General features: G+C 64.9%; 54 protein-coding genes (2 of these 54 only partly in view). 26 read left to right on the top strand and 28 right to left on the bottom strand.

Going from position 1 to position 56,103, the window contains the following annotated elements; genetic code table 11:
* The 7 genes from B5D62_RS19775 to B5D62_RS19750 all read right to left on the bottom strand — a co-directional run.
* Nucleotides 1–216, bottom strand: partial view of a hypothetical protein gene (locus B5D62_RS19775; RefSeq protein ID WP_085935651.1) — the 5' portion only. 81 nt of this gene lie to the left of the window's left edge; the window shows 216 of its 297 coding nt (coding positions 1–216); the start codon lies at nt 214–216; the stop codon falls past the left edge of the window.
* 3 nt (nt 217–219) lie between these two features.
* Nucleotides 220–603, bottom strand: coding sequence for a hypothetical protein (locus tag B5D62_RS19770; RefSeq protein ID WP_085935650.1), 384 nt, complete (start codon nt 601–603; stop codon nt 220–222).
* Nucleotides 604–683: 80 nt separating this feature from the next.
* Complete coding sequence (locus tag B5D62_RS33445) at nt 684–848, bottom strand: hypothetical protein (RefSeq protein ID WP_170921032.1); 165 nt, start codon at nt 846–848, stop codon at nt 684–686.
* Between the two features lie 8 nt (nt 849–856).
* Nucleotides 857–1,225 carry a hypothetical protein gene (locus B5D62_RS19765; RefSeq protein WP_085935649.1) on the bottom strand — a complete coding sequence of 123 codons (369 nt, stop codon included), beginning with the start codon at nt 1,223–1,225 and terminating at the stop codon, nt 857–859.
* A gap of 51 nt (nt 1,226–1,276) precedes the next feature.
* On the bottom strand, nt 1,277–1,468 hold the full coding sequence (locus B5D62_RS19760) for a hypothetical protein (RefSeq protein ID WP_085935648.1): 192 nt from the start codon (nt 1,466–1,468) through the stop codon (nt 1,277–1,279).
* 153 nt (nt 1,469–1,621) lie between these two features.
* Complete coding sequence (locus B5D62_RS19755; RefSeq protein ID WP_085935647.1) at nt 1,622–4,078, bottom strand: DNA-directed RNA polymerase; 2,457 nt, start codon at nt 4,076–4,078, stop codon at nt 1,622–1,624.
* Between the two features lie 290 nt (nt 4,079–4,368).
* Nucleotides 4,369–5,499, bottom strand: coding sequence for an NAD(P)/FAD-dependent oxidoreductase (locus B5D62_RS19750; protein ID WP_085935646.1), 1,131 nt, complete (start codon nt 5,497–5,499; stop codon nt 4,369–4,371).
* Nucleotides 5,500–5,548: 49 nt separating this feature from the next.
* Between B5D62_RS19750 and B5D62_RS19745 the strand changes: the two genes are divergently transcribed.
* The 3 genes from B5D62_RS19745 to B5D62_RS19735 are packed head-to-tail and all read left to right on the top strand — an operon-like array spanning nt 5,549 to nt 9,111.
* Nucleotides 5,549–7,069: a class I adenylate-forming enzyme family protein gene (locus B5D62_RS19745; protein WP_085935645.1), complete on the top strand. Its 1,521-nt coding sequence runs from the start codon at nt 5,549–5,551 to the stop codon at nt 7,067–7,069.
* A gap of 27 nt (nt 7,070–7,096) precedes the next feature.
* Nucleotides 7,097–7,756 carry a dienelactone hydrolase family protein gene (locus tag B5D62_RS19740; RefSeq protein ID WP_085935644.1) on the top strand — a complete coding sequence of 220 codons (660 nt, stop codon included), beginning with the start codon at nt 7,097–7,099 and terminating at the stop codon, nt 7,754–7,756.
* Nucleotides 7,717–9,111 (top strand): MFS transporter, encoded by a 1,395-nt coding sequence (locus B5D62_RS19735; protein WP_269435113.1) that lies wholly within the window; start codon nt 7,717–7,719, stop codon nt 9,109–9,111. Before B5D62_RS19740 ends, B5D62_RS19735 begins: the two co-directional genes overlap by 40 nt.
* Before the next feature lie 31 nt (nt 9,112–9,142).
* Here B5D62_RS19735 and B5D62_RS19730 read toward each other — a convergent pair whose 3' ends face one another.
* A complete protein-coding gene (locus B5D62_RS19730) occupies nt 9,143–10,096 on the bottom strand; it encodes a Bug family tripartite tricarboxylate transporter substrate binding protein (RefSeq protein ID WP_085935642.1) in 954 nt (317 codons plus the stop codon).
* Between the two features lie 107 nt (nt 10,097–10,203).
* On the opposite strand from B5D62_RS19730, the gene B5D62_RS19725 reads away from it, so the two are divergent.
* Entirely contained in the window at nt 10,204–11,019 is an 816-nt protein-coding gene (locus B5D62_RS19725) for an SDR family NAD(P)-dependent oxidoreductase (protein WP_085935641.1), read from the top strand.
* An 18-nt stretch (nt 11,020–11,037) separates the two neighbouring features.
* Here B5D62_RS19725 and B5D62_RS19720 read toward each other — a convergent pair whose 3' ends face one another.
* Complete coding sequence (locus B5D62_RS19720; protein ID WP_085935640.1) at nt 11,038–11,817, bottom strand: NAD kinase; 780 nt, start codon at nt 11,815–11,817, stop codon at nt 11,038–11,040.
* Between the two features lie 97 nt (nt 11,818–11,914).
* On the opposite strand from B5D62_RS19720, the gene B5D62_RS19715 reads away from it, so the two are divergent.
* Complete coding sequence (locus B5D62_RS19715; RefSeq protein ID WP_085935639.1) at nt 11,915–12,790, top strand: TauD/TfdA dioxygenase family protein; 876 nt, start codon at nt 11,915–11,917, stop codon at nt 12,788–12,790.
* 17 nt (nt 12,791–12,807) lie between these two features.
* Here B5D62_RS19715 and B5D62_RS19710 read toward each other — a convergent pair whose 3' ends face one another.
* Nucleotides 12,808–14,616, bottom strand: coding sequence for a B12-binding domain-containing radical SAM protein (locus B5D62_RS19710; protein ID WP_085935638.1), 1,809 nt, complete (start codon nt 14,614–14,616; stop codon nt 12,808–12,810).
* A 242-nt stretch (nt 14,617–14,858) separates the two neighbouring features.
* On the opposite strand from B5D62_RS19710, the gene B5D62_RS19705 reads away from it, so the two are divergent.
* On the top strand, nt 14,859–16,178 hold the full coding sequence (locus B5D62_RS19705) for an MFS transporter (RefSeq protein ID WP_231714875.1): 1,320 nt from the start codon (nt 14,859–14,861) through the stop codon (nt 16,176–16,178).
* Nucleotides 16,179–16,275: 97 nt separating this feature from the next.
* Here B5D62_RS19705 and B5D62_RS19700 read toward each other — a convergent pair whose 3' ends face one another.
* Nucleotides 16,276–16,431 (bottom strand): DUF3309 family protein, encoded by a 156-nt coding sequence (locus B5D62_RS19700; protein ID WP_085935636.1) that lies wholly within the window; start codon nt 16,429–16,431, stop codon nt 16,276–16,278.
* A gap of 17 nt (nt 16,432–16,448) precedes the next feature.
* Nucleotides 16,449–17,060 (bottom strand): superoxide dismutase, encoded by a 612-nt coding sequence (locus tag B5D62_RS19695; RefSeq protein WP_085935635.1) that lies wholly within the window; start codon nt 17,058–17,060, stop codon nt 16,449–16,451.
* A gap of 200 nt (nt 17,061–17,260) precedes the next feature.
* Between B5D62_RS19695 and bfr the strand changes: the two genes are divergently transcribed.
* The gene (bfr, locus tag B5D62_RS19690) at nt 17,261–17,746 is read left to right on the top strand and encodes a bacterioferritin (protein WP_085935634.1); all 486 of its coding nucleotides are present in this window, start codon (nt 17,261–17,263) and stop codon (nt 17,744–17,746) included.
* Between the two features lie 14 nt (nt 17,747–17,760).
* On the opposite strand, the gene B5D62_RS19685 is transcribed toward bfr, so the two are convergent.
* The gene (locus tag B5D62_RS19685) at nt 17,761–17,991 is read right to left on the bottom strand and encodes a (2Fe-2S)-binding protein (protein WP_085935633.1); all 231 of its coding nucleotides are present in this window, start codon (nt 17,989–17,991) and stop codon (nt 17,761–17,763) included.
* A 94-nt stretch (nt 17,992–18,085) separates the two neighbouring features.
* Between B5D62_RS19685 and B5D62_RS19680 the strand changes: the two genes are divergently transcribed.
* The 4 genes from B5D62_RS19680 to B5D62_RS19665 are packed head-to-tail and all read left to right on the top strand — an operon-like array spanning nt 18,086 to nt 20,296.
* Nucleotides 18,086–18,538: a MaoC family dehydratase gene (locus B5D62_RS19680; RefSeq protein WP_085935632.1), complete on the top strand. Its 453-nt coding sequence runs from the start codon at nt 18,086–18,088 to the stop codon at nt 18,536–18,538.
* Nucleotides 18,538–19,383 carry a VOC family protein gene (locus B5D62_RS19675; protein ID WP_085935631.1) on the top strand — a complete coding sequence of 282 codons (846 nt, stop codon included), beginning with the start codon at nt 18,538–18,540 and terminating at the stop codon, nt 19,381–19,383. The genes B5D62_RS19680 and B5D62_RS19675 overlap by 1 nt, the downstream gene beginning before the upstream one ends.
* A gap of 5 nt (nt 19,384–19,388) precedes the next feature.
* On the top strand, nt 19,389–19,832 hold the full coding sequence (locus B5D62_RS33440) for an acyl-CoA thioesterase (protein ID WP_170921030.1): 444 nt from the start codon (nt 19,389–19,391) through the stop codon (nt 19,830–19,832).
* Nucleotides 19,829–20,296, top strand: coding sequence for a PaaI family thioesterase (locus tag B5D62_RS19665; protein WP_085935630.1), 468 nt, complete (start codon nt 19,829–19,831; stop codon nt 20,294–20,296). Before B5D62_RS33440 ends, B5D62_RS19665 begins: the two co-directional genes overlap by 4 nt.
* A gap of 9 nt (nt 20,297–20,305) precedes the next feature.
* On the opposite strand, the gene B5D62_RS19660 is transcribed toward B5D62_RS19665, so the two are convergent.
* Entirely contained in the window at nt 20,306–21,883 is a 1,578-nt protein-coding gene (locus B5D62_RS19660) for a hypothetical protein (RefSeq protein ID WP_085935629.1), read from the bottom strand.
* A 55-nt stretch (nt 21,884–21,938) separates the two neighbouring features.
* On the opposite strand from B5D62_RS19660, the gene B5D62_RS19655 reads away from it, so the two are divergent.
* The 8 genes from B5D62_RS19655 (at nt 21,939) to argC (ending at nt 28,898) form a co-directional block, all read left to right on the top strand.
* A complete protein-coding gene (locus tag B5D62_RS19655; RefSeq protein ID WP_231714874.1) occupies nt 21,939–22,679 on the top strand; it encodes a class I SAM-dependent methyltransferase in 741 nt (246 codons plus the stop codon).
* Nucleotides 22,672–23,706, top strand: coding sequence for a glycosyltransferase family 2 protein (locus B5D62_RS19650; protein ID WP_085935628.1), 1,035 nt, complete (start codon nt 22,672–22,674; stop codon nt 23,704–23,706). Before B5D62_RS19655 ends, B5D62_RS19650 begins: the two co-directional genes overlap by 8 nt.
* Nucleotides 23,707–23,709: 3 nt before the next feature.
* On the top strand, nt 23,710–24,042 hold the full coding sequence (locus B5D62_RS19645; protein ID WP_085935627.1) for a DMT family transporter: 333 nt from the start codon (nt 23,710–23,712) through the stop codon (nt 24,040–24,042).
* Between the two features lie 10 nt (nt 24,043–24,052).
* Nucleotides 24,053–24,916: a crotonase/enoyl-CoA hydratase family protein gene (locus B5D62_RS19640; RefSeq protein WP_085935626.1), complete on the top strand. Its 864-nt coding sequence runs from the start codon at nt 24,053–24,055 to the stop codon at nt 24,914–24,916.
* A gap of 104 nt (nt 24,917–25,020) precedes the next feature.
* Complete coding sequence (locus tag B5D62_RS19635) at nt 25,021–26,073, top strand: ABC transporter substrate-binding protein (protein ID WP_085935625.1); 1,053 nt, start codon at nt 25,021–25,023, stop codon at nt 26,071–26,073.
* A 12-nt stretch (nt 26,074–26,085) separates the two neighbouring features.
* Complete coding sequence (locus tag B5D62_RS19630) at nt 26,086–26,904, top strand: ABC transporter ATP-binding protein (RefSeq protein ID WP_085935624.1); 819 nt, start codon at nt 26,086–26,088, stop codon at nt 26,902–26,904.
* A 1-nt stretch (nt 26,905) separates the two neighbouring features.
* A complete protein-coding gene (locus tag B5D62_RS19625) occupies nt 26,906–27,703 on the top strand; it encodes an ABC transporter permease (protein WP_085935623.1) in 798 nt (265 codons plus the stop codon).
* Between the two features lie 217 nt (nt 27,704–27,920).
* The gene (argC, locus tag B5D62_RS19620) at nt 27,921–28,898 is read left to right on the top strand and encodes an N-acetyl-gamma-glutamyl-phosphate reductase (protein ID WP_085935622.1); all 978 of its coding nucleotides are present in this window, start codon (nt 27,921–27,923) and stop codon (nt 28,896–28,898) included.
* Nucleotides 28,899–29,008: 110 nt separating this feature from the next.
* Here argC and B5D62_RS19615 read toward each other — a convergent pair whose 3' ends face one another.
* On the bottom strand, nt 29,009–29,431 hold the full coding sequence (locus B5D62_RS19615) for a hypothetical protein (RefSeq protein ID WP_085935621.1): 423 nt from the start codon (nt 29,429–29,431) through the stop codon (nt 29,009–29,011).
* Nucleotide 29,432: 1 nt separating this feature from the next.
* Nucleotides 29,433–30,254: an enoyl-CoA hydratase gene (locus B5D62_RS19610; protein WP_085935620.1), complete on the bottom strand. Its 822-nt coding sequence runs from the start codon at nt 30,252–30,254 to the stop codon at nt 29,433–29,435.
* 229 nt (nt 30,255–30,483) lie between these two features.
* Between B5D62_RS19610 and B5D62_RS19605 the strand changes: the two genes are divergently transcribed.
* The 3 genes from B5D62_RS19605 to B5D62_RS19595 all read left to right on the top strand — a co-directional run bounded on the left by B5D62_RS19605 (nt 30,484) and on the right by B5D62_RS19595 (nt 32,719).
* On the top strand, nt 30,484–30,951 hold the full coding sequence (locus tag B5D62_RS19605) for a MaoC family dehydratase (RefSeq protein ID WP_085935619.1): 468 nt from the start codon (nt 30,484–30,486) through the stop codon (nt 30,949–30,951).
* Between the two features lie 22 nt (nt 30,952–30,973).
* Nucleotides 30,974–31,684, top strand: coding sequence for a gamma-glutamylcyclotransferase (locus tag B5D62_RS19600; protein ID WP_085935618.1), 711 nt, complete (start codon nt 30,974–30,976; stop codon nt 31,682–31,684).
* A 93-nt stretch (nt 31,685–31,777) separates the two neighbouring features.
* Complete coding sequence (locus B5D62_RS19595) at nt 31,778–32,719, top strand: DMT family transporter (RefSeq protein WP_085935617.1); 942 nt, start codon at nt 31,778–31,780, stop codon at nt 32,717–32,719.
* On the opposite strand, the gene eutC is transcribed toward B5D62_RS19595, so the two are convergent.
* The 6 genes from eutC to B5D62_RS19565 form a co-directional block, all read right to left on the bottom strand.
* The gene (eutC, locus tag B5D62_RS19590) at nt 32,682–33,515 is read right to left on the bottom strand and encodes an ethanolamine ammonia-lyase subunit EutC (RefSeq protein WP_085935616.1); all 834 of its coding nucleotides are present in this window, start codon (nt 33,513–33,515) and stop codon (nt 32,682–32,684) included. The two genes, B5D62_RS19595 and eutC, sit on opposite strands and share 38 nt — an antisense overlap.
* A gap of 9 nt (nt 33,516–33,524) precedes the next feature.
* Nucleotides 33,525–34,901 (bottom strand): ethanolamine ammonia-lyase subunit EutB, encoded by a 1,377-nt coding sequence (locus B5D62_RS19585; RefSeq protein WP_085935615.1) that lies wholly within the window; start codon nt 34,899–34,901, stop codon nt 33,525–33,527.
* An 8-nt stretch (nt 34,902–34,909) separates the two neighbouring features.
* The gene (moaA, locus tag B5D62_RS19580; RefSeq protein WP_085935614.1) at nt 34,910–35,902 is read right to left on the bottom strand and encodes a GTP 3',8-cyclase MoaA; all 993 of its coding nucleotides are present in this window, start codon (nt 35,900–35,902) and stop codon (nt 34,910–34,912) included.
* A gap of 52 nt (nt 35,903–35,954) precedes the next feature.
* The gene (locus tag B5D62_RS19575; RefSeq protein WP_085935613.1) at nt 35,955–37,346 is read right to left on the bottom strand and encodes a DUF2252 domain-containing protein; all 1,392 of its coding nucleotides are present in this window, start codon (nt 37,344–37,346) and stop codon (nt 35,955–35,957) included.
* A complete protein-coding gene (locus B5D62_RS19570) occupies nt 37,343–38,923 on the bottom strand; it encodes a cisplatin damage response ATP-dependent DNA ligase (RefSeq protein ID WP_085935612.1) in 1,581 nt (526 codons plus the stop codon). Before B5D62_RS19570 ends, B5D62_RS19575 begins: the two co-directional genes overlap by 4 nt.
* A gap of 339 nt (nt 38,924–39,262) precedes the next feature.
* On the bottom strand, nt 39,263–40,273 hold the full coding sequence (locus B5D62_RS19565) for a ligase-associated DNA damage response exonuclease (RefSeq protein ID WP_085935611.1): 1,011 nt from the start codon (nt 40,271–40,273) through the stop codon (nt 39,263–39,265).
* Between the two features lie 357 nt (nt 40,274–40,630).
* On the opposite strand from B5D62_RS19565, the gene B5D62_RS19560 reads away from it, so the two are divergent.
* The 3 genes from B5D62_RS19560 (at nt 40,631) to B5D62_RS19550 (ending at nt 46,104) form a co-directional block, all read left to right on the top strand.
* Nucleotides 40,631–43,120 carry a ligase-associated DNA damage response DEXH box helicase gene (locus B5D62_RS19560; RefSeq protein WP_085935610.1) on the top strand — a complete coding sequence of 830 codons (2,490 nt, stop codon included), beginning with the start codon at nt 40,631–40,633 and terminating at the stop codon, nt 43,118–43,120.
* A gap of 197 nt (nt 43,121–43,317) precedes the next feature.
* Complete coding sequence (locus tag B5D62_RS19555; protein ID WP_085935609.1) at nt 43,318–44,448, top strand: serine hydrolase domain-containing protein; 1,131 nt, start codon at nt 43,318–43,320, stop codon at nt 44,446–44,448.
* A gap of 189 nt (nt 44,449–44,637) precedes the next feature.
* Nucleotides 44,638–46,104 carry an ankyrin repeat domain-containing protein gene (locus B5D62_RS19550; protein WP_085935608.1) on the top strand — a complete coding sequence of 489 codons (1,467 nt, stop codon included), beginning with the start codon at nt 44,638–44,640 and terminating at the stop codon, nt 46,102–46,104.
* A gap of 118 nt (nt 46,105–46,222) precedes the next feature.
* Here the strand turns inward: B5D62_RS19550 and B5D62_RS19545 are convergent, their stop codons facing one another.
* The 4 genes from B5D62_RS19545 to B5D62_RS19530 all read right to left on the bottom strand — a co-directional run bounded on the left by B5D62_RS19545 (nt 46,223) and on the right by B5D62_RS19530 (nt 53,125).
* Nucleotides 46,223–47,119: a hypothetical protein gene (locus B5D62_RS19545; RefSeq protein ID WP_085935607.1), complete on the bottom strand. Its 897-nt coding sequence runs from the start codon at nt 47,117–47,119 to the stop codon at nt 46,223–46,225.
* A 131-nt stretch (nt 47,120–47,250) separates the two neighbouring features.
* The gene (locus B5D62_RS19540; protein WP_218191168.1) at nt 47,251–50,577 is read right to left on the bottom strand and encodes an error-prone DNA polymerase; all 3,327 of its coding nucleotides are present in this window, start codon (nt 50,575–50,577) and stop codon (nt 47,251–47,253) included.
* A gap of 105 nt (nt 50,578–50,682) precedes the next feature.
* On the bottom strand, nt 50,683–52,371 hold the full coding sequence (locus B5D62_RS19535) for a Y-family DNA polymerase (RefSeq protein ID WP_085935605.1): 1,689 nt from the start codon (nt 52,369–52,371) through the stop codon (nt 50,683–50,685).
* The gene (locus B5D62_RS19530) at nt 52,262–53,125 is read right to left on the bottom strand and encodes an ImuA family protein (protein ID WP_139373974.1); all 864 of its coding nucleotides are present in this window, start codon (nt 53,123–53,125) and stop codon (nt 52,262–52,264) included. The genes B5D62_RS19535 and B5D62_RS19530 overlap by 110 nt, the downstream gene beginning before the upstream one ends.
* Before the next feature lie 161 nt (nt 53,126–53,286).
* Between B5D62_RS19530 and B5D62_RS19525 the strand changes: the two genes are divergently transcribed.
* Nucleotides 53,287–54,114, top strand: coding sequence for an MBL fold metallo-hydrolase (locus tag B5D62_RS19525; protein WP_085935603.1), 828 nt, complete (start codon nt 53,287–53,289; stop codon nt 54,112–54,114).
* Between the two features lie 88 nt (nt 54,115–54,202).
* Here B5D62_RS19525 and B5D62_RS19520 read toward each other — a convergent pair whose 3' ends face one another.
* Together B5D62_RS19520 and poxB are read right to left on the bottom strand one after the other, a co-directional pair.
* On the bottom strand, nt 54,203–54,709 hold the full coding sequence (locus B5D62_RS19520; protein ID WP_085935602.1) for a hypothetical protein: 507 nt from the start codon (nt 54,707–54,709) through the stop codon (nt 54,203–54,205).
* Nucleotides 54,710–54,821: 112 nt separating this feature from the next.
* Nucleotides 54,822–56,103 carry the 3' portion of a ubiquinone-dependent pyruvate dehydrogenase gene (poxB, locus tag B5D62_RS19515; protein ID WP_085935601.1) on the bottom strand. 440 nt of this gene lie beyond the right edge of the window, so 1,282 of the gene's 1,722 nt are visible here — the last part of the coding sequence; its start codon lies off the right edge, out of view; it ends in the stop codon at nt 54,822–54,824.

Below are 56,103 nucleotides of genomic sequence, written 5' to 3'. Positions count from 1 at the left end.
GTGGTGGGCCATCATGTTCTTTGTCGCGGCGAAGGCATCCTGGGCGGGGAACTTGTAGCCTTCACAGATGAGCATGAAGGCCGCGCAAGCTCCCGCGATCTGCTCCTCGGGAGAGAGGAACTGGATGCGGTCGAGGATGTTGATCGTAGCGCGGGCCGCCTTGATGGTCGGCAGGGAATGCAGGAGGTCCCTATCGAGCCGTGAGGTGATGGGCATCAGCTAGAGGCCCACCACCCGCAAGAGCTTCAGGGCGAGACCGTAGCGCGGGTCTACCAAAGTGACCCACGACGTTGAGGCGAGACAGGCAAAGCCTATGATGGTGGAGATGAATGTCGCTCCTCCACCAACGATCAGGCCGCCGACAAGCCATCCGCTTACCTTGTCAGGGTCCCAGTCGGCTTTTGTGCCCTCCTTCCAGAGCTTGACGACCAAATACGCCGCAAGAAACGCAAGTGCCAAGTAAGCAAGCCCATTGAGCAAGTCGAACAATTCGTGCCACCACATGGCCTTGAGCGTCACCTCGATACCCTGGGCCGCGTGGTTGGCGATCAGGGCATCAAGTTTGGTGATGACGGCCGAGATGGCCGCGTCAGTCTTTTCCATGGACTAGAGCAGCCAGATACCGATCATGACGATCACGGCGAAGACCAGCGTAGCCACGCCGATGGGATCGTTGGGACGCTTCACGAGTGCTGCGCCAGGATACCGAGGGCGATGCAGGCCAGGGCGGCGGCACGGATGTGGCGGGCCAGGGCGTCCGGCTCTTCGATCCAGATCGAAACGGCGATGGCGAAGAGCGAGAAGCCGAGAAGTCCCGAGCTGACCAGGAGTGCAATGAAGTGCATCATCGTCAGCCCTACGCTCCCCACCCTTCGCGGGTCGCGTGGTCATCCATCTTGGACAGGCACGCCGCTCCCACATCGAGCAACGCCGAGAGTTCCTTGGTGGAGGCAGCGCCGAGGTGAAGTTCGACCACCATCGAGCCGTCCGCACAGGCGACGAACTTGAAGCCAAGCGCCGCGTTGTCGTTCATGACCATGAGCTTCGCCGTGAGACTCCCGAAGATATCAGGGCCAACACTCGAATCACTCTCCAGGCCCGGCCCGTGCAGGGCGGCGCGGCTAGCAGCACGGATGTCATTGGCGATAGCGTCGTGCGTGGGATCGAGCAAGCTGAAGACGGGATGAAGGTCCAGGTCCTTGAGGTCGATCATATTGTCGGGCATTAGAAATGCTCCCAGTTGAAAGGCGAGTTGAGGGAAGGAAGAGGGGTGGGCTTAGACGTGGAAGAACCAGTCCCGCACCGGGTTGACGATGCCGCGTTGGAACTCTCCCGCTCGGTCCGCGCGAACGCCTTGGCGATCACGGGTAACGGTGAAGTAGCGGCTGAGATCGTGAACCTCGCCGGCCGTGTCGATCAGGACATGGCTTCCGGCGGTTCGGCGGATCGTGATGGTGGAGGGCTTCATATGGTTGGGTTCTCCGGGACAGGTTGAAAAGGAAAAGGGCGGCCGAGTGGACCGCCCCTAGTTGCCGCTACATGGCGGCCTCCAAATTCGATGTTCGTTGGTCCGCACTATACGCCTGGAACCTGTAATTGTTTGAGATCACTAACAAAAAGGTCACGAAAAGAGGTATTCAGACTTTGCTATGTCCTCCAGTTTGAGAGAGCCACCCGCAGGGTAGTCCGGGCAATCTACGCCCACCTCCCGGCACGCCGTAACAAGGCACTCAAACGGGTTCCATAGATACAGCTTGGCGAACTCCTCGCGGAGTATTCGAGCGAATTGCCCGGTCTTTGTCGGAGTGGTCCCGAAGGCATCATGGACGGCGGCCAGTTGCGTGATCCCTTCCTCTCGTGCGCGCTTGAGGGAGAAGAGAAGATGCGAGGCGTCCAGGGAGTGCACGAAGTTGGGAGCGGCGGCGGTCTCCGCCCGGCTCCAGTCCTGCACCTTGGAAAAGGTAACGAGACCCAAGTTTATGGGCTGGCCCTTTATTTCCCCCACTCCTTGGGCGCAAGGGACCCGCTCAGCGTACTCCGTCTCAACCGGGAACCCGCACGGCGAAGTCCAACGCAGCTTCACATGAGGCCGCTGGGCCGCCCACGCGCGCACCACCGAGCGAACCCACTTCATCCCTTCGATAGGCCCCTTGATGGTCGTGTGCATCGCCTCCCATACAGTCTTCGCGAGAGCGACGTAGGCGTCTTGTTCATTCTCATCGGTGAGCCACGGCGGGCGGCCTTCTCTGTCACAACGCTTGCGCACGCTGTCCCGGAGGTACTCCAGGTTGCTCAGGAAGGTGCCCCCATAGGGCAGCACCATGACGGACCGCTTGACGATCTTCCGGTCAATACCCCACGCGAGCCACTCCTGGGAGAACTCGGCGCGGCTCTCCGCGAGCAACCGCATGGCCTCCTCGGCAACATTGCCGTAGAGATCGCGAGGGTGGTCCCCAGGCACGAGATTGACGGCGGCTCCCGTCTTCTCATCTCGCATCAGTGCGGAGTAGTGCTGGATACCCGAGCACGATCCATCGAGCATCACCGGGACGCGGCAAGGTGAAGTAGGATTGTCTCGATAGTCCGCGAGGGCAAAGCAGGCGGCGAGGAACTGCCATCGCGCCTTCTCATCCGCATTGTGCCACTCGGTGCACTCAAGCGGGTTGTCCGCAACCGCATAGATCATGTCGAGATGGTCCCGCGCCCATTGCTCACGATCCGCGAAGCTCACCTTGTCAACGCCGTAGCAGTTGGCCGCGTGAACCAGGAGCCAGCGAAGCCCATCCGCATCGAGAGGGTCGCCCTGAGCAAACTCCAAGAGGCCCCGTTGAAGATCGTTGCCCTGCGGCGAGAGATCGTCCGAGCACGCATAGACACGTCCCCGGAAGTCCACCTGATAAGCGAAGTAGATCGCGGGGTAGGTGACGAACTTCCGGGCGGCGGTGAGGGTGCGTGCTTGAGCAAACCGCTTGGAGACCATGGCCGCGTTAGCTCGCTTGATCTTCCGAATTTGCGTCTTGTGGGCGCGGAGCTTCTCAGGATCGGCCGCTTCTTCATCGGGAAGCCGGCCGGGTAGTACCATTGGATCAAGAGCGGTGAGCCCAGGGCCTCCCCTTCCATCTTCCATCATCCGCAGCATCACGGAGTGGACCTTGGGGTTGATCCTCCAGGCCGTTGCCTGGGCCGCGTTGAGACCCGCATAGACCACCGTGAGGTCAGCCTTCAGGAGCCTCGCCCGTTGCTCGGCGGAGGATCGGCGGATGAGCGGGAGGGGCTTCAGGGGACGCGGCACGAGCGGGTGATCGATGCCCTCTCTGAAGTGGAAGCCGCCGCCTGAGGGTGTCGTCCAGGGAACGGGCGGGATGACCAGCGGCCAGTTGAGGGGACGGTTGACGGAGAGGAAGTCGCTCATCTCCTTTATCCACTCGGCGGCTTGCGGGGTGAGCTGCACGGCGTGGGCCGGCTTGGACTTGCCCTTGCGTCCGGAGGGAACCTTGGTCAGCTCAAACACATCGAGCTGCACGAGGTAGTCAATGAACCGGAGGCCCACACCGCAGAGGCGGTAGGTCGTCCAGGCGTCCGTGAGGGCGCGCTTCTCCCAGTTGCGTGCGAACCCCCGGAGGGCTGCTCGGCGCTGGTGCGCGCTGGGGGATTGCTCCACCCGTTTCCGGACCGCTCGGGCCTGCCCTTTGTTGAGCCGCTCCCAGCGAGCCCACACGTATTCGTCCTCCAGGGCCTCCCCGATGCGCCTACAGAGGGCCGTGAGCTTTGTGGGCTGGGACATACGGGAGAGGGCGGCGCGGGTCGCGGTGACGCACAGGAGGCGCGTATCGATGCCCCTGAGAGGCTTCAGGAGAGAGCCCCCCTTGGTGGCCTTGCCGGCGGATCGCTTCTCCAGATCGGCGGCCAGTAGGGCTTCCATCGGGACCACGATCCGGCGGACCATTGCGGAGCCCGCCTGAGTAGTCGCCTCGCGGGATTTGGCCTGGGCCTTTTCCATGGCCCGAGCGGCACGGCGGACGCCCTCCAGGGTCGCTTCTTCTTCGATCCTTCTTTGTTCTTCCCACATATTGCCCATGCTGGTCACCTTCCGGGATCACTTACGAAATCCACCGGGATCACTGACAATGTAGGCAAGCGTCCGGACCACGGTGGCTAAAGGCTTATAGCGTAAGAGTTAAGTGCGATGCAACGGGATCACTGATTAAATCCCGGGGGATTTTAAGTCCCTGGCGTCTACCTGTTCCGCCACGGGGGCACGTACGGTCACCGGCTCGGCGGTTGACGGACGAGGCCATCGCTTATGCCGCCGTCCTTAGCCGTCGTCTATGGCCGTGGGCATCGCCTCAAGCCCACAGGCTAATGCCGTCATCCAAAACGCGCCGGAGAAAGCGCTTCTTCGGTGACGCCGAGGTCAGCGATGTCGATCGGCAGGCCTTGCCCGAGGGCGAGGCTGGCGGCGAGACGGCCGGCGGCGGCGCCGGTCTGGATGCCGTAGCCGCCCTGGCCGGCCAGCCAGAAGAAGCCAGGGGCTTTCTTGTCGTAGCCGACCACCAGGTTCTTGTCGGCGACGAAGCTGCGCAGTCCGGCCCATTTGTTCTTGATCCGGCGGATCTGCAGGGTGGTGGCTGTTTCGATGCGGTCGACGGCGATGGCGACGTCCATCTCCTCGGGTTGGGCATCGCAGGGCGGCGACGGAGTCTCGTCGGCGGGCGAGGCGAGGAACTGGCCGACTTCCGGTTTGAAATAGAAGGATTCGTCGAAATCGATCGCCATCGGCAGCGCGCTGATGTCGAGGCCGGGCGGCGAATCGAAGGTGAAGGCCGTGCGCCGCTTTGGAACCAAGCCGACGGGTGCGGCTTCGGCCAAGCCGGCCAGCACGTCTGCCCACGCCCCCGCAGCGTTGATGACGTTGGTGGCGGCCAGCGTGTCGCCGCCGCGCAAGGTGATCAGCCAGCGTCCGTCCTTGCGCGCCAGCGTCGTCACCTCGGCCTCGAGACGCAGGGCCGCGCCGGCCGCGCGGGCTCCGCGCAGAAAGCCGCCATGGATCGAGGCGACATCCATATCGTCCGCCTCGGGCTCGAAGATCGCGCCGCCCTCGACAGACTCAGGCTTGAACAGGGGTTGGATGCGCAAAGCCTCTTCTGGATCGAGCCAGCGCACGGTCGGGACCAGCTTCGCGAACTCGGCGGCGGCGGTTCGCAGCGCGGCCTGCTGCTCCGCCCGGCCGGCAATCAGCGCTCCCCGCGGCGTCAGGAGAGGATGGTCGGCAAATCCCTCTGGCGGCTTGCGATAGAACCGCCCGGAGGCCACGGTGATCGCCCTGATCTCGGCGCTGCCGTAGGTCTCGGAATGAAGAGCGGCCGACCGTCCGGTGGTGTGATAGGCGGCGACAGTCTCGCGCTCCAGGATCACGACACGGGCGTGCGGCGCAAGGCTGTAGGCTGCGGACACGCCAGCGATGCCGGCGCCGACAATGGCGAAATCGAATTCCTGCATAAGCCCCACATTGCAAGGTGAGCGGTCCGCCTGCAATAGTCGGGCCGCCATGAATATCGCTCATCTCCTGCTCGGATCGTCACAAGAATTCCGCGACCAAGTGGCGCTCGCGCGCGGGATGCAGGCACACGGCAGCTACCGCGATCTGTGGCGCAAGGTGTCGGTGATGAGCACGCATCTGCGCGTGCGGTTCGGCCTGGAGATCGGCGATCGCGTCGCCTTCGCCTTGTCCAATTGTGTCGAGTCGATCGAGGTCATGTACGCGATCTGGCATGCCGGTCTTTGTGCCGTGCCGATGAATGCGAAGCTGCACGCCAAGGAATTCGCCTACATCCTGGAAAATTCCGGGGCCAAGCTTTGTTTCGTCACGCCCGATCTGGCGACAAGCATTGCCGAGGCGGCGCAGGATGCGTCGGCCCTGAAGGAAATCGTCGATGTCACGACGCGTGCCTACAGCTTCATGGCGGTCGGCGATCCAAGCCTGATGACCGATTGTGAGCCCACCGATCCCGCCTGGCTCTTCTATACCTCGGGCACGACCGGTCGACCGAAGGGAGCCGTGCTCAGCCATCGCAATCTCCTGGCCATGACCCTCAACTATTACGCCGATGTCGACCGTCCTGTGGCAGGCGGCTCGATGGTCCATGCCGCGCCCATCAGCCATGGCTCGGGCCTCTGGAATTTTCCCATGCTGGCGCGAGGCGTGACGCAGGTCTTCCCCGAGAGCGGCAAATACGATGTGCCTGAGACCGTCGAGCTCATGAACCGCTGGCCTGATTGCAGCATCTTTCTCGCGCCCACCATGGTGAAGCGTCTGGTGGAGCATTCGGTGGTCGGCGATCTCAAGCCGGGCGCATTGCGGCTGATCTCCTATGGCGGCGCGCCCATGTATGTAAGCGATCTCAAGCGGGCAATGGATACGTTGGGCGACGTGCTGTGCCAGCTCTATGGGCAGGGCGAGAGCCCGATGACCATAACCCACCTGTCACGCGCGATGCATGCCCTGCGCGATCATCCGCGCTGGGAAGCGCGACTTGCTTCCGCGGGCGTCGCCGCTACCTGTGTCGAGGTGCGGGTGGTCGATGAGGAGGGGCGTCGGCTTCCGGCCGGCGAGGTGGGCGAGATCATCGTCAAGGGTGACACGGTGATGTCGGGTTACTGGAACAATTCCGAGGCGACGGCCAAGTCACTGCGCAATGGCTGGCTCTGGACTGGCGATGTCGGTGCCTTCGACGAGGATGGTTTCCTGACCCTCAAGGACCGGTCCAAGGACATGATCATCTCCGGCGGCAGCAACATCTATCCGCGCGAGATCGAGGACGTTCTGAACCTGCACCCGGCGGTGGCGGAATGTTCGGTGGTCGGACGGACGCACCCGGAATGGGGCGAAGAAGTCGTGGCCTTCGTCGTGACTCGACCGGGCATGACACTGACATCGGCCGAACTCGACCAGCTCTGTCTCGAGAACATTGCCCGCTTCAAACGGCCCAAGGACTACCGCTTCATCAAGGCGCTGCCGAAGAACAATTACGGCAAGATACTCAAAACCGAGCTTCGCACCCTGCTGTAGGATTGCGGACGACTGGAGGAGGACAGGATGGGCAGCATGATCGATTTCAAGCGTCCCGATGGCTCGACGTGCAAGGGCTATCTGGCAGAGGCCGGCAAGGACAAGCCGGGCCTTGTCGTGATCCAGGAATGGTGGGGGCTGAACGATCAGATCAAGCGCGTTGCCGACCGCTTCGCCGCCGCCGGCTACAACGCCCTGGCACCCGATCTGTATAAGGGCCGCGTGACGCAGAAGCCGGACGAAGCCAACCATCTCATGACCGGCCTGGATTTTGTCGGCGCGTCCGATCAGGACATTGCCGGCGCCGTGGCGCATCTGGCCGGTATTAGCCGAAAAGTCGGGGTCATGGGGTTCTGCATGGGCGGCGCTCTCACGATTGCCGCCTGTGCCCGCGTGCCCGGCGTTGCCTGTGGCGTCCCTTACTACGGCGTGCCGCCGACGCAGCTTGCCGATCCGGCAAAGATCAAGGTGCCGATCCAGGGGCACTTCGCCAACCGCGACGACTGGTGCACGCCGCAGGTCGTCAACGACTTCGAGAAGGCCATGACCAGTGCCGGCAACAAGCCGGAGATCTATCGCTACGATGCCGGGCACGGCTTCGCAAAGGACGACGGCGCGGCCTACGACGCGACTGCCGCCAAGCAGGCCTGGGATCGCACGCTCGCCTTCCTGAGCAAGCACCTCTGACCGTCCGTCCGGCCATCGGGCTGGCGATCGTCGGGATGGGGGCCGCGATGGGCCCTCTCGACATCGCGGTCAACGTTGCGCTTCCGGCGATCACCTCACACTTCGGCCTGCCTCTGGGCGAGGTGCAGTGGCTGGTGATTTGTTATGTGCTGGTCTATGGCTCGCTCATGCTGGTCTGCGGCAAGCTGGGCGACCTGTTCGGCCATCGTCTTGTCTTCCAGCTCGGCCTGATCCTGTCTGCTGTCGGATGCGCCGCCTGTGCGATGGCGCCGTCCTGGCCGCTGTTCCTGTGGGCGCGGGCCGGGCAGGGCATCGGTACCGCTCTTGCTCTGGCCTGCGGTCCGGCCCTCTCCACCTCGCTCTACAGCGAGCAGAACCGCACCAAGGCCTTGGCGGGTTTTGCCGCTGGTCAGGCGCTCGCCTCGACGATCGGTCCGTTGCTGGGCGGCGTGCTGGTGCAACTCTGGGATTGGCCCGCCGTCTATTGGATGCGGGTGCCGCTCGCCTTGGCGACCTTGGCCTTGTCTCCCTTGCTGCCGTCGCCAAAGCCGGACAATCGACCATTCGATGCGATCGGGGCCTTGTTGCTCGCCTTCTCGATGACGTCGCTGTTGCTTGCCCTGGTGCTGTCCCAGCGCGCCGTGCCGGCCTCACAGCCGTTGGCCCTTGTCACGGCCGCCGCATGGGCGCTGGCGCGCTTTGTTCGCCACGAGAGCAGGTTCGAGGAACCGATCCTGCGTCCAAGCCTGTTTGCCGATGCGCGCTTCACGATTCCGAACCTTCTGAGCGTGCTCGCCAACCTCGCGAGCTTCGCCATCCTGCTGCTCACGCCGTATTACCTGATCAACGTTCTCGGCCTGTCGGCCTCGGGTGCCGGCCTGATGATCGCCCTGGCTTTTGTCGGCGGCACCGCCGGCGCACCACTGGCTGCGCGCCTGGTGCCGCGGCTCGGCCAGCGACCAACAGCCTTTGCCGGGGTGCTCGTCGTTGCCGTGAGCCTGATGGCGCTGGCCTGGACCACGGCCGGCACGCCGTTGCCCGTGCTGGCGCTGCTCCTGCTGATCGAGGGGAGTGCTTATGGTCTGCTGGTCGTGGCCTATACCGACATCGTGACCAGCAGCCTGGCGCGTCGGGATCGTGGCGTCGCCGGCGCGCTCGCCCTGCTGACGCGCACGGTTGGGGTGGTGAGTGGCGCGGCGGTGCTGAGCGCGCTCCAGGCCAGGGGAGCCGCCGGCCAGGCCGGCATCGATGGCTTCCTCACTGGCTACCGGTTTGCCTTCATGGCCGCCGGCGGTGGGTTACTCGCGGCACTGTTGTTTTCGTGCCTGTGGCCGCGCGCCTGGTTCGGACGATGAAGGCGCGGCCAACCCACCGTCGCCGCCCCGCCTACTGCAACGTTATGTTGCCGCGCTTGATGATGTCGCCGAACATACGGCTCTCGCGCTCGACCTGGGCGCGCATGTCGGCCGGACTGAGATAAGTCGGCTTGGCGCCGCCCTTGTCGAGCTTGTCGATCACATCCGGCGACTTGACCGACTCCTCGATCGCCTTGGCCATCGCCTGCACGATCGGATCGGGCGTTCCCGCTGGCGCCAGCAGGCCGTACCAGCTCTCGCCGCCTTCCTTGCCGTAGCCCTGTTCGCGCAAGGTTGGGATGTCGGGCTTCTGCGGCCAGCGCGAGTCATTGATGATGGCCAGGCCCTTGAGGCGTCCGGCGAGGATGTGCGGCAGCACGGTCTGATCGAATTGCGCCTGAATCTGCCCGCCGAGGAGATCCTGCGTAGCCTGCGCGCTGCCCTTGTAGGGGACGTGGGTCATTTTGATGCCCGCCTCGATGTTCAGCATTTCGCCGAACAACTGGGTGATGGTGCCGAGCCCGGCGGAGCCGAAGTTCACCTTGCCCGGATTGGCCTTCACGTAGGCCACGAACTCGGCCAGCGTATTGGCCGGCACCGACGGATGGATCGCGAGCGCCATCCAGGATGTCGACATGCGCGCGACGGTGACGAAATCCTTGGCCGGATCGACAGGGATCGGCTGGAGATGACCGGTGATCGCGAGCATCGCCACGGTAGTGGCCAGGAACGTATAGCCATCGGCTGGCTGGTTCTTCGCGACCTCGGCGCCCAGCATTCCCGATGCGCCGCCTTTGTTGTCGAACAGGACAGGCTGACCGAGAAGATGACCCGCCTTCTCGAGAACGATGCGCGCCGAGATGTCGGTCGGGCCGCCAGGCGGATAGGGCACGATCACCTTGATCTGACGGTTCGGCCATGTGTCTGCCAAGGCCGGGCTCGCGATGGCGACGCCAAGGGCCGACATGAAAGTGCGGCGCAGCATGATGTTCCTCCCAGAACTTCGTTTGGTCGGAGCATTTCACGCAGCAACACCACTCGCAACAGCAGCGGCAGATGGCATGCTAGGTTTGCATAAAGGAGAGGAACGACATGGCTGGCAGATTGAACAACAAGGTGGCGATCGTGGTCGGCGCGGGCTCGATCGGTCCAGGATGGGGCAACGGCAAATGCACCGCCGTCACGTTTGCGCGTGAGGGTGCCAAGGTCTTCTGCGTCGATCGCAAGCGCGCCGCTGCGGAAGAGACCGTGGGCCTGATCGAGAAGGAAGGCGGCGTCGCTGTCGCGTTCGAGGCCGACGCGTCCAAGAATGCCAGCGTCAAGGCGATGGTCGATGCCTGCATGGCGAAATGGGACCGCATCGACATTCTCGACAACAATGTCGGCATGGGCTCGACCGGCGGGCCGGTGGAGCTGAGTGAAGACGAGTGGCAGCGCGTCTTCGACGTCAATGTGAAGAGCTTCTTCCTCACCGCGAAGCATGTGCTGCCGATCATGGAGCAGCAGGGCAAGGGCGCGATCGTGAATGTCAGCTCGATCGCCTCGATCCGCAGCCCCAAGGGCATCGCCTATGTGGCCTACAACGCAAGCAAGGGCGCTGTGAACTCGCTGACATTGGCCATCGCTTCGCAATATGCGGAGAAGGGCATCCGCTGCAACGCGATTCTTCCCGGCCTGATGCACACGCCGATGATCGACTTTCTCGCCGAGCAGTATGCCAAGGGCGAGAAGGATCATAACCAGGCCTACGATCGGATGATCGCCATCCGCGACCGCGCGTCACCCACCGGCAAGATGGGAACCGGCTGGGATACGGCCAATGCCGCCTTGTTCCTGGCCTCGGACGAGGCGGCCTATGTGAATGGCCACCTGCTGGTGGTCGATGGCGGCATCACGGTGCGCGCCTAGCGAAGCCAGGCAATCGGCTCAGGGCGCGAACTGCTCCTTGAGGATGCGCTCCTCCAGGTCGTGCTCCGGGTCGAACAGCAACGGCAGCTGGATGTCGGTAGCCTCGGTCACCGTCACCTTGGCGACATTGGCGATCTCGACCGAGTCGGCGGCCGCGGCGACGGGGCGCTTCCTTGGATCGAGAACCGTGAACTCGACCTTGGTCTGGTGCGGCAGCAACGCGCCGCGCCAACGACGCGGCCGAAAGGCGTTGATCGGTGTGAGGGCAAGCAGGCCGGCGCCGAGAGGGATGATGGGACCATGGGCCGACAGATTGTACGCGGTCGATCCGGCCGGCGTGGCGACCAGCACGCCATCGGCGTGCAGGTCCGGAAGTCTCATCTGGCCGTCCACGGCCACGGCAATGCGTGCGGTCTGGCGGCTCGAGCGGAGCAGCGAGATCTCGTTGATCGCGATCACCTCGTGGCGCTGGCTGCGCGTCGTGGTGGCGAGCATGCGCAGCGGGGTCAAGGTCACTTCGCGGGCCATCTTGAGGCGGGCGATCAGCCCTCCGGCGCGATACTGATTGAGAAGGAACCCCACGGTGCCGAGATTCATCCCGAAGATCGGCGTTCGGCGCCGGATGTTGCGATGCAGCGCCTGCAGCATCAGCCCGTCGCCGCCCAGTGCCACGATGATATCGGCCTGCGCCGGCACGACGCCGGCATAGCGCTTCTCGAGCGCCGCGCGTGCCGCGCGTGCCACCGGCGTCGCCGCGGCCACGAATGCAAGACGCGGTGAAGAGGAGGAGGTGGGCATCGGGCCTCGGCAACGCTTGGAACGGAATGCGCACTATAGCGACCGCTGCCTTCATTGCGATAGAGTCCGATCCAAGCAAAAGGAAAAGGAGGAACCGATGGAACTGATTCCGCTGGGTCCCGGATTTGGCGTCGAGGTACGCGGCGTCGGCATTCTGGATGTCGCCACGGATGCCGAAGCCTACAAGGCCGTGCGGGCGGCTTTCGAAGACCACTCGTTGCTGGTCTTCCGCGATCAGCCGGTGGCGGATGACGTTCAGGTTGCTTTCAGCCGCGCCTTCGGCCCGCTCGAACTGACCAAGGTGTCGTCCCTCGGCCAGAACACGTTCTATTCCCGGCTGACGAATACGATGAACGGCAAGGTGGTGCCTCCCGATCATCGCCAGGTGCTGGTCGCCAAGGCAAACGCGCTATGGCACACCGACTCCTCCTTCAAGAAGACACCGGCCCTGGCCTCGGTATTGACGGCGCGGGTGTTGCCGGGCGAGGGCGGCGAGACCGAATACACCTCCACCCGATTGGCCTGGGAACGCCTGCCGACGGATCTGCAGGAGCGTCTGACGGATGCGGTGGCGACGCACTCCTATGCCAACAGCCGCGACCAGATCCATCCCGATCTCGCCACCGAGATGGAGCGCCGGGCCCTGCCGCCGGTGCGCTGGCGCCTCAACTGGCGCAATCCCGTGAACGGCCGTCGTGCCCTCTATGTCGCCAGCCACGCCTACGCCATCGATGGCATGGAGGAGCGCGCGGCGCGCCAGCTTTTGGCCGAACTCCTCGGCGAAGCCACGCGCTCCGACTATGTCTACAGCCACAAATGGCGGCAGGGCGATGTGGTCATGTGGGACAACCGCGCCATGCTCCATCGCGGTCGTCCCTGGAATTACGCTGATGAGCGGACGATGGTGCGCACGACCATCTCCGCGACCGACGCCGACGGCTTGAACGAGGTCAGACCCACTGCCGTTCATTGAACGGCAGCGCCGCCGGATTATTCGGCGGCAGCCAATCTCTGGTTCTGGCTGACCGCGGCGCGAGCGCGGGCGAGATCCTCGCCGCGCTTCTTGGACACGGCCGCTTCTCCGCCGGCCGTTTCGGCGAACAGGGAGAGCTTGTCCATTTCTTCCTCGGCGACCGGCTCGAGGGCGAGATCGGTGTATTCGAGCCGCTTCGGATCGTGCTTGACCTTGGAGCCGATGCGCCATCCCTGCCACGCCAGCCGGGCGTAGATCTTCAGCTTGCGCCAGGTCTCGGCCGCGAGCTTGAGGTGGAACAGGCCGACCGGCTCGATGGGCATGCCATAGCGGCGATCGCGGCGGTACTTCATGCGCACGATGCCGCCCTCGAGCGGATGCACGCCCTCGGCCTCGAACATGATCTTGAACATGGTCATGAAGTGCGCCGGCTCGGCCGGGTCACGACCGGCGATGGAGCCGTGCCGCCTCGCCACCGTCTCGATGTGCTCGGGCGTGTAGTAGGCCTTCCAGGCGTCGCGATAGGTCTGGTCGAATTCCGCGTCGCTCATCTTCGGATGGTGCACGACGCGGTGATGCAGGTCGAACTTGTTGAGGTCCGGATCCATCCAGGCACCCTGCTTCCAGAGTTTCTGATGATCTTCCGAACCCGGCAGCGGCGTGAGGATGAACAGCTCGAGGATGTCGAGCGGCAGCTCCTTCTTGATGATCTCGATGTCGCGCAGCACCGATTCGCGCGTGTCGCCTGGGAAGCCCAGGATGTAGCCGGCCCAGGTCGAGATCCCCGCCGCGTGCCATGCCTGCAGCATCTTGCGGTAATCGGTGATCTTGTTCTGGCGCTTCTTGGCCGCCAGCAGGTTGTCGGGGTTGATGTTCTCGAGGCCGATGAAGACTCGATACACGCCCGCCCATTGCGCCTTGGCGATGAAGTTCGGAACGCGATGGCATTGCGTGTCGACCTGGATGATCAGCGACGTATGGATGCCTTCGTTTTCCTTCAGCTCGATCAGGCGATCGAAGAAGTCTTCCCAATGACGGTTGCGGGCCATGTTGTCGTCGGTGATGAAGAACGACGTGATGCCCTGCTTGTAGTTCTCGCGAATGATGTTCTCGAGATCGTCGGCGGTCCGGAAGCGGCTCTTGCGGCCCTGCACGTTGATGATGGTGCAGAAGGAGCACTGGAACGGGCAGCCGCGGCCGAGATCGAAGCTGGACTTGCGGCCTTCGTTGCGTGCCAGCGCCGCCGGCGGCAGGGCCGGCGTCGGAGCGCCGCCGAGGCCGGGCAGGTCGTCCATGTAATTGTAGAGCGGCTTGAGGGTGCCGTTCCACGCGTCCTTCAGGACCACGTCGAGACGGCCTTCCTCGGCCTCACCGGCGAAGATCGAGACTCCCATGTCCATCGCCGCCTGAATTTCCGGCGGTACGACCGGCAGCATCGACAGGCAGCCGGCGGCATGGAAACCGCCGATGGCGACGGGCAGTCCCTCCTTGAGGAATTGGCGGGCGAGGTCGACGGCGCGCGGGAACTGGTTGCTCTGAACACCGACCAGGCAGATCAGCGCCTTGCCCCCGGTCGAACGAACCTTTGCCGCGATGCGATCGCAACGCACCCTGGTATTCGTCTCGTCGAACGGCTTGATCACGATCTCGACGTCTTCGCCCAGCACGTGACGCTTGCGGCAGTCGTCGCCCAACCCATAAAGGGCGGCGAGCGTGTTCGACGGAATGTGCGATTTCAGCCACGTGATCGGATAGCCGTCGTCATCGTAATGCGTCGGCTTGATCAAAATGAGCTGGAAAATCTTCTTGCTGGCTAAACCGCCCATGCGGACCTTTTCTCCATTCCGAAATCCGCGTGCGATCCATCGACTCGCTTGACGGTGACGCGGCTCACACTGCGCTGCCCCATTTCCTGACGCAAGCCCTTACCCCGCGAAAGGAAAAACCTTCTTCTTCAATACGTTATGACCTGAACGAATATCCCCGGCAAGTGCAGGTACAGTTTGGTCCTGTGAACGGCCGTCGCCTGTGACATATCTAACACCGGGCTGCCGGCATTGCAGGTTCATTGGCGTACCGGCAGTTTCTGCCTTGTAGAAGCGCATTAAGGCGCCTTGCGGAGGAAAGCGAACAGGACGTGACGTTTCTTGCCCATGTGCCGGCGTTGGCACCTTTTCGGGTTCGCAGCTTTCGATTTCAGTGGCCCGCCGATCTCCTGGCCTCCTGGGCCTTCGAAATGGAAGGCGTGATCCTGGGCTGGTTCGTGCTGGTCTCCACCCAGTCCGTGACGGCATTGGCGCTGTTCGGCTCGCTGCAATTTCTTGGGACGTTGATCTCGCCTTTCTTCGGCATGGCCGGCGACCGCATCGGCAACCGCAATCTGATCTGCCTGATGCGGATTACCTATGTCGGCGTCGCTTTGTGCCTGGCGCTGCTGTTTCTGACCGGATTTGCGGCGCCTCTGTCAGTATTTGCACTGGCGACCGTCATGGGCTTGGTAAGACCCTCCGACATCACGATGCGCAACCTCCTGGTCGGCGAGAGCATGCCGGGCGACCTGCTGATGCGGGCCATGAGCGTGTCCCGCACCACGGCAGACATCGCCCGCGTGGTGGGTGCGCTCTCCGGCGCCACCCTGGTCGCGGCGCTCGGGTCGGGACTGGCCTACGTCGTCGTTTGCAGCGTGTATGTCCTGAGCTTTCTGCTGTCGCTCAATGTTGGCATCAAGCGCCTGCGGATGCTGCGGGAGGAGCCGATCCGCACCGGCCCACTTAAAGCATTACGTGAAGGGTTCGCATATGTCTGGTCGACGCCGGACGTACGGGCCGCCACGCTGCTCGCCTTTCTCATGAACTTCGCTGCCTATCCCCTTGTTGGATCTTTGTTAGCGCATGTCGCCAAGGACATTTACGGGATGGACCAGACCGGCCTCGGCTGGCTGATCGCAAGCTTCGCCATCGGGGCTCTGGCGGGGTCGATCGTGCTGTCGATTCACGGCAGCCGGGTTCGCGCGGCGCGGACGATGATCGCCTCGGCTCTCCTGTGGTTCGCGTTGAATTTTGTCTTCTCATGGGTGGAGACGCCGCGCTGGGGCGAGTTGCTACTGGTCGCCATGGGGACGGCGCAGAGCTTCTGTATGGTGCCGATGGCGGTGCTGCTGCTACGGACGGCGGATCCCGCCTTCCGGGGCCGGGTGATGGGCGTGCGCATGCTGGCGGTCTATGGCCTGCCGCTCGGCTTGGTCTTGAGCGGACCGTTGGTCGAACATCTTGGGTTCGCGATCACCGGATCCCTGTTCAGTCTGGTCGGGATCGTGTTCACGATGCTGATCGCATCGCACTGGCGCGAACACCTCTGGTATTCGCACGCTGCAGCGAATCTGCGGTAAGGAAGGGTCCAAACGATCAGCGGCGTGTCGACCACCACCGCCTTGGGCGGGGGGCCGCACGCCGCTTGTCTCATCGGAGGTTAACTCCTGCGTCTGATCAGAGACGTCCCATCAGGAGCAGGATGATGACGATGATGAGGATCAGCCCGACGCCGCCGCTGGGGTAGTAGCCCCAGCCGCTGCTGTAGGGCCAGGTCGGCAACGCGCCGAGCAATATCAGGATCAAGATGATCAGCAGGATAGTGCCCAGCATGTTGCCTCCTTGGTTGTTTAGCCGAGGTTCTTCTCGGCAAAAGCCCAGTTAACGACCTTGTCCAGCAGGTCCTTGACGTGATCCGGACGGCGGTTCTGGTAGTCGAGGTAGTAGGCGTGCTCCCACACATCGACCGTCAGCAACGGGGTCTCGCCGTGCGCGATGGGGGTATCGGCATTCGACGTCGTGGTGATCTTGAGCTTGCCGTCGGCGCCCTTCACCAGCCAGGCCCAGCCGCTGCCGAACTGGCCGACCGCCGCCTTCTGGAACGCTTCCTTGAATTCCTTCACGCCGCCGAAGCTCGACTGGATGGCGTCCTTCAGCTTGCCGGTCGGCTCGCCGCCCTTCGGCGACATGCTTTCCCAGTAGAAATTGTGGTTCCAGATCTGGCCGGCATTGTTGAAGATCGCCTTGTCCTTGTCGTTCTTGGCCGACTTCTTGACGATCTCTTCGAGGGACAGTCCCTCGTAGGCCGAGCCCGGCACCAGGCCGTTCAGGTTGTTCACGTAGGCCGCGTGGTGCTTGCCGTAGTGGAAGGAGATGGTCTTTGCCGAAACGACTGGCTCCAGCGCGTTGTCGGCGTAGGGCAGCTTCGGGAGTGAAAAGGCGTTGGGCTTGTCTGATGGCATGACTTTTGGACTCCTCGTTGCGAACGCCCGACTATGAAACGCGGAGATGCAGTTTGTGTTGCGTCCCATTTACGCCGGGCTGGCGCTTCGCGAATTGGCTTTCGCCAGCCATTTGTCAAGGTAAAGCGGCGGCTGCAGGGTGGGTTGTGCGGGCTGCAGCGTCGGATATGTAGGAAACGGAACCAACCCGGAGGCCTGTCATGAGGGGCAACCCGACCATCATCGCCGACCTGAACAAGCTGCTGAAGAACGAGCTGACGGCGATCAATCAGTATTTCCTGCATGCCCGAATGATGAAGCATTGGGGCTTCGAGCGGCTGGCCGGCAAGATCTACCAGGAGTCCATCGGCGAGATGAAACATGCCGACAGGCTCATGCAGCGCATCCTTCTGCTGGATGGCCTGCCCAACCTGCAGGATCTCGGGCGGCTCGGAATTGGCGAAACTGTCCCGGAATGCCTCGAGGCCGATCTAAGGCTGGAAACGGCCGCCCGCACCGATCTGGTCGCTGCAATTGCGGCGTGCGAGACGGCGCAGGACTATGTCAGCCGCGAGCTCGCGGTCGACATCCTCGCTGATGCGGAAGCCCATATCGATTTCCTCGAGACGGAAATCGCCCTCGTCGAGAAAGTCGGTCTGCAGAATTACCTCCAGACCCAGATCGGAGAGGGGAAGGAGCCCGACTGAGGGCTGACCGGACATCAGTCCGCCGCGAGCAAAGGAGCGGCCGTCGCCGCTTCCTCCGTCAGCACCTGCTCGATCTTCTGCCGCATGTCGGCGGCGCAACCGCCGCATTGCGGCTGGTGCCCGCAAGCCCGGAAGACGTCCACCGGACGGCGTGCTCCGGCGCGAACGGCGGTCTCGATATCCCGATCTCGGATGGCGCGGCAGATGCAGATATACATGAATTTGATGTTGCGAATTGATCGCATCAGCAAATAAGACGCGTTCGCAATACAGTCAAGGTACAGTAAGCCGGGCCGGTAGACTTGTCAGGGCAGTTATCCCACCGCATGGTGCGCCGCGATGAGTGCACCGCGTTATTGGGACGACTACGAAGTCGGCCGGAAATATCCCTTGGGGTCGACGAGCTTCACCGAGAAAGAGATCGTCGACTTCGCAACCCTCTACGATCCCCAGGATTTCCACGTCGATGCCGCGGCTGCGCGCCACTCGCTGTTCGGCGGCATCATCGCCTCCGGCTGGCAGGTGTGTGCCAAGCTGATGCGTCTGTTCGTCGACAACTACCTCGACAAGCGGACGGCGCTGGGATCGCCGGGCGTCGACGAGATCCGATGGCTGAAGCCTGTCCGTCCCGGAGACACGCTGACGGCGTGGATCGAGTGCTCGGCAAAGGCGCCGTCCAAGAGCAGGCCGACCCTGGGTGTGGTTCATGAGAACTGGACCGCCATCAACCAGAACGGCGAACTGGTCATGACGGCCAAGGGCATCAACATGGTGCGCCGGAGACCGGCGTGATGCAGGCAGTGAAAGGCCTGGACCACGTCGTCGTGATGGTGGCGGAGATCGATGCCGCCCAAGCCGCCTATGAACGGCTGGGCTTCCAGGTCCAACCGCGCGGCTTCCACAGGAAGCTCGGCACTGCCAACCATCTCATGATCTTCGAGCGCGATTACTTCGAGATCCTAGGCATCGTCGAGGACACCGAATTCAACGCCGAGCGACGCGAGTGGCTGAGGCGAACCGGCGGCGGTCTTGCCAATGTCGCTCTCGCCACCGATGGCGCCGATGTTGCCTACGCCGCATTCAAGGCCAGTGGCCTGGAGCCGGATGCACCGCTTGCGTTCGAGCGCGCCGTCGAGATCGAGGGTCGGCTCGAACAGGCGCGCTTCCGCACCGTGCGCATCCCGAAGACGCACATGCCGGTGGTCGGCTATTTCGTGTGCGAACATCAGACGCCGCAATTCGTCTATCGTCCCGAATGGGCGCGGCATCCCAACGGCGCACGCGGCATCAGGGGCGTCACCGTGGTCGCCGAACAGCCGGCGAAATGGATCGACCTGCTGGAGAAGTATTTCGGCGCCAGCGCCATCCAGCGAGAGGGCGAGGGGCTGAGGATCGACACCGGCACCCAGCCCATCACCTATATGACGGCGCGCGATTATCTCGCCCGCTATCCCGGCATTGCGCTGGCCCGTTCGGGCGATCATCCGGCCCTGCTGCGGATAGAAGTGCAATCGCTGTCGGCGTGCGAGGCGCTGCTGCGGAAGAATGGCGTCACGATCGTCAAGGCCGATGCCGAGCGGTTGCTGGTAGCGCCGTCGCAGGCTGCCAATCTCGCCCTGGAATTTGTCGGGCGTTAGGCGCGATGGCGTTCGATCTTTCCGACCGCAGCATCTACGGCTTTGCAACCGCCGAGCATCTGCGCTTCGCCGACCTCGATGCCAACGGCCATATCAACAACGGTGCGTTCCTCCAGCTTCTGGAGAATGCGCGCGTTTCCTACATGCGCGAGATCGTGCGCAGCGGGCTGCCGCGTTTCCGCGTCGTCGTCGGTCGGCTCGAGGTCGATTTCAAGAGACAGATGTTCTATCCGGGCACGGCGACCGCTTGTGCCCGCCTGATCGAGGCCCATGAGCGCAAATGCATCGTCGGACATGGCCTGTTCGACGAGCAGGGGAACTGCACCGCCGTGCTGAAGGCAGTCATGGTGTCCCTGAACGAACAAACCCATCGCAGCACGCCATTCGAGCCCACCGTACGCACGGTCCTCGAACAGCTCGCCGCCTCTCCGCAAGGAATGCCGACATGAACCAGACGCTGATTCCGGAGGGCTTTCGCAAGCTCGACGCCACCGACGATTTCGTCAGCCTGATTGGACCGCTGTGGTTCAAGGCCGAGGGTGACAAGCTCAGGGTCGGGCTGCCGCTCGAACCGCGCCATGGCAATCCCATGGGATGGGCGCATGGTGGACTGCTGGTGACCGTCGCCGATATGGTGATGGGAGCGGGGTCGGGACACGCGACGGGAATCCGCTGGCCTCATCCCACCGTGTCGCTCAGCACCGAGTTCGTGCGCGGTGCCCGGCTGGGTCAGTGGCTCGAAGGCACCGCGCGCATCGTCCGGCGCACCGTCAATTTCTGCTTCTGCAACTGTGACCTGGTGTGCGGCGGCGAGATCGTGCTCATCGCCTCGGGCGTCTTCAAGGTGCCGGATGTCGAGAAGATCCCGGAAGAGATGCGAGCCAAGGTGCTGGGCAAGTGGGGCGCCGGCTGACGCCGCGGCTCAGCGCTTCTTCTTGCGGTAGATCTGGTAGCGATCGAAATCCATCAGGTGTTCGTAGTGCGCGAAGGCGTCGGCAAACACCTGATTCTGCCGGAAGTACTCGAGATAGTCGAAGATCTTGCCCTGGCAGCGGGGAATTCCGGGGATCGTGTCGACGATCAGGAGATCGGGCTTGCCGTGGGCGAAGTCTTCGGAAACCGCGTCGTAGACGAACTTCTCGGTGTCGGACATCGTGTCCGGCGCATTGTAGAGCGCCGGAAAATCCTCACAGGTCGCATAGACACCCTGCAGCACCCACATGGTGAGGAAGCGCATCGTCATGCGCCCGCGGGTGTAGTTCAGCATCGGCCAGAACGGGTAGATGCCGGGCGACAGCGCGAGGATGGTTCGATGCGGCGCATTCTGCTCGACGATGTGCCGCAGGAGGCCGCCAACCGAATCCTCGTATTGGCGCTGCTTGAGGAACGGCGGCGTGTAGAGCGCCGCCTGGAAGTAGAGCAGCACCATCAACGTCGCCGATATGACCGCCACCGGCAGGCGATGGCTGCTGCGGCTGATCGGCAGGAAGCGATCGACGGTCTGGGAGATGGTGAGGGCCGCGAGCAGGATCGCCACCGACAGGGCGGGCAGGAGATGATAGGGCCAGCCCTTGGCCTGCGAGATCGCCGACGCGGCGGCGCCGATGCCGAAGGCCAGCAGGGCGCGGGCAGCGAGCGTATGGGTCAGGAAGACGGCGAAGGCACCGAAGACCAGCAGCGCCAGCAATGTCGGCGCCATCACGTTGCCGGTCAGGATCTGCCACCAGCCCGCATCACCGATCGGCTCGTAGGCTTCGACCGCCAAGGGCATCACGAAGCGGCCGTAGGCGGAGAACACCGTATACATCAGCACGAGATGAATCACGGCGACCGCCAGGATCGACCATGGCATGAGGTCGGACAGACTCGCGCGCCAACCGCGCCGCAGCAGAAGGTAGAGTTCGACCGCGGCGGGAATGGCCAGGAAATACGGCTTCAGCGCAAAGGCGACGCCGGACACGAGGCCGATAGCGATGGCACTGCCTGGCCTGAAATGAGCCCCTTCCGCGCGCGCCATCGAGGCGAACAGGTAAGGCGCGCTGGCCACGAACATGATGTGCTCGCGCTGCCCGAAATGCTCGTTCGGCAACACCGTGAACAGGAACAGCAGGACCGGAGGCAGCAGGCCTTCCGTCAGCGCGTGGTCGGCGGACGGGATTTGCCGGATGAGGCGGCGGCAGGCGAAGAACGAGGCGAAGATGCCGGCCACGACCCAGGCGGTGAACCAGAAGGGAACGCCGCCCGGCAGGACCTTGGCGGTCAGCACCGGCAGGGCGTGCACGATGAAGGTCAGCGGCAGGTTCTCGTCGATGACATCGACATAAAGCCTCTCGCCGGCGACCCAGCGGCCGGAGACATCGAGGATGGCGCCCACATCATGGTTGATGGGTGGGAAGAAATAGCCGGTGAGCCACAGGATCGGCAGAGCAAACAGCGGCAGCAGGAGAAGCTGCTCGAGGCGGGGCGCGTGAAGCGGCGGCTTATGGGGAGCGGTTGGCAAGGCGGGGCGAAGATATCATAAGCGGGGCAAGGAGCGACAAGCAGGAGCGTCGAGCGTGGAGCGGACCGAGTACGAGCGCATGCATGCCGTGGAGGACCGTATGTGGTGGTATCGCGGTTTGCGTCTCCTGGTCGCCGACTTTCTTGTCGCGGCACTGCATCGCTCGGCGGCGTCGGGGGCGGTGCTGGATGCGGGTTGCGGCACCGGAGGCATGCTGGCGCGGCTCGGGTCCGATGTGCACGGCCATGCGACCATCGGGCTGGAATACGACACGGCTGCCGCGGCGCTCGCGGCTGCGAAGACCGGGCGGCCGGTGGCGGTAGGGTCGGTCACCGAAATGCCGCTGGGCGACGGCCGCCTCGCTGGATATCTGTCCCTCGATGTCCTTTGCCACACCGGCGTCGAGCCAGATCTCGCCCTCGACGAGGCGCGGCGTTGCCTCGCCCCCGGCGGCATCGCCGTTTTCAATCTCCCGGCCTATTCCTGGATGTTGTCGGCACACGACAGGCGCGTGCACAATGCGCGCCGTTTCACGCTCGGCCAGGCACGCCGGCTGCTCGCCAACCACGGCTTTCATGTGCTGTCATCGACCTACTGGAATATGCTCTTGTTTCCCCTGATGCTGTTGCACCGACTGATCGAGCGAGAGGATGCCGAAAGCGATGTCCGCGACTTTCCGGCCTGGCAGGACCGCCTGTTCTCGGCGGCGCTGGCCATGGAGCGTTGGGCAATTCGTGCCGGGTTGCGTCTGCCGTTCGGCGGCTCGCTCATCCTGATGGCCGAACGCCATGGCTGACGCGCCCGCGCTTTCGATCGTGGTCCCGGTCTATAACGGTGCCGCCACGATCGGCGAACTCGTTGCCGCCCTGCGGGCCCTCGAGATCGAGGACGGACTGGAGATCGTCCTGGTTGTGGATGGCAGTCCCGACAACAGCCTCGACGTCTGCAAGCAGCTCGCTGCCCAGCCCGGCGCTCCGGTCACGGTGCTGAGCCTCAGCCGCAATTTCGGCGAGCACAACGCCGTCATGGCCGGGCTTGCGCGTGCGCGGGGCGCCTATGCGATCACGATGGACGACGATCTGCAGAACCCGCCGGGCGAGGTGAAGCGTCTGTTCGAATATGCGCGGGACGGCAATTACGATGCCGTCTACACCTACTACGAGGAGAAGAAGCACGCCGCCTGGCGCAACTTGGGCAGCCGCTTCACCAACTGGTGCGCCGACTATCTGATCGACAAGCCTCGCGGCCTGTATCTGTCGAGCTTCCGCTGTCTGTCGGCCTTTGTCCGCGAGCAGATCTCGTCGGGATACGAAGGACCCTATCCTTATGTCGACGGCCTGGTATTCCAGGTCACTCAGAATGTCGGCCGGTTGCAGGTCCATCATTTGCCGCGCGCCGAAGGTCGGTCCAACTACACGCTCTCCCGCCTGTTCCGGCTGTGGCTGTCGATGTTCCTGAATTTCTCCGTGATTCCCCTGCGCTTCGCCACGCTGTTCGGTATTGCCTTCGGGACGCTGGGCGCGCTTGCGGCGGTGATCGTGATCGCCGAGGCGATTTCCGACCAAAAGCCACCGCAGGGCTGGGCCTCGCTGATGGTGGCTGTGCTGGTCCTTGCCGGCGTGCAGTTGGTCGTGGTCGGGCTGATCGGCGAATATCTCGGTCGCATGTTCCTCGCCGTCAATCGCAAGCCGCAATACCTCGTGCGCGAGGTCTTCCGGCGCAAGGCCGAGGAGGGGAGCGGCGGCCTCGCGGTCGAGCGGCCGGCGCCGGATACGAAAGCGGCAGGGCATCCGCATCGCGAGCCAACTCGTTCGGGGGCATGACAGATGTTGGTCAACTACGTAGCGCTGGGCATCGGGATCCTGGCCGGCATCGCCGGCCAAATTCTTTTGAAGCAGGGTGCCGATGCGCCCGACTTCGTCAGCCAGGTGTTTCGCCCTTCGACCCTGTGTGGCCTTGCGCTCTATGGATCCGCCGCCTTTCTCTACATCATTGCCTTGCGCAAGATCCCGGTGTCCGTGGCCTTTCCGAGCGTGTCGCTGTCCTATGCCATCGTCGCGGTGCTGGGGCACTTCCTGTTCGGCGAGCCATTCGGTCTGAGGCAAGTCGGAGGCATCGTCCTGATCGTGTGCGGCGTGGCATTGATCAATCAGGGGTGAGGAGACGGGTGTGAGCTACGAGCAGATCAAGTACGAAGCCAAAGACGGCATTCTGACCATCACGCTGAACCGTCCGGACAAGCTCAACGCCTTCACCGGCAAGATGCTCTCGGAATTGCTGGACGCGATGGATCGTGCCGATCGCGACGACGATGTTCGGGCGATCGTCTTCACCGGGGCTGGGCGCGGCTTCTGTGCCGGGGCCGATCTCTCCGGCGGCGCCAATACCTTCAATGCCGAAAACCGGGGGTCTGTCGATCCGGGCCTGGACGGCCATCGCGACGGTGGCGGGCTCTTCACCCTGAGACTCTACGAATGCCTCAAGCCGACCATTGCCGCCTGCAATGGCCCCGCGGTGGGCGTCGGCGTGACCATGCAGCTCGCGATGGACATCCGGCTCGCCTCGGACGCCGCCCGCTATGGCTTCGTGTTCACGCGCCGTGCCATCGTGATGGAGGCCTGCTCGAGCTGGTTCCTGCCGCGGCTGGTCGGCCCGCAGCAGGCCTTGGAATGGGTGATGACCGGTCGCGTGTTTCCGGCTGAAGAGGCGTTGCGGGGGCGGCTGGTCCGGTCGGTGCACAAGCCGGACGAATTGCTGCCGGCAGCCTACGCGCTGGCGCGCGAGATCGCCGACAACACGGCACCGGTGTCGGTCGCCCTCAACCGGCAGATGATCTGGAAGATGCTGGGCGCCGATCATCCGATGGAAGCCCACAAGATCGATTCCAAGGGCATCTATGCACGAGGCAAGTCGGACGACGTGAAGGAAGGTGTGACCGCCTTCCTCGAGAAGCGTCCGGCCCGCTTTCCGATGAAGGTCAGCACCGGCATGCCATCCTATTTCCCGTGGTGGACGGAGAGAAAGTTCAGCTAGCGGCGTCCAGCCAACGGGCCCACCGAACGGCGAGCTGGAGATAGTTGCGGGCGAGGTATAGTTGCGGCAAGTTTTGCCGGCATTCCTGGGAGGGAACAGAAAAAATGACCAAGCTGCACTTGCGGCGCCGTTCGGTATTGGCGGCGGCTCCGGCTCTTGTCGTCGGCACCGTCGCGGCGCCCTACATCGCCAGGGCGCAGGGCAAACCGGAGAAGCCGAAGGTCGTGCTGGCGGTCGGCGGCAAGTCGGCTCTGTATTACCTGTCGCTGACCATCGCGGAGAAGAAGGGCTTCTTCAAGGATGCGGGTCTCGATGTCGAGATCAACGATTTCCAGGGCGGCTCGAAGTCGCTCGAAGCCTTGATGGGCGGTAGCGCCGATGTGACCTCGGGCGCCTACGAGCACACGATCCGCATGCAGCAGCGCGGCCAGCCGATCGTCGGTTTCGCTCTGATGGGACGAGGCATGCAGATCGCTATCGGCCTGCGCAAGGACATCGCGGCCAAGGTCAAGGGTCCGGCCGACATCAAGGGCATGAAGTTCGGCGTCAGTGCGCCGGGTTCGTCCACCCACATGCTGCTGCTGAGCTGGGCGGCAAAGGGCGGGCTCAAGGCAAGCGATGTGATCGCGATCGGTGTCGGTGCCGGGGCGACGGTCGTCGCCGCGGTCGAGAAGGGCCAGGTCGACGGCGTGTCGCAGACCGATCCGGCGCTGACCATCCTGCAGGACAAGGGTCTCATCGACATCAAGGTCGACACGCGCACGACCAAGGGCAATCAGGAAGTTTTCGGCGGACCGTTCCCGGCCGCCTGCCTCTACACGCAGCCCGGCTTCCTCAAGAAGAATCCCAACACGGCGCAGGCGCTCGCCACCGCCATCGTGCGTGCCGACGAATGGCTGCAGACGGCGTCGCCGGCCGATGTCGCCAATACCGTGCCCGAGGCGTACCTGCTGGGCGACCGCGCGATCTACGAGAAGTCCTTTGCGGGCGTGCGCGAGACGATCTCGCCGGACGGGATGATGCCGCCGGGTGCGATGGAGAACTGCCTGAAGTTCCTGTCCGATGCCGATCCGAAGATCGCGGCCGACAAGGCCAAGATCAAGCTCGAGGAGACCTGGACCAACGAGTTCGCGCAGCGCGCCAAGAAGCACAGCTAGGCGTGCCCAGCGATGAGTAGCGTACCTGCGCTGGCGCTGGAGGACGTGACGTGCCGGTTTGCCGGGCGGGACGGCGGAGCAGCCTACACCGCCGTGGCAAACACCACGCTGACGGTCGCCAAGGGCGAGTTCGTTTCCGTGGTTGGGCCGACTGGCTGCGGCAAGTCGACCTTGCTGAACGTGGCGGCGGGATTGCTGGCGCCGTCATCGGGAATTGTGAACATCTTCGGCGAACGCCTGATGGCGGCGCAGGGCGTGAACAAGCGGGCCGGCTACATGTTCCAGGCCGATGCCCTGATGCCTTGGCGCACCGGCATCGACAATGTGATCGCCGGCCTCGAGTTCCGTGGTGTCGCGCGAGCCGATGCCCGCCAGCAGGGCGAGCAATGGCTGCGCCGTGTCGGGCTCGCCGGGTTCGGCGATCGCTATCCGCACCAGATGTCGGGCGGCATGCGCAAGCGCCTGGCGCTGGCGCAGACGCTGATCACCCGACCCGACATCCTGCTGATGGACGAGCCGTTCTCGGCCCTCGACATCCAGACCCGACAGCTCATGGAGAACGAGCTGTTGGCGCTGTGGGCGGAGGACAGGAAGTCGGTCCTGTTCATCACCCACGACCTCGAGGAAGCAATCGCCTTGTCGGACCGCGTGCTGGTGCTGTCGGCTGGTCCCGGAACGCACCCGATCGGCGACTTCCGCATCGATCTGCCGCGGCCGCGCGACGTTTCCGAGATTCGTATGACGCCCGCCTTCCTGGCTCTTCACAAGGAGATCTGGGGTGCCATGAAGGAGGAGGTATTGAAGGCCTACGAACGGCAGAGGGCGGCCTGAGATGCGGCTTCGCGTTCTGCAGACCCTGATCCTCTGCTTCCTGGTCGCGCTCTGGTACGTCTTCACCAAGCCCGGACTGATTCCGCCCTTCTATTTCGAGCAGGACAATCGCGCTGCCTTCTTCTTCGGTGAGCCGCAGAAGGTCCTGGCGGTCATCATCGACTGGTTCGTGTCGGGCGACATCTTCGTCCATCTGGGCGTCACGTTGCTGGAGACGGCCCTCGGCTTCGTCATCGGTTCGGTGTTCGGATTGGGCATCGGTCTCTGGCTCGCCCTGTCGCCCACCGCGTCGGCGGTGATGGATCCCTACATCAAGGGCTTCAACTCGATGCCGCGCGTCGTGCTGGCGCCGATCTTCGCGGTCTGGTTCGGCCTCGGCATCTGGTCGAAGGTCGCGCTTGGCGTCACGCTGGTTTTCTTCGTGGTGTTCTTCAATGTCTATCAGGGCGTGCGGGAGGTGAGTCCGACATTGATCGCCAATGCCCGCATGCTGGGCGCCTCGCGGCGCCAGTTGCTGCGCTCGATCTATCTTCCGTCGGCCATGAGCTGGGTGTTCGCGAGCCTGCACAACGCGGTGGGGCTTGCCTTCGTGGGTGCGGTGGTCGGCGAGTATCTCGGCTCGGCCCAGGGCGTCGGCTACCTCATCCTGCAGGCCGAGGGGACGTTCGACGTGAACACGGTCTTCGCCGGCATCATCGTGCTCACGATTTTTGCGCTGGTTCTCGATGCTCTCGTCAGCGCGGTCGAAGGCCGACTGATGACCTGGCAGCCTCGCGCCAGCGAAACCGAGAAGGTCTGATTCGACCGGGTGCTGGGAAACTCCCGCTCCGAGGTCGGATCGTCATTCGCTGAGCCTGCACGGTCGGAGCTGCCCGGCATCGCGCCCGCAAAGCGGCCGGAGGCAGCTCTACTCGATCGGCTCGGAACGGCAACTGATGGACGGACTGGATTGCTTGACATGCCCAACGGCTTGCGCAACTAGCCCGGCTCGGTCTCTCCAGGAGTAGGATACCACCATGAGCATTCGCGTCGGCATCGTGGGGATCAGCGGTTTTGGCGGCGGCGAGGCGATGCGCCTGGTGGCGAGCCATCCGTCTTTCGAACTGGTCTACGCGGCGGGCGAAGGCAGCGCCGGCAGCAAGCTGGTGGACCGCTTCCCCGGCGTGCCGGCCCGGCTGGCCGAGCTGGTGATCGAGAAGTGGGATCCCGCCACTCTGCCGAAGCTCGACGTGCTGTTCGCGTCGCTGCCCACGGGCGCTTCGGCCGAGGCGTTGGCGCGCGTGCCCAAGGACGTGAAGATCGTCGATATCGGCGGCGACCACCGCTATGTCGACGGTTGGGCGTATGGCCTGGCCGACGTCTGGCCAACCCAGATCGAGGGCCAGACCCGCGTCGCCAATCCCGGCTGCTACCCCGCGGCGACGCTGAACGCGCTGGCGCCGCTGCTGGTGAACAAGCTGATCGAGCCCGGCAACATCGTGATCGACGTCAAGACCGGCATCTCCGGCGCCGGCCGCGGCGGCGCCGACAGCAGGTTCGGCTACGCCGAGAGCAACGAGAACCTGGTGCCCTACGGTCTGCTCAAGCACACCCACATGCCCGAGATTGCCAAGACGATCGAGCGGCTGAGTGGCGGCAGTGCAGCCGGGCTGGTGTTTACGCCACACTTGATCCCAATGACCCGCGGCGTCCTCGCCACCATCTACTGCCGCGGCCGCGCCACCACGGAGCAATGCCTGGACGCGGCCCGGCGCTTCTATGCCGGGCGGGCGTTCGTCCGCGTGACCGACAAGCCACCACAGACCAAGTGGGCGACCGGCTCGAACCTCGCCTTCGTCAGCTATGCGGCCGACCCGGAGCGCAACCTGGTGATCGCGATGGGCGTGGTCGACAATCTCGGCAAGGGCGCGGCCGGTCAGGCGGTGCAGAACGCGAACCTGATCTGCGGCCTGCCGGAAACGGCGGGGCTGGACGGCGCGCCTGTGTGGCCGTGAGCGTGTTGGCCTCATAGAAGGCCAGCCGCTTACGCCGACGCACACGACAGTCGCCGGACCGGCCCGCGGGCCGGAAACCGTTCCGGGTCGATGACTGTCACGGCAGCCAGCTAAAGCAGCTCGGCGAGACGACTGTCAGAACCGAGGCAGGTATCGACGATGGCGAAGACCTCGTCAGCGAGTGCGGTGCCGATGACCTCTTCGCGCCTCAGGGCCCGCGTTGCCGGCCTCGACTTGCCTTGGGTCGTCGTATCGACGACGCCCATTCCCGGACCGGTTTCGAGGCGCCTGTATTCCAGGGCCACGACCATCCGGTCCTCGGCCGTGGTTCCGTCTCCCCAGTCGCCGATGATCACGTTGATGCTGGCGCCGCGATCGGCAATGCGATCGACCGTCCAATGAAAGAAATAGGCCGCTCGCGGCAGGTCGTCGGCATAGACGTGGCCCCAAACCGTCCGGCTCCTTTGCCCGCACCACGGACAGGAGGCCAGCTCGTTCGAGCCCGTCGGTTCGATCTCCAGCGACAGGTCCATCTCACGTGCCGGTGAATTTCGGGGCGCGCTTTTCCAGGAAGTGCGCCACGCCTTCCTTGAAGTCGGCGGTCTGGAACGAGAGTTCCATCTCGTGGTTGGCCTGGACGGTGGCCTTGGCCAGGGTCTGGAACTGTGCCTCCCAGAGCTGGCGCTTCATGACGCCGACCGAGCGCGGCGACACCGTATCGGCGATCAGACGGGCGTAGGTCCGCGTCTCGGCCATCAACCTGTCGTCGGGTACCACCCGGTTCACCAGTCCGAGGGACAAGGCTTCGGGGGCCCGGAACTTACGGGCCGAGCACAGGAGGTCGAGGGCGGCCGGCAGGCCGACCAGCCGTGGCAACAGCCAGCTGACGCCATGCTCGGCAATCAGTCCGCGCTGGGCGAACGCCGTCGTGAAGACGGCCGATTCGGCGGCAAAGCGCATGTCGGCATAGAGTGGAATGACAAAACCCAGCCCAGCGGCGGGACCATTGATGGCTGCAATAATGAGCTTGGGGATGGCCGGGAAATAGGAATAGTTCATCCGGAAATCAGCAAGCGTACTGCCGCCGGCCAGGTCACCTGCTGCTTTGGCGCTGCGATCCGCAGAGCCGCCGGCACCGATCGCCTGGAGGCCGCTCATGTCGGCCCCGGCACAGAAGCCACGCCCGGCGCCGGTGAGAATAATGACGCGCACGTCGGGATCGCTTCCAGCCGCATGCATTGCCTCCTTCAGGTCGAGATGCATCTGGCGCGTCCAGGCATTGAGCTTCTCGGGACGATTGAGGGTGATCGTGCAGATCGACTCCTCGACGTCGTAGAGCACCGTTTCAAATCGCATTGCTGGGCATCCTCCTGTGCGTTTTTGTGGATCGCATTACGGGAAAATCCGCGTAACGATACAAATGGAACTGCAGCGCTACAATTGTCACCCGATGAACTGAATGAGGCGGTCTGGTTTTTGGCTACAGTCTCGTCCGAAACGTTGCTCCGGCGGAAATTCGGCCGCGAGGGGAGTGATCCTGTGTTATGTTGCTCAATCTAGGAAAAAAGACGGACCGAGGTAGGAAATGGCAAAACGGGAGTTCGCCCACCCCAATGAAATGCACAAGTATGTGGGACAGGAAATCGGCGTCAGCGATTGGGTTGAAGTTACACAGGACCGCATCAACCGCTTTGCCGATGCGACCGGAGACCATCAGTGGATCCATGTCGATGTCGAGCGGGCCAAGAAGGAAATGCCGGGTGGCAAGACCATCGCCCATGGCTTCCTGACGCTGTCGCTCATCCCGATGCTCAATCATCAGATTTCACACATCAACAACGTGCGCAACGGCATCAACTACGGTTGCAACAAGGTCCGCTTTACCAGCCCGGTTCCGGCCGGTTCGCGGGTCAGGGCGCGGGCCAAGCTGTTGGCCGCGGATCCGATGGCCGGCGGTGGCGTGCGGCTGACCAATCAGATGACGATCGAGATCGAAGGACAGGAGCGGCCCGCCTGCGTGGCCGAGACCATGTCCATCGTCTACGGCCTGTAACTTCCTTCTGTCGCGTGACCCCATGGCGTTGCTGAAACGTGAAGAGCTGAGCCACGAGCGTATCGAGCAGATCGTCGCCGATGCGCGCGCCGCCGGCTATGATTTCTTCCTGACGGCGGAAGAGCGGGCGGCAAGCCTGAACGAGGCGCTCGAGCGCTTCGGGCCCGACGACGATGCCTGGGTGTTCGCCTACGGGTCGCTGATGTGGAACCCGGCGATCGACTATGTCGAGGCCTCGCCGTGCCGCGTCGAAGGCTGGCATCGTTCCTTCTGCTTCTGGACCCCGATGGGGCGCGGCACGCCGGAATTGCCGGGGCTCATGCTGGCGCTGGAGCGAGGCGGGAGCTGCGAAGGCATTGCCTATCGCCTGGCGCCGCACCAGGTGCGCAGCGAACTGGCCATTGTGTGGAACCGGGAGATGCTGTCCGGTGTCTACAGGCCGCAATGGATTCCGACCCGCCTGCGCGACGGCCGCCTCGTTACCGCCGTGGCCTTCGAGGTCGATACGGCGCACTGCCAGTATTGCGGAAACCTGTCGATGGAGCGCAAGGCGCACCACATCGCCTTCGCCGAAGGCCGTCGTGGTGCTTGTCGCGACTATCTGGCCAACACGGCGGCGCATGCCCGCGCGCTGGGGATCATCGATCCCTATATCGAGGAGCTGATGGAGCGTGTGGCGCATCTGCGCGGCGAGGATGTCGCGCCATCGGCCGAGGTCCTGCACAGCGCCTGAGCTCGCGATTCGAAATCGATATCGATCGTCATAGGTCGATCATTGTGCATCGATCATCGTGCGCCAATGCAGCGGCTGTGACATAGTCACCGCGTGTTTCCCTCCCTGACGTCTTCGTTCGTGCTCCGCTGGCGGGCACTGTCTCCCAATCTTCGCGGCATTCTCTGGGTTGGTCTGTCGGGCGTGCTGTTTGCGCTGCTGAACGTGTGCACGCTCATTCCGGCGCAGCATCTCAACTCCTATGTGATGTCGTTCCTGCGCTACTTCTTCGGCTCGCTGTTCCTGCTGCCGATCGTCCTGCGCCGGGGCCTGTACGGATCGCTGCGCACCAACCGGCTCGCGCTGCATGTCTCGCGCGGGGCTCTGCACACCGCCGGCATGTTCCTGTGGTTCATCGGCCTGCCGCTGACGACGCTCGCGAGCGTGACGGCGCTCGGCTTCACGGGGCCGATCTTCATCACCATTGGTGCCGCGCTGTTCCTGGGCGAGGACGTGCGGTTGCGGCGCTGGATCGCCGTCCTGGTGGGCTTTGCCGGTGCGATGATCATCATCCGGCCCGGTGTCGGCGATATCGGCATCGGTGCGCTCTGCATCCTGGCCAGCACGCCGATCTTCTCGGCCTCCAACCTGATCTCCAAGGCGCTGGCGCGAACCGACTCGGCCAATACGATCGTGATCTGGCAGAACATCACCATCGTGATGTTCGCCGCCCCCGTGGCGCTGTGGTTCTGGGAAACGCCAGCCTGGGCCGACATCCTGTGGTTCGTCGCCGCCGGCCTGTGCGGCACGCTTGGCCATCTCAGCCAGCAGAACGGCTACCAGCTGGCCGACATCACGCTGCTGCAGCCGATCGGCTTCCTGTCGCTGTTGTGGAACGCGCTGCTGGGCTTCGTGCTGTTCAGCCAGCAACCCGATATCTGGACTTTCGTCGGTGCCGCCGTGATCTTCAGCAGCGCCATGTACATCTCCCACCGCGAGGCCGTTCGGCGCGCCCGCATCAAGAGCGCGACGGCGACTCCAGGTTCGACAGGTTGAGCGCCGCCTGAGAGGGAAGGGCCGAATCGGAGGAGTTGTCCTTGAGCCTGACGCCGGAATGGCCAACGGCGAACATCTGCTGCAGCAGGTACGTCAGCCTATAGGCTGCATCGGCGTAGGAGAGACCGGCCGGCCGCACGTTCGAGATGCAGTTGCGATCGGCGTCGGTGGTTCCAGGTCCGGGCTGCCAGGTCATGTAGAGGCCGAGACTGTCGGGTGCGGACAGGCCGGGCCGTTCGCCGATCAGCACGACCACGGCGCGCGCGCCCAGCAGATTGGCGATCCTGTCGCCGATGCCGACGCGACCCCTTTCGACGATGACCAGGGGCGCCAGTCGCCATTTTCTGGCCTGCACCAGAGGCAAGGCCTGTTGCAGCAGCGGCAGCGCGTGTCGGGCGATTGCCGTTGCGGACAATCCATCGGCCAGCACGAAGACCAGGTCGTAAGATCCGGCGTGAGGGGCGAGCGCATCGGCGCCTTCCGACGACAAGCGCCGTCCGAGATCGGGCCGCAGCAGGTAGTCGCGCCGGGATTGGGCCGCGCTCGGTACCGTCAGGATCGGCAGGCCGAGCCCTTCGAGCGCGCGCCGCAGGTCCGCCACTTCCAGCGCCGCGTGCACGGCATCGCGGGCAATGGCATGGGCCAGCCGGAACTCGAGGAGAGGAGCCGTTGCCAGGGAGGCGCCGCTGCGTGTCAAGCTGATGCGGGCCGGCGTGAATCGACGGGCCCGATCCCAGATTTCCTGGTCGAGCCGGTCCGCGGAAGGGGATGCGTCCTGCCGTCGGTGATCGATCATGATCGCCCCTCAACCGGCCAGCATCTTGCGCATCGTGCCCGGCAGACTGGCCGGACGGATGTTGCGCTGCGGGTTCAGCAGTCCTTGCCGTTCGAGCCAGGCCTCGAATTCGGGCGCCGGCCGGCGACCGACTAGCTCGCGCACAGCCAGTACATCGTGGAACGAGGTGCTTTGATAGCCGAGCATGATGTCGTCGGCGCCCGGCACGCCCATGACGAAATTGACGCCGGCATTGGCCAGCAGGGTCAGCAGCACGTCCATGTCGTCCTGATCGGCCTCGGCATGGTTGGTGTAGCAGACATCGCAGCCCATCGGCAGGCCGAGGAGCTTGCCGCAGAAGTGGTCCTCGAGGCCGGCGCGGATGATCTGCTTGCCGTCGAACAGATACTCCGGACCGATGAAGCCGACGACCGTATTGACCAGCAGGGGATCGAAGTGGCGAGCCACGGCATAGGCGCGGGCCTCCAGGGTCTGCTGGTCGACGCCGTGATGCGCCTCGGCCGACAGGGCGCTGCCCTGGCCGGTCTCGAAGTACATCAGGTTGTTGCCGATCGTGCCGCGGCGAAGGGACTGGCCGGCGGCGTGCGCTTCCGCCAGCAGGGCGAGGTCGATGCCGAAGCTGCGGTTGGTTGCCTCGGTGCCGCCGATCGACTGGAAGACGAGATCGACCGGCGAGCCGCGCCGGATCAGCTCGAGCGTCGTCGTCACATGTGACAGCACGCAGCTCTGCGCCGGCAGCTCGAGCTTGAGCCGGATCTCCTCCAGCAGGCACAGCAGTTGGTGCGTGCGCTCGGGACTGTCGCTCGCCGGATTGATGCCGATCACCGCATCGCCGGCCCCGAGCAGCAAGCCATCCATGATGCTGGCGGCGATGCCGGCCGGATCGTCGGAAGGGTGATTTGGCTGCAAGCGCACCGATAGCCGTCCGGGCAGGCCGATGGTGGTGCGGAAGCGCGTGACGACATGGCACTTGGCGGCAATCGTCAGCAGGTCCTGCAGGCGGCAGAGCTTGCTGACCGCGGCCACCATTTCCGGCGTGACGCCAGGTCGGATCGCCGCCAGCGCGTCGGACGTGGCGTCGTCCGACAGCAGCCAGTCGCGAAAGCCGCCGACGGTCAGATGCGCGACGGTCGCGAAGGCGCCTGCATCGTGGGAGTCGATGATCAGCCGCGTGACCTCGTCCGATTCGTACGGCACCACCGCGTCGGAGAGAAACGTCCGCAGGGGCAGATCGGCGAGCGCATACTGGGCCGCGACGCGTTCCTGCGCCGATCCGGCGGCCAGGCCTGCCAGCACGTCGCCGCTGCGCAGCGGTGTTGCCTTGGCCATCAGGGTCGCAAGCGTGTCGAAGGTGTAGCGATGGCCCCCGATGGTCGCGCTGTACATCGGCGCGGTCAGCCGCCGGTGACGCTCATGTGCCGAGGCACTGCAGGCGCGGTGTGGCGACGATCGATCATGAAATCGTGGCCCTTGGGCTTGCGCGCGATCGCCGCGTCGATGGCCTTGTCGAGCAGCTCGTCGCTGTCCGAGGCGCGCAGCGGCGCGCGCAGGTCAGCGGCATCCTCCTGGCCCAGGCACATATAGAGCGTGCCGGTGCAGGTGAGGCGCACGCGGTTGCAGCTTTCGCAGAAGTTATGGGTGAGGGGCGTGATGAAGCCCAATCGTCCGCCGGTTTCCTCGACCTTGAAGTAGCGGGCCGGGCCGCCGGTCCGATAGTCGGTCTCGGTGAGCGTGAAATGCCGGGCGATATTGGTGCGGGCCAGCGACAGCGGCAGGTACTGATCGAGGCGGTTCTCGCCGCCGATCTCGCCCATCGGCATGACCTCGATCAGGACGAGGTCTATGCCGCGACCGTGGCTGAAGCGGATCAGCTCCTCGAACTCCATGTCGTTGACGCCGCGCAGGGCGACGGCGTTGATCTTGATGTGCAGGCCGGCCTGCTGGGCCGCGTCGAGGCCGCGCATCACCTGGTCGAGATCGCCCCAGCGCGTGATCTGGCGGAACTTGGTCGCATCGAGCGTGTCCATCGAGACATTGACGCGGCGCACGCCGATATCGGCGAGTTCGCGGGCGTATTTGGCCAGCTGGCTGCCGTTGGTGGTCAGCGTCAGCTCTTCGAGCGCGCCGCTCTCCAGATGCCGGCCGAGTCCCCGGAACAGGGACATCACGTTCTTGCGCACCAGCGGCTCGCCGCCGGTCATGCGCAGCTTCCTGACGCCCCGGCGGACGAAGGCGGTGCACAGCCGTTCGAGTTCCTCCAGCGACAGCACCTCGGCCTTGGGCAGGAACGTCATGTCCTCGGCCATGCAATAGACGCAGCGGAAGTCGCAACGATCCGTCACGGAGACGCGCAGATAGGTGATATGGCGGCCAAAAGGATCGATCATGACGGCCGGATAATGGGGATGACCGTTATGCGCTGCAAGGGCTACGCGGACCTCATGTTTCCGGTCCCGCCACCGGCACCCGGCCGTCCTTGACGGCCGCCAGCAGCGCCGCATGGTCCAGTTCCGTCTGCTTGGCATAGGCCATGGCGAAGGCGCCAATGGCCTCGTCGAAGGCAGGGCTTTTGCCGAGATAGGCGGAGAGGACCACGGCGTCGCCGGTGCGGGCATGGGCGCGCGCCAGGACCTCGCCGCAGATCGCGGCATAGCGGCGAAGCTGGCCCGGCGGCATGGCCTCGACCTGGGGCTTGACCTTGGCGTCCCGCAGCTGGCGGATATAGAGGTGGCGTCCGGTCGGACCGGTCGTGAAGCCGAGGAAGATGTCCGAGGCGGCCTGCAGCAGGTGCTGGCCGCGCACCACACGCTCGCCATGATGCGCATGCGGGCAAGGGCCCGCATACGGCTCGAGCACCGACTGCGTCGCCTCCTTGAACTGGAGATAGAGTCCCTCGCCGTCGCCTGACACCATCAACATGACGCCGCAGAACGTGCCGACCGAGCCCACGCCCACGACCTTGTAGGCGACGTCCGCCAGGCGATAGCGCCGCAGTAGCGTGCGCCGCTCGGGAATCAGGGAGGCGATGTAGTCCTCGAGCTTGGTTTCGATGGCGGCCTTGAACGCGTCTGCCTCGGCGGGCGGTGCGTGGTAGACGAGCGGCGGCTGATCGTCGATGCGGGGAGTGGGGCCGCCGCTATGCTTGAGCGAGATCATCGCCACGGCATGCTTCAGCGCATTGCCAGCCTTCTCGAGCGTGTGGGCATTGACGCCGATCGAGGCGGCCACTTCCTTGTCGTCCATCGTGGTCGCCAGATACCAGGCGTCGAGCACCGGCATCGCGGCGACCGCCGTCATCGTCTCGCGATAGGCCTGGGCGCAGGCGACGGCAAGGTCGCGCCGTCCGTCCTTGTCGAGCAGTCCGTGGCCGGCAACGGCAAAGCTGGCGGCAAGGCGCTTCACATCCCACTCCCAGGGGGCCACCGCCGTTTCGTCGAAGTCGTTGATGTCGAAGGCGAGTCGACGCTCGGGCGTGGCGAAGCCACCGAAGTTCAGGCAGTGGCAATCTCCCGCCGCCTGGACTGGCAGACCCGTCGCCGGTGTGGCCGCCAGATCGGCGGCCATCACGGCGGCGGCGCCGCGCAGGAAGGCAAAGGGTGACGCAGTCATGCGCGCGTAGCGCAAGGGCAGCAGATCCTGCAGGCGCGTCTGGCCCTGCTCGATCAGGATCGCAATCGGATCGCGGCGGTCGGTCGGGGCTGTCCATTCGCCATGACTCTTGCGCGGGCAGTTGTCCCGCAAGGCATGGCCACGCGCGATACGCTCCTGCAGCGGCAAGGTATGGGTCTGCGGCGGCAGGCCGTCGATCAATGTCTCCATCGTAGCGGTCATGGCACGAGGCGCAGCAGGTTGTCGACGGTGTCGGCCTCCGCGGCCGGCTTGTCGGTGCGGATCCGGTTTATGCGCGGAAAGCGCAGCGATACGCCCGATTTGTGGCGTGTGGAACGGGCGACGCCATCGAATGCCACTTCCAGGACCAGCGACGGCTCGACTTCGCGCACGGGACCGAAGCGGTTCGTGGTGTGGTCGCGCACCCATTTATCGAGCCAGCGCAGCTCCTCGTCGGTGAAGCCGAAATAGGCCTTGCCGACGGGCGCAAGCTCGCGCTTGCCCTCGTCGGTCTCGCGCCAGCAGCCGAACGTGTAGTCGGAATAGAAGGAACTACGCTTCCCGTGGCCGCGCTGCGCATACATCATCACGCAATCGGCCAGCATCGGATCGCGCTTCCACTTGAACCACGGACCCTTGGGGCGGCCAGCGAGATAGGGACTGTCGCCGCGTTTCAGCATCAATCCTTCGATGCCGTCCTGGCGCATGGCCTCGCGCAGCTCTGTCAGATGCGCCCAGTCGGTGAAGACGACCAGCGGCGAGATGTCGAAGCGGGCGCGCGGCCGCTCCGCCATCCAGGCTTCGAGCCGGGCACGGCGGGCATCGAAGGGCAGGGCCCGCAGATCCTCTCCCTCCAGCCACAGCACGTCATAGAGACGGACATGGGCAGGATGTTCCTTGAGCATCCTGGGCGTCACCGTCTTGCGGTTGAGCCGCTGCTGCAGGTCGTTGAACGGCGCGATGGCTTCGTCGCGACGCACCAGCAACTCGCCGTCGAACACGCCGTCGAAATCGATCGCCTCGATGATGTCCGGAAAGGCACCCGAAACGTCCTCGCCGGCGCGGCTGTAGAGTCGCTTTACGCCGCCGGACGACGCGACCTGGACACGGATGCCGTCCCACTTCCACTCGGCACGGAAATGGCCCGGATCGAGCGTGTCGAGCTCGGTGCGGTCGATCGGATTGGCGAGCATCGGCGAGAGGAAGGCACCGCCCATGTTGCTGCGAGGCTTCGGTCCTTCTGCCAGCAGCCAGTCGAACAGGGGACGATAGGGCGCGCTTAGCCCGTGCCAGACCTCCTCGACCTCCGACACCGGCTGGCTGCCGATGTTCGCGACCGCCTGTTTGGCGAGCCGCGCCGATACGCCGACGCGCAGCGCTCCAGTCAGCAGCTTCAACAACGCCCAGCGTCCGGTGGCATCGAGCGAATCGAGCCAGCGCTTGAGGATGGCGGGCGTCTGCATCTTGGTGGCCCGCTGCAATGTCTCCACGACCTCGCCCAGGCTCGGCGGCGGCCCGGCATCGGGATTGCCTTCCCAGATCAGCGCCAGCGTCTCGGCCAGATCGCCGACATAATCGTAGGAGAGATGGAACAGCTCGGGGCCGATCTTGTCTTCGCCGAAACCGCGGAGCAGGGCGGGCTTGGCGGCCGGGAAATCGAGTTCACCCGTCAGCGCGGCTAGGGCCCAGCCTCGGTCGGGATCGGGCGTCTCCCGCAGATAGGTCTCGATCAGCCGCAGCTTGGCATTGCGCGCCGGCTGGAAGGAGAGCGAGTCGAGGAGTGCGGCAAAGGCCTGCATCAGGGCACGCGAGGAGCGTGGGATGCGTACGGCATCCGCAACCCCCTCACCCGACCTCTCCCCCGACCGGGGGAGGGTAATCGCCTATACAAAGATTTGCCGTCATCCCGAGCGAAGCCGAACGCAGCGAGGCGCAGTCGAGGGACCTTTTCTCTGCCGTCACTTCTGGATGGAAGCGGGAAAAGGGGTCCCTCGACTGCGCCGCCCTGCAGGCGGCTTCGCTCGGGATGACGAAACGACTTCATATGCAATTGCCCTACCCGCAAGGGGGAGAGGTGAGGGGGCAACGACGGGCGTCCGCTCGCGAGCCAATCTACCGTCGATGGACCGATCATCATCTCAGCCTTCGCCCTCTTCCTCGTCCCGACCGGCCACGTGGAGGGCCTCGGCGTCGATGCCGATCGAGCGCGCGTAATGGACAAGAGCCTCCTCGCGACCGTGGGTCACCCAGACCTTTGGCGCCCCGACATCGGACAGCGTCTGCTTGAGTTCGCTCCAGTCGGCGTGGTCGGAGATGATCAGCGGCAGTTCCGCGCCACGCTGGCGGGCGCGTGCGCGCACGCTCATCCAGCCCGAGGCCATGGCCGGCATGGGATCGAAGAAGCGGCGCGACCAGCGGTCGGCGATCGCCGAGGGTGGGCAAAGGACGATGGCGCCTTTGAAGGTTTCGAGGATGGCGTCCGACACCAGGGCGATGTCACCGAACTCGATGCCGTGCTGCTGATAGAGCGTGCACAGGTTGGCGAGGCCACCATGCAGCCAGATCCGCTTGTCGTACCCGGCGGCGCGCAGCAGCTTGATGACCCGCTGGCATTTGCCCAAGGCATAGACGCCCACCAGATGCGTGCGCTCGGGAAAGGTCTGCAGAGAGCGCAGCAGCTTGCCAATCTCGCCAGCATCCGAAGGGTGATGGAACACCGGCAGCGCGAAGGTCGCTTCCGTGATGAAGACGTCACAGGGGACGGGCTCGAACGGCGCGCATGTCGGGTCGGGCCGGCGCTTGAAATCGCCCGATATGACGATGCGCTGGCCCTTGTATTCGAGCACGACCTGGGCCGAGCCGAGAATGTGGCCGGCCGGCACGAGGCTCACGTCGACATCGCCGATCTTCACGCCATCGCCGTATTTCAGCGCCTGCTGCTGGGTATCCGGCATGTCCTGAAAGCGCGCCCGCATGATGGCCAACGTCTCGGGCGTGGCCAGGACCGAGCGATGGCCGGGCCGCGCATGGTCGCCATGACCATGCGTGATCACGCCGCGTGGGACCGCGACGGCGGGGTCGACATAGAAATCGCCCGGCGCGCAATAGAGCCCGCGCGGCGTCGGATAGAGCCAGGACCGGGGATTCATCACAGCTCCGTCCGACCCGTCCGGACATGAGGAATTTTGGGGAGTGACATTCGGCTTTTGTCTTCGATCCCATTAAAAAATGGAAAATTTAAGCGTTACACCCGGGTAACTGGCGCGTTTGCATGAGAATTCCTATTTGAGCCGCCGTTGGTCACAGATGTCTCCAGGCAGAACCGCCGCCAGCGTAAGCCCGACCGTACCCAACTGACGATTCCGGTCGTCAAATGCGCCGGCGGTCGCGTCGGTCGCGGTAGGATTGGACCCGTGCCAACCTCATATAGGTATTGTCATCATTACGGGCACGGCCTTCGCCGTCGCCGAGGAAGTACGTAGCGCCGGAGCGGCGACGAACAAGGCATGACGCTTATCTCCCCCTTGAGCAGGCCCGATACGGCGGATCGCGTCCTTCCCGACCTGTTCGCGCGCTGGTTCGAAAGCCGGGGCTGGACGCCGCGCCGGCATCAGCTCGAACTCATCGCGCTGGCGGAGGCAGGAAAGAGCGCGCTGCTGATCGCCCCCACCGGTGGCGGCAAGACGCTGGCCGGATTCCTGCCGTCCCTGATCGAGCTGAGCGAGCGGCGACGAGCTGGAAAGGATCTCGCCCATGCCAAGGGCAAGGGCGAGCTGCATACGCTCTACATCTCGCCGCTCAAGGCCCTGGCCACCGACATCCGGCGCAATCTCGAGGCGCCGATCAGCGAAATGCAGCTTCCCGTGCGGGCCGAAAGCCGCACCGGCGACACGCCGCAGAGCCGGCGCCTGCGCCAGCGCGAACGGCCGCCGGACCTGTTGATGACGACACCGGAGTCGCTGGCGCTGCTGCTGTCCTATCCGGATACCGAGAAGTTCTTCGCCAGCCTGCGCTGCGTCATCATCGACGAGCTGCACACTTTCGCGACCTCGAAGCGCGGTCACCACCTGGCGCTGTGCCTGGCGCGGCTGGCGGCCCTGGCACCGAAGACGCGGTTCGTCGGCCTGTCGGCGACGGTGGCCGATCCGCCGCAGCTCAGCGATTACCTGCGGCTGCGTGAGGCTGATATGGTCGAGATCGTCCTCGGCGATCCCGGCGCGCCGCCCAATGTCTCGATCATCGATGCCCACGAGCGCCTGCCGTGGGGCGGCCACATGGGCCAGCATGCGGTGCCCGAGGTCTACAACATCATCCGCCAGCACAAGACCTCGATCATCTTCGTCAACACCCGGGCGCAGGCCGAACTTACCTTCGACCGGCTATGGCGCCTCAACGACGACAATCTCGCGATCGGCCTGCATCACGGTTCGCTGGCGGTCGAGCAACGGCGCAAGGTCGAGGCGGCGATGGCCGCTGGCAAGCTGCGCGCGGTCGTGGCGACATCCTCGCTCGATCTCGGCATCGACTGGGGCGATGTCGATCTCGTCATCCAGATGGGCGCGCCCAAGGGCGTGAGTCGCCTGATGCAGCGGATTGGGCGCGCCAACCACCGCCTGGACGAACCCAGCCGCGCCATGATCGCACCCGCCAATCGCTTCGAGGTGCTGGAATCGCTGGCGGCGCTGGAGGCGATCGAGGCGCGCGAGCTCGACGGCGACCCGCCGCGGCCGGCCTGCCTCGACGTGCTGGCCCAGCACATCGTCGGCACCGCCTGCGCTCAGCCGATCGATCGCGAGGCCTTCTTCCACGAGGTCCGCCGCGCGCAGCCCTATCGCGACCTGCCGCGCAAGGACTTCGACGATACCTTCGATTTCGTGGCTACCGGCGGCTACGCGCTGGCGGCCTACGACCGCTGGCATCGTCTGAAGCAGCTGCCGGACGGGCGCTGGATGCTGTCCTCGCCCCTGATCGCGCGGCAGTTCCGCATGAATGTCGGCACCATCGTCGAGCTGCCCTTGCTCAAGGTGAAGCTGCGGCGCGGACCGATGCTGGGTGAGGTGGAGGAATCCTTCATCCAGGCCCTGGTGCCGGGCGACACCTTCGTCTTCGCGGGCCGCCTGCTGCGCTTCGAAGGCGTCAAGGAACTGGTGGCGCTGTGTTCGCTCGCGACGATGGGCGACCCCAAGGTGCCCGCCTATGGGGGTGGCCGGCTGCCGCTCTCGACCTTCCTGGCCGATCGGGTGCGTGGCATCCTGCAGGATCCGTCGCGGCATCCCAAGTTGCCGCCGGAGGTGCGGCAATGGCTCGATATCCAGCGCTGGCGCTCGACCCTGCCCAACAGCCACAGCCTTCTCGTCGAAGGTTTCCCGCGCGGCTCCAAGCAGTTCATCGTCGCCTACTGCTTCGAGGGCCGCAACGCGCACCAGACGCTCGGCATGCTGCTGACGCGGCGCATGGAGCGCCTGGGACTGAAGCCGCTGGGCTTCGTCGCCACCGACTACGTGCTCGGCCTGTGGGGATTGCGGCCGTCGACCAAGGCGCAGATCGACCAGCTTTTCGATGAGGACATGCTGGGCGACGATCTCGAGGCGTGGATGGACGAATCGACCATGCTGCGGCGCTCGTTCCGCAACGTGGCGGTGATCGCCGGCCTGATCGAGCGGCGTTTTCCCGGCGAGGAGAAGTCGCGCCGGCAGGTCACGTTCAGTTCGGACCTGATCTATGACGCCCTGCGCAAGCACGAACCCGATCACATCCTGCTGCGGGCGACGCGGCAGGATGCCGCTTGGCAGCTCGCCGACCTGAAGCGGCTGGGTGATCTCCTGCGGCGCGCCAAGGGCCGCATCGACTACCGTCGCCTCGACCGCATCTCGCCGCTCGCCGTGCCGGTGCTGCTGGAGATCGGCAAGGAGCGTGTACTGGACGGCACCGCCGAGGACGAACTGCTGGATATCGCGGCGCAGGAACTGATCGATGAGGCGACGCGGCTGACATAGACCGGTCTCCATGATCGACACGGCAAGGGATCCCTCGCGGTGCTCGGGATGACACCGATCAGGGAGCGCATCGTGCGGATCGACGATGGTGTCATCCCGAGGCCGCAGGCCGAGGGATCTTCGGTCGATCGCGCCGCAGAGAGAAAAGTCTTCGCTCGCGCTGGGTCCGGAAATGTCGCCATATTCAGGGCCATGAATTGAGGGGCACCATGGACATCGGCAATACCCTGAAGGACGCCGTACGCGCGGGCGATGTACCCGGCGTGGTCGCGGCGGCGGCAACGGATGGCGGCGTGATCTTCCAGGGTGCCGAAGGGGTCCTGAAGCCCGACAGCGTGATCTGGATCGCGTCGATGACCAAGGCGGTGACGGGAGCGGCCGCCCTGCAGCTCGTCGAGCGCGGCAAGCTCTCGCTCGATGCGCAGGCGGCGGATCTGGTGCCGGAGATCGGCGCCAAGGAGGTGCTGGTGGGCATCGATGCCGATGGCACGGTGCACACGCGCCTGCCGAAGCGGCCGATCACGCTACGGCATCTGCTGACGCATACGGCGGGACTGGGCTACGACACCTGGAACGCCGACATCTATCGCTATGTCCAGCTCAAGGGCGTCCCCAAACCGGGAACGCGGGCGGTCCTGGAAACACCGCTGCTGTTCGATCCCGGCGAGCAGTGGGAATACAGCACCGGCATCGACTGGGCCGGTCTTATGGTCGAGGCGGCAAGTGGTGTCCGGCTCGACCAGTACCTGCGGGAGAACCTGTTCGAGCCGCTCGGCATGGTCGATACCGGCTTCAGGATCGGTGCCACGCAGCGGCCACGCAAGGCGGCGGTGCATGTGCGGGCCGAAACCGACGGCTTCGTGGCCACCGACCACGAACTGAATCAGGAGCCGGAAGTCTTCATGGGCGGTGGCGCGCTCTACTCGACTGTCGGCGATTATCTCCGGTTCGTGCGCATGATCCTGGGGCAGGGCGCGCTCGACGGCGTGCAGGTGCTGAAGCCGGAGACGGTGGCGTCGATGTCGAAGAACGCCATGGGCGAGGTGCGCTGCCGGCCGCTCAAGACCCAGATCCCCGGCCGCAGTGCCGACATGGATTTCGTCGACGGCATGGAATGGGGGCTCACCTTCATGATCAACCCCGAACCCTTCCCGGGGCGCCGTTCGGCCGGCAGCCTCGCCTGGGCCGGCCTCGCCAATTCCTACTACTGGATCGATCCGGTGAAGAAGGTGACGGGCGTGTGGGCGACGCAGCTGCTGCCGTTCTACGATGCTCGGGCCGTTGCCGCCTTCGAGACCTTCGAGCGCGCCGTCTACGCTTCCCTGTAGAGCATTCACGTCCACGCTGCCGTTCGTCCGTTGACGGCCGCCGCGAGCCGCCTTTACACTTGCCGCCGGTCGAGAAGGCGACCGACGGACCGCGTAAAGGGTTGAACCCGCCTCCAGCGTCACGCTGACATCCTCCTTCTTTCTTGCCCGAGAGTTGCGGTCGCCGGGCGCGAAGAAAGAAGGTTTGCCATGCCGCAGGTCCTGCCTGCCAAAGCCAACATCCTTTGGCTCAAGAAAACCGCCAAGCAACAGCTTGCCGAGCTGCGGGTCAAAAGTCCGACTGCACGCCTCCACGAGGCCCAGCTTGCCCTCGCACGTGCCTATGGCTTCGCGAGCTGGCGCGCCCTGAAGGCGCATGTCGACGGCATTGCCGCCACCGATCGGGAAAGCCGGCGCGTGTTCGATGCCGCGCAAGCAGGCGATGTCGAGGCTGTGCGGCGCGCTTTCGCCGCCGGCTTCGATCCGGCGACGCCGGACAGCGATGGCCGTACGGTGATGCAGATCGCCAAGGAGCATGGCCACGACGCGATCGAGATATTGACCCGGACGCTCTGGGAGAGGGTGGGCCGCCCGGAATCGGAGGGGCGGGAGGTGCGTGCCATCCTCAGCGCGGCGCAGGACGGCAATGTCGCCGAACTCCGCGCCCATCTCGATGCCCATCCCGAGCTGATTGACGCGATGGGCGGCGGCCTCAAGAAGGCCACGGCGCTGCATCTGGCCGCCCTGCGCAACCGGCATGAGGCAATCCGGCTGTTGATCGAGCGCGGCGCCGATCTCGATCCTCGGGATTTCCCGGACAATGCGACGCCGCTGCATTTCGCCGTGGTCCATGGCGACCTGGAGACCATTCGGCTGCTGGTCGAGGCGGGCGCCGATGTCGAGGGCAAGGGCGACGATTACGGGATTGGCGTGCTGGGCTGGGCGACCTGCTTTGCGCGGGTGCGCGAGGATGTGGCCGAGTATCTGCTGGCCCATGGCGCGACCTTGACCCTCTGGAGCGCGATTGCCCTCGATCGCGTCGACGACGTCCGGGTGATGATCGCCCGCCGGCCGGACCTGCTGGTGGCGCGCATGACGCGCAACCAGCATCGCCGGACGGTCCTGCACCATGCCGCCGCCAAGAACAGGGTGAGGATGGTGCGCCTCCTGCTCGAACTCGGTGCCGATCCGAATGCCATCGATGCGGCGGGTGCCACGCCGGTGACGACCGCCTCGCTGGAGAATGCCGATGCGGCGGTGATCGATCTTCTGCTGAATGCCGGCGCGAAGCTCGATTTCCTGACCGCGGTGAACCTGGGACGTTACGCGGCGGCGGAAGCCATGCTGCGCGACGACCCCGCGCGCATCGGGCCGGAGGGGCGCGATACGATCGCGCTGCATCTTGCGGTCAACAAGAGGAACCTGACCGCCATTCGATGGCTGATCGCCCACGGTGTTGCCGTGAGCGCCAAGCGGCCGATGTGGGGCTGCAACCACACGGCCTTGCACATGACCGTCGAGAGCGGTGCGATCGATCTGGCGCGTCTTCTGCTCGACGCCGGTGCCGACCCCAATGTCCGCGACGACAAGTTCAAGGCGACGGCGCTGGGCTGGGCGACCTATTTCGGCCGCCCCGAGATCGCCGCGCTGATCCGCGAACGAGGTGGTGTGGAATAGAACGAAGGCGCCAATCAAGCTTCCGGCCCGCTCACGAGGCGGACCGGAAGTCATATTGATGACAGACCGGAACAGCCTTCAATTGGCATACGAATGGTTGGGATGTCTGTGTTCCGCACTAAGGAGGATTGGCTGACTTAAGGGCCTTCCTGAAGGCTCGCCGGAATTCATCGATCCCGATATCAGCATTCAAGGAGTACAGCGTGCGGAGAAATAGCCGATCATAATAGTGGCGAGACACGGGGTAGCGTTTCTCATCACCGATATAAAGCCGAAGGCCCCGGGATCCCATGGGTATGTCGAAGTTATATGCGCCTAACGCATAAATCAGGTCTTGTCCCCATGGCCGTCTCTGACATTCGTCATCGCTGTACAAGTCGATACCGCGCGCGTTCATATGCCAGTCGTAAACAGAAACAATATGGTCGGTCTCGATCGCGACCAGACTGACATGCTCCAGCGTCCTCACGACGGGTAGAAACGGCGAGCCGGGCTTGGGGGTAAATCCATGTGACGAGGTAACGCTGTTATCGATCTCGAACAGCTTGGCATCATCACGCTGATGCTCGGCAAAGCGCGTCAGATCACCCCCGATCTTCGCGTCGTTGGTCGGCAAGGCGAGTACTATTGTCGATGGAGGCACGTGCGCTGGGACTGCTTCCACGACGGTCGGGTCGGCAAGCCCAGCGAGCGCCGGAATCTCCTGGCGCACCGCCTCAACCTGTATGCGGATGTCGTTGATTGCCTTCGAGAGGCACGGTGCCGACTGATGGCTGGTGACGACGATGACTGAAATCTGCACGCCTTCCTTCCAGCGTGAATAGGGCGCTTTGTATCCGCTCTCTCCAGGGGCTGGGACCATGTAGGCGATTTCTTCATCTGTCGGCGAAGGCATCTGAGCCTGCGACGCTGGTATTTCCAAAAGCAGCGGAAACAACCCAAGCAGAGGCAGAGCAGCAGCCCACAGTGGGCTAGTGCGGGGCCGCAGGCGAAGAAAATGCCGCATCTGGATCATCGTCCCTCTCTCGCCGTATGCGGTGCCGCTGTATTGGCGAAAGCACATAGTCGATCACGTGTCGATTGTCGGTAACGATCTCTATTCGCTCATGAGGCGGGCTGGAAGCCCGCGGTCTGAAGTGCGCACGCTCAGTGGAAATCGCGGGAGGCGATCTTGATGGTCGGGCGGTCGAGGACGATGCGGCTGCGGTCGTAGGGCTGCTTCTTGCGCGGCTCGCGCTTGGCCGAGTCGTCGCGCGGGTCGGGCGTCGAGGAGCGGGCCTGGTCGCCGCGGCCCATGCGCAATTCGAAATGACCGTCGAGATCGGCGATGCGGTCGAGATCGGCCGACCAATCCCACAGTCGCTCGGCGACGAGATGGATCACGATTCCCTCCGTGCCGTCGTGCTGGATGTCGCGCTGGACCTTGCCGGCGACGCCCAGCAGCCGCGATCCCATGACGACCCGACGATAGGCTTCGAAGACCTTGGGCCAGACCACGAGATTGGCGATCCCGAACTCGTCCTCGAGGGTGACGAAAACGACGCCTGAGGCGGTGCCTGGGCGCTGGCGGACCAGCACCAGCCCGGCGAGCTGCAGGAAATCACCGCTGCAGGCCTCCCGCAGCTTTTGCGAATGCGCCATGCGCCGCTCCGACAGGCTCGGCCGCAGCAACTGCAAGGGATGGGCCCGCAATGACATCGAAAGGGTCGAGTAGTCGTCGACGACCTGCTCGCCGAGCGTGAGCCTGGGCAACGTGACCTTGGGCTCGAGATCGCGTGGGCGGAGGTGTTGGGGGCGAGACTGTTGCGGATGGGGCTGTTGCTCCAGAAGCGGCAGGGACGCTTCCGAGAAAGCCCGCACGGCCCACAGCACGTCCCGGCGTGACAGCCCCATCGAGGCAAAGGCGTCGGCACGCGCCAGCGCCAGGATCTGGCGCTTGTCGAGTCCGCCGCGGCGCCAGACATCGGCCGGATCGCGATAAGGGCGCTCGCCACGGCACTCGACCAGGCGTTTCATGTCGGCTTCCCGGAGGCCGGTGACCTGACGAAAGCCCAGACGCAGGGCGCGTTTCGGTCCCGAGGTCTTCTCCAGCGTGCAGTCCCAGTCGCTGGCGTTGATGTCGGGCGGCCGCACCTCGACGTCGTGCTCGCGCGCGTCGCGCACGAGCTGCGCGGGGGCATAGAAGCCCATCGGCTGGGCATTGAGGAGCGCGGCGGCGAAGACTTCAGGGAAGTACCATTTCACCCACGACGAGACATAGACCAGGATCGCGAAGCTCGCGGCATGGCTCTCGGGGAAGCCGTATTCGCCGAAGCCCTCGATCTGCTTGAAGCAGCGCTCGGCGAATTCGCGCTCGTAGTCATTGCCGAGCATGCCGTTGATGAAATCGTCCTTGAGCTTGTGGATCGTGCCCGTGCGGCGGAAGGTGGCCATGGCGCGCCGCAGCTTGTCGGCCTTGGCCGGGCTGAAGCCTGCCGCGACGATGGCCATCTGCATGGCCTGTTCCTGGAACAGCGGTACGCCCAGGGTCCTTTCCAGGACTTTCCTGAGTTCCGGCTTGGGATAGGTCACGTCGTCCGGATTGGCTCGGCTCTTCAGGTAGGGGTGTACCATGCCGCCCTGGATCGGCCCCGGCCGCACGATCGCCACCTCGACGACGAGATCGTAGTACTGACGTGGCTTGAGCCGCGGCAGCATCGACATCTGCGCCCGGCTCTCGACCTGGAACACGCCGATCGAGTCGGCCTTGCACAGCATGTCGTAGACCTTGGAATCGTCCGGCTTCATGGCGAGGGTGTGATCCTCGCCGTAATGCTGCTTGATCAGCTCGAAGCTCTTGCGCAGCGCCGTCAGCATGCCGAGCGCCAGCACGTCGATCTTGTAGATGCCGAGCGCGTCGAGATCGTCCTTGTCCCATTCGACGACGGTGCGGTCCTCCATCGCCGCGTTCTGGATCGGGATCAGCTCGTCGAGCCGGCCGTCGGTGAGGACGAAACCGCCGACATGCTGCGAGAGGTGGCGCGGGAAGCCGCACAGCGTCGCCGACAGGTCGAGCGCCATCGCCAGCCGCGGATCGTTGGGATCGAGGCCGGCCTCGCGCACATGCCTGATGTTGATCCCGCCCGAGCCGCTGCCCCACACCGTGTTGGCCATCGCGCCCAGCGTGTCGGGCGAGAGGCCGAGCGCCTTGCCGACATCGCGGATGGCGCTGCGGCTCCGGTAGGCGATCACGGTGGCGGCCAGCGCGGCACGATCTCGGCTCCACTTCTTGTAGATCCACTGGATCAGCTCCTCGCGGCGCTCGTGTTCGAAATCGACGTCGATGTCGGGTGGCTCGTTGCGTTCGTTGGACAGGAAGCGCTCGAACAGGACCTCGGTCTCGTCGGGATTGACCGAGGTGATGCCGAGGCAATAGCAGACCGCCGAGTTGGCCGCCGAGCCGCGGCCCTGGCACAGGATGCCCATCTCGCGCGCCTGCTTCACGATCTCGTGGACGGTCAGGAAGTAGGGCGCGATCTTCTTCTCGGCGATCAGGGCGAACTCGCGCTTGATGGTGGCGCTCACCCTGTCGGGGATCTCGCCGGGATAGCGCCAGGCCGCGCCCTGCCAGGTCAGCCGCTCGAGCTTCTGCATCGGCGTCTCGCCGCCCTCGTATTCGACCGGGTACTGGTAACGTAGATGGGTCAGTTCGAACTTGCAGAGCTCGACGATCTCCTGGATGCGCTCGATCGCGTGCGGATACCGGCGGAAGAGGCGGTGCATCTCCTGCGGTGTCTTGAGATGCCGCTCGGCCGAGGCGAAGCGATGGAAGCCCAGCTCCTCGACCGTGCGGTTGAGGCGGATGGCGGTCAGCACGTCCTGCAGCGCCCGCCGCTCGGGCACGTGATAGTGCACGTCGTTGGTGGCGACCAGCGGCGTCTTCATCCGTTCGGCCAAGGCATCGAGCTTCGCCAGCCGGCGGGCATCGTCGCCGCGGAACAGCACGCTGGCGGCGAGGTAGCAGCGCCCTTCATAGAGATGCGCCAGCTTGCGCAATCTCTCGTGGAAGGCCGGATCGTCGAGATGGCGCGGTGGCAGGACGATGGCGAGGAGGTTGTCGGAGAATTGCTCGAGGTCGGCGAAGGTGAGATCGCATTCGCCCTTGGCGGCGCGACGATTGCCCTCCGTCAGCAGGCGCGACAGGCGCTTGTAGCCCTCGACGTTCATCGGATAGGCGAGCAGCGAATAGCCGTCACGCGTCTCCAGCCGGGCGCCGACCAGGAGTTTGAGGCGTTTGTCCTCCGGCACGTCCTCGTCTTCGTAATAGTCCTTGATCGCGGTGAAGGCGCGCACGACGCCGGCCAGCGTGTTGCGGTCGGCGATGCCGATGGCGTTGTGGCCGAGCGCGGCCGCCCGATAGACGAGTTCGCCCGGATGCGACCCGCCGCGCAGGAAGCTGTAGTTGGTTGTGACCTGCAGCTCGGCGTAGCGCATGGGATCGACGATGCTCATGGCCGGGGGCGCGCCACTCCAGTGGCGCGATCTGCGCAGGCATGGACAAAGACGCGCCACTGGAGTGGCGCGCCCCCAGCAAAAAGATCAGGCGCAAAAGCCATGCAGGAACCACTTGGTCGCGCCGCCGGTTGCGGAGGCGTTGTGGCTGCCGTCTCGGAACAGCCAGAAGCGGCCGCCATCGTCGTCCTCGACGCGATAGTAGTCGCGCACCGGCGGAGTTGTCTGGGGTGGCGCATGACGGCCGTTGGTGCGCGGCCGCCACCATTCGTCGGCGATCCGTTCCGGCCCCTCGACGCGCACGATGCGATGGGCATGGCGGCGCCACAGGAACTGGCGCGGCGGATCGTCGGGCAGCAAGGCGGTGACATCGATCGGCTCGGGCCGCTGCAGCAGCCGCGTCGGTCGCGTGCCCTTCATCGAGGCGAGCCGCGCCCAGGCGCCCGCTGCCGCCGGTTTGGCGGAGACCGGTATCGCCGTCTGTACGCGTTCGGGCAGATGGCTGTCGCGCGGCGCGAGGCGCACGACATTCTCGGCGCCCAGACGCAAGGCCAGCCGGTCGGCGAGATCGATCGTGCCGTCGCTGCCGGCAAAGGACGTACCGGCTGTGCCGGCGTTGGGCAGCGAGTCCTGAGCGCCGGTCCAGTCCTCGACCTCGGGCGCGCTCAGGATCATCAGCTCGACGCCGAAGCCGGGATCGAGCTCGCCCAGCCTTTCCTCGAACAGCTTCATCAGTTTCGGGTTGTCGCGGTTGGGACGGCTGGTGCCGATGCCAGTGCGGTCCACCGAACCATCGACACGATAGAGTGCGATCTCGAGCTTGCGCGCGCCCACGCCCGCCTGCTCGAATTGCTTGCAGAGCGCGGCCAGCAGGCGGCTGGTGGCGGCGGCAATGTCCTCGGGCCGGCCGATCGGTTCGGCAAAGGCGAGGCGGCTGCGAAAGGCGGGCGGGGCGCGGCGCGGCTCGATCGGCTCGTCGACTCTCCCCAACGCCTGGTCGAGACGCGTGAGCGGCTGATCGCCGAAGCGGCGCGCCAGCGGTCCGCGTGGCAGGGAATAGAGATCGCCGATGCGGCGCAGGCCAAGCTTGAGGAAGGTTTCGAGGATCGGCGTTCGGAGCCGCAGCCCGTCGACGGGCAGGGCAGCGAGCGCCTCGCGCTGGCCGCGGGGCGGGCAGAAGAGATCGGCCTGTCGGTCGGCATAGCGGGCCAGCGCCCAGGCCGCGCCGGCCGTATCGGCCAGGGCGGCACGACAGGTGAAGTCGTGCCGCGCCAGCCGTTCGACGAGATCGGCCAGCAGCGCGCGTTCGCCGGCCTCGCCCTCACCGAACAAATGGCCGCAGCCGGTGACGTCGAGCAGCAATCCGGCATCACCGCCAAAGCCACCGGCGCTGCAGGCTTCGAGACGGCCCTCGGCATCGGGCTCGGCAAGGGCCGCGCCCAGCGGATCAATCGCGACCCAGGGCGTGTAGCGATCGCACCAGCCGGCAAGGGCCTCCAGCAGCCGACGATCGGCTTCCGGCTCGGCACCGGTCGTAACCAGGTCGGGCACCAGGGCGCGCGCATCGGCCAGCCGCAGGTGCGGTCGCAGACCGGCGGCGCGGGCATGAGCATTGACGGCCGCCAGACGGGGACAGCCATCGAGCCAGAGGACGGTGGCGGCGGCTCTAGCCGACCAGTCTTTGGCGGCTTGGACCTCCCCAGCCGAGTCCGGCCGCGGCCGGGCCAGTCGATCGGTGGCGAGCTTGGGGAACCACAGCGAGATGATGCGTTTCATCGTTCCACTCCACGAGCCAACCCGGCATCTCCTCGGTCGAGGGCGTGCCGAAGCGGTTGCGCCTGAGTTCGATGCGCCACTGCACGGTGACGGGATCTTCGGAACCTGCCGCGGCGGGCGACGGCGTCGAAGCGACGCGCCAGCGGGTGGTGCAGACGCTTTGCGGCGGCGCCGGCTGGGATCGGAGCAGGAGAGCCGGCACGCCGTTCTTTTCCGTCGCCAGCGACAGGCGACGGCCGGGGGTCGGATCGGCGGCGCGGGTCTCGCCCAGAACGGCGGCGATACCCGGTGTGCGCAGCCCTTCCTCCATCGCCCAGAACAGATCCTCCTCGCGCCGCGCCGTGACCATCAGCAGGCGCGCCGGATCGAACCAGCCGGACAGGGCGGGCGCGTAGGGCGGGGCATCGAAGACGCCGAGCGGCTGACGGCACCAGAGGATCGTGCCCGGTCGATCCTGGCCGAAGCGGCCCAGCAGATAAGCGGCAAATCCCAGGGCGGGGCCATCGTGAGGAGCGACTCGGCCCGACGGCGCCTGACCGGCCTCGATCTCGTGCAGTGCCCCGGTCAGCAGCCCGCCTTCGGGCAGCAAAGCATCGATGGCGACGAGACCCGTCGGGACGGCCGTTCGGCCTGCTCGTTGGGCGCTATGCGCACGTTCCAGCCGCCGGACCTGCTCGCGCAGTTTTGGCGGAACGTGCCCCTGCTCGATAGTGGCGGTAGGGGGAGCAAAGGCGGTTGGGGAAATGACAGGCATTGCCCCCTCGGGTTTCTTCCTGTGGCTGGATAATTGTTCTTGTTTTGTTCTAATCACCGAACCTTGAAGAGTCAACGCCCGTCGGCGGGCCTGTTCGCACTGGCACAGCCCCTGCTTTTGGCCTGAAGTCACCCTCCTTCCGGGACCCACGGAGGCTCTGCATGTCCCTGCGATTTTCCTGTGCTGCCCTGATCGCCACGGCCCTGGCCCTGCTGAGCGGGCCGGCCCTGGCCCGCTGCTCCAAGAATCTGGTCGAGAATTTCGGGTCGCCCCTGCATCTGGCTTCCTTCGACGGCCTGCGCCTGGCCGGCGATCCATCGGCCAACCGGGCCGTCATCACCTTCCTGGGACATGCCAGCTACCAGATCGACACGCCGCAGGGGGTGCGCGCCATCACCGACTACAACGGCGTCAACGGCTTCGGCCGCCATCCCGACATCGTCACCATGAACAACGCCCACAGCACGCATTACACGGACGAGCCGGAGGAGGGCATCACCTACGTCCTGCGCGGCTGGCCGCGCGAGGGCGAGACAGAGTCGAAGGTCGACGTCACCCTGAAGGACATGCGGGTCTGGAACGTGCCGACCAATGCGCGCGACTGGGCCGGCGGCGTCCGTATCAACGGCAACTCGATCTTCATCTTCGCCGTCGGCGATCTCTGCATCGCCCATCTCGGCCATTTGCATCAGCGCCTGACGCCCGAGCATCTCGAGGCGCTGGGCCGCATCGACGTGCTGATGGTGCCGATCGACGGCTCCTACACCATGGGTGTACCGCTGATGGTCGACGTCATCCATCAGATCGAGCCCAAGGTCGTGCTGCCCATGCACTATTGGGGCCGCTCGCAGCTCGACCGCTTCATGGGCCTGCTGGCGCCGCTGGAACCCGCCTTCATCTGGCCGGAGCGCCATACCGTCGAGATCGCGAAGGAGGACCTGCCGGACAAGCTCACCGTCATCGCCGTGGCCGGCGACGGCGGCGGCTGAGATTACCGTTTCCACCGTTTACAAACGGTTGGAAAAACGGTTTGTCCTCCGCCTGCCGTGCGCCGGCCCCGCAAGATCGTGCCGCGTGTCAGGCCCCGTCGTCGCTGAGCATTGTTCCGATGACCTTCGCCATCTGGATGTTCTCGATCAGGCACCGCTGGCGTTCGATCAGGTCGGACAGGGCAGTGCCTTCCTGGGCCGTCAGCTCTCCCGCCAGCACGCCCTGCGTCACGGCCGTGTGAACCGCAACGACATCGCCGAAGTTCTCGATCGACGGCAGCTCGAACTGCACGGCGCGGCCGCGACGCTTCGGCCAGATTCGCTCCAGCACCATCTCGAGCGCCTTCATGTTGCCGCCGCGCGCCTCGTCGATCGCGATCCGGATCAGCTCCGGACCGGCGTCGGCTCCAAGCCTGTCGAGGACGGTGACGCCGCTGGTCACCGGACCGCGCGGGCGGCCGGGGCCGCCGGCATTGCCCTTGGCGAAACGACCGTCGGCGGTGCGTTCTGGCGCCGGGTCCGCCGAGGAGGCCGTCGACGCATCGGTCGACGGACCAGCCGACGGGGAGGAGGTGGAAAGAAGAGTCTCGAACATCGTCGTTGCTCCTGGAGGCCCGGATTGGGCGATCCGACCTCCTTAAGCCCTACGGGCCGCAAACGACGATTCCGGTCGTCAACGGCGCCGTCGATGAACGATCGGGGCGGAGTCAGATCCGCAGGTTGGTGCGCGCGAGGTCGATCACCTGCGTGGCGCGCCCATCCATCACCGCCTTCATCAGGAACAGGCTGAAGCCGTAGGCCTGTTCGATCGTTGCCTTGGGCGGCATGGCGAGTTCCTGCCGGGCGCTCACCACATCGAGCAGGGCCGGCCCCTCGTGCGCCAGCACCTCGCGCATCGCGCCTTCGAGATCTCGCGGATTCTCGACGCGGATGCCCTTGATCCCCATGGCGGTGGCCATCGCCGCGAAGTCGGGATTCTTGAGGTCGACGGCGGTATCGAGGAATCCGCTCGCCTTCATCTCCATCTCGACGAAGCCCAACGTGCCGTTGTTCAGAACCACGACCTTCACCGGCAGGCCAAGCTGCGACAGGCTGAGGAAATCACCCATCAGCATCGCGAAGCCGCCATCACCGGACATCGATATCACCTGGCGATCGCGGAAGGTTGCCTGGGCGCCGATCGCCTGCGGCATGGCGTTGGCCATCGAGCCGTGATTGAACGAGCCGATCAGGCGTCGCTTGCCGTTCATCTTGAGATAGCGTGCGGCCCACACCGTCTGCGTGCCGACATCGCAAGTGAAGATGGCATCGTCGTCTGCCAGCTCGCTCAGCAGCCGAGCGACATATTGCGGATGGATTTGCTTGCCGTCGGGCCGGCTCTCGGCCAGCGCGTCGAGATCGGCGCGCGCCTTGCGATAGTGTGCGAGGGCCATGTCGAGGAAGGAGCGGTCGGTCCTGGGCTTCAGACGGGGCAGCAGGGCCGCGACCGTGTCGGCAACGGTGCCGACGACGCCGAGATCGAGCCGGCAGCGATTGCCCAGGCTCTCCGCCCGCAGATCGATCTGCGCCACCTTGGCCTTCTCGGGATAGAACTGCCGGTAGGGAAAGTCGGTGCCGAGCAGGAGGAGCGTGTCGCACTCCTTCATGGCGGCATAGCCGGAGGCGAAGCCGATCAGGCCGGTCATGCCCACATCGAAAGGATTCTCGTACTCGATATGCTCCTTGCCGCGCAGCGAATGCACGATCGGGGCATTGAGGGTGCGCGCCAGCTCGACCACTGCGTCATGCGCACCGGCACAGCCCGCGCCGCACATCATCGTGATCCTGCGGCTGTCGTTCAGCAGGGCCGCCAGCGCGTCGAGCTCTGAATCGGCCGGCCGCACGATCGGTGCCCTGGGCGCGATCCATGTCCCGGCCTGAGCTGCGGTGGCCTGCAGCGCGATGTCGCCCGGAATGACGATCACGGCCACGCCACGTTCGGCCACAGCG

The organism is Enhydrobacter aerosaccus (genome assembly GCF_900167455.1).
In the GTDB taxonomy this organism is placed as follows: domain Bacteria; phylum Pseudomonadota; class Alphaproteobacteria; order Reyranellales; family Reyranellaceae; genus Reyranella; species Reyranella aerosaccus.
The sequence above is the reverse complement of the archived record's forward strand: the minus strand, read 5'-3'. Positions and strand labels throughout refer to the sequence as shown.

Coding starts and splice junctions, on each gene's coding strand:
- B5D62_RS19770 (WP_085935650.1), bottom strand. CDS start 603: ATGGAAAAGACTGACGCGGCCATCTCGGCCGTCATCACCAAACTTGAT.
- B5D62_RS33445 (WP_170921032.1), bottom strand. CDS start 848: ATGATGCACTTCATTGCACTCCTGGTCAGCTCGGGACTTCTCGGCTTC.
- B5D62_RS19765 (WP_085935649.1), bottom strand. CDS start 1,225: ATGCCCGACAATATGATCGACCTCAAGGACCTGGACCTTCATCCCGTC.
- B5D62_RS19760 (WP_085935648.1), bottom strand. CDS start 1,468: ATGAAGCCCTCCACCATCACGATCCGCCGAACCGCCGGAAGCCATGTC.
- B5D62_RS19755 (WP_085935647.1), bottom strand. CDS start 4,078: ATGGGCAATATGTGGGAAGAACAAAGAAGGATCGAAGAAGAAGCGACC.
- B5D62_RS19750 (WP_085935646.1), bottom strand. CDS start 5,499: ATGCAGGAATTCGATTTCGCCATTGTCGGCGCCGGCATCGCTGGCGTG.
- B5D62_RS19745 (WP_085935645.1), top strand. CDS start 5,549: ATGAATATCGCTCATCTCCTGCTCGGATCGTCACAAGAATTCCGCGAC.
- B5D62_RS19740 (WP_085935644.1), top strand. CDS start 7,097: ATGGGCAGCATGATCGATTTCAAGCGTCCCGATGGCTCGACGTGCAAG.
- B5D62_RS19730 (WP_085935642.1), bottom strand. CDS start 10,096: ATGCTGCGCCGCACTTTCATGTCGGCCCTTGGCGTCGCCATCGCGAGC.
- B5D62_RS19725 (WP_085935641.1), top strand. CDS start 10,204: ATGGCTGGCAGATTGAACAACAAGGTGGCGATCGTGGTCGGCGCGGGC.
- B5D62_RS19720 (WP_085935640.1), bottom strand. CDS start 11,817: ATGCCCACCTCCTCCTCTTCACCGCGTCTTGCATTCGTGGCCGCGGCG.
- B5D62_RS19715 (WP_085935639.1), top strand. CDS start 11,915: ATGGAACTGATTCCGCTGGGTCCCGGATTTGGCGTCGAGGTACGCGGC.
- B5D62_RS19710 (WP_085935638.1), bottom strand. CDS start 14,616: ATGGGCGGTTTAGCCAGCAAGAAGATTTTCCAGCTCATTTTGATCAAG.
- B5D62_RS19700 (WP_085935636.1), bottom strand. CDS start 16,431: ATGCTGGGCACTATCCTGCTGATCATCTTGATCCTGATATTGCTCGGC.
- B5D62_RS19695 (WP_085935635.1), bottom strand. CDS start 17,060: ATGCCATCAGACAAGCCCAACGCCTTTTCACTCCCGAAGCTGCCCTAC.
- bfr (WP_085935634.1), top strand. CDS start 17,261: ATGAGGGGCAACCCGACCATCATCGCCGACCTGAACAAGCTGCTGAAG.
- B5D62_RS19685 (WP_085935633.1), bottom strand. CDS start 17,991: ATGCGATCAATTCGCAACATCAAATTCATGTATATCTGCATCTGCCGC.
- B5D62_RS19680 (WP_085935632.1), top strand. CDS start 18,086: ATGAGTGCACCGCGTTATTGGGACGACTACGAAGTCGGCCGGAAATAT.
- B5D62_RS19675 (WP_085935631.1), top strand. CDS start 18,538: ATGCAGGCAGTGAAAGGCCTGGACCACGTCGTCGTGATGGTGGCGGAG.
- B5D62_RS33440 (WP_170921030.1), top strand. CDS start 19,389: ATGGCGTTCGATCTTTCCGACCGCAGCATCTACGGCTTTGCAACCGCC.
- B5D62_RS19665 (WP_085935630.1), top strand. CDS start 19,829: ATGAACCAGACGCTGATTCCGGAGGGCTTTCGCAAGCTCGACGCCACC.
- B5D62_RS19650 (WP_085935628.1), top strand. CDS start 22,672: ATGGCTGACGCGCCCGCGCTTTCGATCGTGGTCCCGGTCTATAACGGT.
- B5D62_RS19645 (WP_085935627.1), top strand. CDS start 23,710: ATGTTGGTCAACTACGTAGCGCTGGGCATCGGGATCCTGGCCGGCATC.
- B5D62_RS19635 (WP_085935625.1), top strand. CDS start 25,021: ATGACCAAGCTGCACTTGCGGCGCCGTTCGGTATTGGCGGCGGCTCCG.
- B5D62_RS19630 (WP_085935624.1), top strand. CDS start 26,086: ATGAGTAGCGTACCTGCGCTGGCGCTGGAGGACGTGACGTGCCGGTTT.
- B5D62_RS19625 (WP_085935623.1), top strand. CDS start 26,906: ATGCGGCTTCGCGTTCTGCAGACCCTGATCCTCTGCTTCCTGGTCGCG.
- argC (WP_085935622.1), top strand. CDS start 27,921: ATGAGCATTCGCGTCGGCATCGTGGGGATCAGCGGTTTTGGCGGCGGC.
- B5D62_RS19615 (WP_085935621.1), bottom strand. CDS start 29,431: ATGGACCTGTCGCTGGAGATCGAACCGACGGGCTCGAACGAGCTGGCC.
- B5D62_RS19610 (WP_085935620.1), bottom strand. CDS start 30,254: ATGCGATTTGAAACGGTGCTCTACGACGTCGAGGAGTCGATCTGCACG.
- B5D62_RS19605 (WP_085935619.1), top strand. CDS start 30,484: ATGGCAAAACGGGAGTTCGCCCACCCCAATGAAATGCACAAGTATGTG.
- B5D62_RS19600 (WP_085935618.1), top strand. CDS start 30,974: ATGGCGTTGCTGAAACGTGAAGAGCTGAGCCACGAGCGTATCGAGCAG.
- eutC (WP_085935616.1), bottom strand. CDS start 33,515: ATGATCGATCACCGACGGCAGGACGCATCCCCTTCCGCGGACCGGCTC.
- B5D62_RS19585 (WP_085935615.1), bottom strand. CDS start 34,901: ATGTACAGCGCGACCATCGGGGGCCATCGCTACACCTTCGACACGCTT.
- moaA (WP_085935614.1), bottom strand. CDS start 35,902: ATGATCGATCCTTTTGGCCGCCATATCACCTATCTGCGCGTCTCCGTG.
- B5D62_RS19575 (WP_085935613.1), bottom strand. CDS start 37,346: ATGACCGCTACGATGGAGACATTGATCGACGGCCTGCCGCCGCAGACC.
- B5D62_RS19570 (WP_085935612.1), bottom strand. CDS start 38,923: ATGCAGGCCTTTGCCGCACTCCTCGACTCGCTCTCCTTCCAGCCGGCG.
- B5D62_RS19565 (WP_085935611.1), bottom strand. CDS start 40,273: ATGAATCCCCGGTCCTGGCTCTATCCGACGCCGCGCGGGCTCTATTGC.
- B5D62_RS19560 (WP_085935610.1), top strand. CDS start 40,631: ATGACGCTTATCTCCCCCTTGAGCAGGCCCGATACGGCGGATCGCGTC.
- B5D62_RS19550 (WP_085935608.1), top strand. CDS start 44,638: ATGCCGCAGGTCCTGCCTGCCAAAGCCAACATCCTTTGGCTCAAGAAA.
- B5D62_RS19545 (WP_085935607.1), bottom strand. CDS start 47,119: ATGATCCAGATGCGGCATTTTCTTCGCCTGCGGCCCCGCACTAGCCCA.
- B5D62_RS19540 (WP_218191168.1), bottom strand. CDS start 50,577: ATGCGCTACGCCGAGCTGCAGGTCACAACCAACTACAGCTTCCTGCGC.
- B5D62_RS19535 (WP_085935605.1), bottom strand. CDS start 52,371: ATGAAACGCATCATCTCGCTGTGGTTCCCCAAGCTCGCCACCGATCGA.
- B5D62_RS19530 (WP_139373974.1), bottom strand. CDS start 53,125: ATGCCTGTCATTTCCCCAACCGCCTTTGCTCCCCCTACCGCCACTATC.
- B5D62_RS19525 (WP_085935603.1), top strand. CDS start 53,287: ATGTCCCTGCGATTTTCCTGTGCTGCCCTGATCGCCACGGCCCTGGCC.
- B5D62_RS19520 (WP_085935602.1), bottom strand. CDS start 54,709: ATGTTCGAGACTCTTCTTTCCACCTCCTCCCCGTCGGCTGGTCCGTCG.